Annotated in this window: 46 protein-coding genes (1 of these 46 running past the window's edge); 28 read left to right on the forward strand and 18 right to left on the reverse strand. The window is 46.5% G+C overall.

The genetic code is table 11. The annotated features are described in order from the left end of the window. Positions 1-648 precede the first annotated feature (648 nt). Positions 649-1,191 carry a pentapeptide repeat-containing protein gene (locus ACLGGO_RS12200; RefSeq protein ID WP_446419519.1) on the reverse strand — a complete coding sequence of 181 codons (543 nt, stop codon included), beginning with the start codon at positions 1,189-1,191 and terminating at the stop codon, positions 649-651. Positions 1,192-1,333: 142 nt separating this feature from the next. Between ACLGGO_RS12200 and ACLGGO_RS12205 the strand changes: the two genes are divergently transcribed. From ACLGGO_RS12205 to ACLGGO_RS12230, 6 genes are all read left to right on the forward strand, one after another. Next, positions 1,334-1,717 (forward strand): hypothetical protein, encoded by a 384-nt coding sequence (locus ACLGGO_RS12205; protein WP_446419520.1) that lies wholly within the window; start codon positions 1,334-1,336, stop codon positions 1,715-1,717. 39 nt (positions 1,718-1,756) lie between these two features. Beyond that, a complete protein-coding gene (locus tag ACLGGO_RS12210; protein ID WP_446419521.1) occupies positions 1,757-3,364 on the forward strand; it encodes a cation:proton antiporter in 1,608 nt (535 codons plus the stop codon). Between the two features lie 51 nt (positions 3,365-3,415). Beyond that, positions 3,416-3,880: a regulatory protein RecX gene (locus tag ACLGGO_RS12215; protein ID WP_446419522.1), complete on the forward strand. Its 465-nt coding sequence runs from the start codon at positions 3,416-3,418 to the stop codon at positions 3,878-3,880. 102 nt (positions 3,881-3,982) lie between these two features. Further along, a complete protein-coding gene (locus tag ACLGGO_RS12220; RefSeq protein WP_446419523.1) occupies positions 3,983-4,624 on the forward strand; it encodes a hypothetical protein in 642 nt (213 codons plus the stop codon). A gap of 55 nt (positions 4,625-4,679) precedes the next feature. Beyond that, positions 4,680-5,138, forward strand: a complete 459-nt coding sequence (locus ACLGGO_RS12225; protein WP_446339239.1) for a GatB/YqeY domain-containing protein — start codon at positions 4,680-4,682, stop codon at positions 5,136-5,138. Between the two features lie 66 nt (positions 5,139-5,204). After that, positions 5,205-5,831: an alpha/beta hydrolase gene (locus ACLGGO_RS12230; RefSeq protein WP_446419524.1), complete on the forward strand. Its 627-nt coding sequence runs from the start codon at positions 5,205-5,207 to the stop codon at positions 5,829-5,831. Positions 5,832-6,067: 236 nt separating this feature from the next. Here the strand turns inward: ACLGGO_RS12230 and ACLGGO_RS12235 are convergent, their stop codons facing one another. Beyond that, positions 6,068-6,694 carry a hypothetical protein gene (locus ACLGGO_RS12235; protein WP_446419525.1) on the reverse strand — a complete coding sequence of 209 codons (627 nt, stop codon included), beginning with the start codon at positions 6,692-6,694 and terminating at the stop codon, positions 6,068-6,070. Positions 6,695-6,765: 71 nt separating this feature from the next. On the opposite strand from ACLGGO_RS12235, the gene ACLGGO_RS12240 reads away from it, so the two are divergent. Beyond that, positions 6,766-7,653 (forward strand): alpha/beta fold hydrolase, encoded by an 888-nt coding sequence (locus ACLGGO_RS12240; RefSeq protein WP_446419526.1) that lies wholly within the window; start codon positions 6,766-6,768, stop codon positions 7,651-7,653. Between the two features lie 88 nt (positions 7,654-7,741). On the opposite strand, the gene ACLGGO_RS12245 is transcribed toward ACLGGO_RS12240, so the two are convergent. Both ACLGGO_RS12245 and bicA read right to left on the reverse strand, forming a co-directional pair. Next, a complete protein-coding gene (locus ACLGGO_RS12245) occupies positions 7,742-9,130 on the reverse strand; it encodes a cation:proton antiporter (RefSeq protein ID WP_446419527.1) in 1,389 nt (462 codons plus the stop codon). Positions 9,131-9,680: 550 nt separating this feature from the next. Continuing rightward, a complete protein-coding gene (gene bicA / locus ACLGGO_RS12250; RefSeq protein ID WP_446419528.1) occupies positions 9,681-11,435 on the reverse strand; it encodes a bicarbonate transporter BicA in 1,755 nt (584 codons plus the stop codon). Positions 11,436-11,686: 251 nt separating this feature from the next. On the opposite strand from bicA, the gene folB reads away from it, so the two are divergent. Beyond that, positions 11,687-12,067 carry a dihydroneopterin aldolase gene (gene folB / locus ACLGGO_RS12255; RefSeq protein ID WP_446419529.1) on the forward strand — a complete coding sequence of 127 codons (381 nt, stop codon included), beginning with the start codon at positions 11,687-11,689 and terminating at the stop codon, positions 12,065-12,067. A gap of 15 nt (positions 12,068-12,082) precedes the next feature. Here the strand turns inward: folB and ACLGGO_RS12260 are convergent, their stop codons facing one another. From ACLGGO_RS12260 to hpsJ-B, 7 genes are all read right to left on the reverse strand, one after another. Beyond that, positions 12,083-12,334: a hypothetical protein gene (locus ACLGGO_RS12260; RefSeq protein WP_446339248.1), complete on the reverse strand. Its 252-nt coding sequence runs from the start codon at positions 12,332-12,334 to the stop codon at positions 12,083-12,085. 192 nt (positions 12,335-12,526) lie between these two features. Continuing rightward, entirely contained in the window at positions 12,527-14,236 is a 1,710-nt protein-coding gene (ftsY, locus tag ACLGGO_RS12265) for a signal recognition particle-docking protein FtsY (RefSeq protein ID WP_446419530.1), read from the reverse strand. A gap of 248 nt (positions 14,237-14,484) precedes the next feature. After that, on the reverse strand, positions 14,485-15,129 hold the full coding sequence (gene nusB / locus ACLGGO_RS12270) for a transcription antitermination factor NusB (protein WP_446339250.1): 645 nt from the start codon (positions 15,127-15,129) through the stop codon (positions 14,485-14,487). 68 nt (positions 15,130-15,197) lie between these two features. Continuing rightward, the gene (locus ACLGGO_RS12275; protein ID WP_446354510.1) at positions 15,198-15,932 is read right to left on the reverse strand and encodes a DUF502 domain-containing protein; all 735 of its coding nucleotides are present in this window, start codon (positions 15,930-15,932) and stop codon (positions 15,198-15,200) included. Between the two features lie 462 nt (positions 15,933-16,394). Continuing rightward, the gene (locus ACLGGO_RS12280) at positions 16,395-17,663 is read right to left on the reverse strand and encodes an RNA-guided endonuclease InsQ/TnpB family protein (RefSeq protein ID WP_446419531.1); all 1,269 of its coding nucleotides are present in this window, start codon (positions 17,661-17,663) and stop codon (positions 16,395-16,397) included. 98 nt (positions 17,664-17,761) lie between these two features. Beyond that, positions 17,762-18,571: a glycosyltransferase family 2 protein gene (locus tag ACLGGO_RS12285; RefSeq protein WP_446419532.1), complete on the reverse strand. Its 810-nt coding sequence runs from the start codon at positions 18,569-18,571 to the stop codon at positions 17,762-17,764. A 283-nt stretch (positions 18,572-18,854) separates the two neighbouring features. Next, positions 18,855-19,550, reverse strand: a complete 696-nt coding sequence (hpsJ-B, locus tag ACLGGO_RS12290; protein WP_446419533.1) for a hormogonium polysaccharide biosynthesis protein HpsJ — start codon at positions 19,548-19,550, stop codon at positions 18,855-18,857. On the opposite strand from hpsJ-B, the gene ACLGGO_RS12295 reads away from it, so the two are divergent. The 9 genes from ACLGGO_RS12295 to ACLGGO_RS12335 all read left to right on the forward strand — a co-directional run bounded on the left by ACLGGO_RS12295 (position 19,549) and on the right by ACLGGO_RS12335 (position 30,272). Further along, positions 19,549-19,725, forward strand: a complete 177-nt coding sequence (locus tag ACLGGO_RS12295; protein ID WP_446419534.1) for a hypothetical protein — start codon at positions 19,549-19,551, stop codon at positions 19,723-19,725. The genes hpsJ-B and ACLGGO_RS12295 overlap by 2 nt on opposite strands. Positions 19,726-20,056: 331 nt before the next feature. Then, positions 20,057-20,788, forward strand: coding sequence for a 6-phosphogluconolactonase (gene pgl / locus ACLGGO_RS12300; RefSeq protein ID WP_446419535.1), 732 nt, complete (start codon positions 20,057-20,059; stop codon positions 20,786-20,788). 158 nt (positions 20,789-20,946) lie between these two features. Continuing rightward, positions 20,947-21,723: an FHA domain-containing protein gene (locus tag ACLGGO_RS12305; protein ID WP_446336617.1), complete on the forward strand. Its 777-nt coding sequence runs from the start codon at positions 20,947-20,949 to the stop codon at positions 21,721-21,723. Between the two features lie 242 nt (positions 21,724-21,965). Next, the gene (locus tag ACLGGO_RS12310; protein ID WP_446336623.1) at positions 21,966-22,388 is read left to right on the forward strand and encodes an FHA domain-containing protein; all 423 of its coding nucleotides are present in this window, start codon (positions 21,966-21,968) and stop codon (positions 22,386-22,388) included. A gap of 278 nt (positions 22,389-22,666) precedes the next feature. Next, positions 22,667-22,990 carry a hypothetical protein gene (locus tag ACLGGO_RS12315; protein ID WP_446336616.1) on the forward strand — a complete coding sequence of 108 codons (324 nt, stop codon included), beginning with the start codon at positions 22,667-22,669 and terminating at the stop codon, positions 22,988-22,990. A gap of 193 nt (positions 22,991-23,183) precedes the next feature. Then, positions 23,184-25,253 (forward strand): dynamin family protein, encoded by a 2,070-nt coding sequence (locus ACLGGO_RS12320; RefSeq protein ID WP_446419536.1) that lies wholly within the window; start codon positions 23,184-23,186, stop codon positions 25,251-25,253. A gap of 158 nt (positions 25,254-25,411) precedes the next feature. Then, positions 25,412-27,469 (forward strand): dynamin family protein, encoded by a 2,058-nt coding sequence (locus tag ACLGGO_RS12325; protein ID WP_446419537.1) that lies wholly within the window; start codon positions 25,412-25,414, stop codon positions 27,467-27,469. A gap of 84 nt (positions 27,470-27,553) precedes the next feature. Continuing rightward, positions 27,554-29,632, forward strand: coding sequence for a dynamin family protein (locus ACLGGO_RS12330; RefSeq protein ID WP_446336613.1), 2,079 nt, complete (start codon positions 27,554-27,556; stop codon positions 29,630-29,632). A gap of 262 nt (positions 29,633-29,894) precedes the next feature. Continuing rightward, positions 29,895-30,272: a Crp/Fnr family transcriptional regulator gene (locus tag ACLGGO_RS12335; RefSeq protein WP_446336622.1), complete on the forward strand. Its 378-nt coding sequence runs from the start codon at positions 29,895-29,897 to the stop codon at positions 30,270-30,272. Between the two features lie 311 nt (positions 30,273-30,583). Here the strand turns inward: ACLGGO_RS12335 and murD are convergent, their stop codons facing one another. Beyond that, positions 30,584-31,981, reverse strand: a complete 1,398-nt coding sequence (gene murD, locus ACLGGO_RS12340) for a UDP-N-acetylmuramoyl-L-alanine--D-glutamate ligase (RefSeq protein ID WP_446419538.1) — start codon at positions 31,979-31,981, stop codon at positions 30,584-30,586. Between the two features lie 730 nt (positions 31,982-32,711). Between murD and ACLGGO_RS12345 the strand changes: the two genes are divergently transcribed. Together ACLGGO_RS12345 and ACLGGO_RS12350 are read left to right on the forward strand one after the other, a co-directional pair. Continuing rightward, the gene (locus tag ACLGGO_RS12345) at positions 32,712-34,799 is read left to right on the forward strand and encodes a DUF4114 domain-containing protein (protein WP_446419539.1); all 2,088 of its coding nucleotides are present in this window, start codon (positions 32,712-32,714) and stop codon (positions 34,797-34,799) included. 273 nt (positions 34,800-35,072) lie between these two features. Beyond that, positions 35,073-35,285 carry a hypothetical protein gene (locus ACLGGO_RS12350; protein ID WP_446419540.1) on the forward strand — a complete coding sequence of 71 codons (213 nt, stop codon included), beginning with the start codon at positions 35,073-35,075 and terminating at the stop codon, positions 35,283-35,285. Positions 35,286-35,435: 150 nt separating this feature from the next. Here the strand turns inward: ACLGGO_RS12350 and glyS are convergent, their stop codons facing one another. Further along, positions 35,436-37,583 carry a glycine--tRNA ligase subunit beta gene (glyS, locus tag ACLGGO_RS12355; protein WP_446419541.1) on the reverse strand — a complete coding sequence of 716 codons (2,148 nt, stop codon included), beginning with the start codon at positions 37,581-37,583 and terminating at the stop codon, positions 35,436-35,438. Between the two features lie 100 nt (positions 37,584-37,683). After that, entirely contained in the window at positions 37,684-37,896 is a 213-nt protein-coding gene (locus ACLGGO_RS12360) for a hypothetical protein (RefSeq protein WP_446419542.1), read from the reverse strand. Positions 37,897-37,946: 50 nt separating this feature from the next. On the opposite strand from ACLGGO_RS12360, the gene ACLGGO_RS12365 reads away from it, so the two are divergent. Continuing rightward, on the forward strand, positions 37,947-38,678 hold the full coding sequence (locus ACLGGO_RS12365) for an HAD family hydrolase (RefSeq protein WP_446334550.1): 732 nt from the start codon (positions 37,947-37,949) through the stop codon (positions 38,676-38,678). Positions 38,679-38,838: 160 nt separating this feature from the next. On the opposite strand, the gene ACLGGO_RS12370 is transcribed toward ACLGGO_RS12365, so the two are convergent. Beyond that, positions 38,839-39,534 (reverse strand): potassium channel family protein, encoded by a 696-nt coding sequence (locus ACLGGO_RS12370; protein WP_446334549.1) that lies wholly within the window; start codon positions 39,532-39,534, stop codon positions 38,839-38,841. 61 nt (positions 39,535-39,595) lie between these two features. Further along, positions 39,596-40,930, reverse strand: coding sequence for a TrkH family potassium uptake protein (locus ACLGGO_RS12375; RefSeq protein ID WP_446334548.1), 1,335 nt, complete (start codon positions 40,928-40,930; stop codon positions 39,596-39,598). Positions 40,931-41,177: 247 nt separating this feature from the next. Here ACLGGO_RS12375 and ACLGGO_RS12380 point away from each other — a divergent pair, with 247 nt between their 5' ends. From ACLGGO_RS12380 to ACLGGO_RS12400, 5 genes are all read left to right on the forward strand, one after another. Continuing rightward, positions 41,178-42,029, forward strand: a complete 852-nt coding sequence (locus ACLGGO_RS12380; protein ID WP_446419543.1) for a methyltransferase domain-containing protein — start codon at positions 41,178-41,180, stop codon at positions 42,027-42,029. A 748-nt stretch (positions 42,030-42,777) separates the two neighbouring features. Continuing rightward, positions 42,778-42,924: a hypothetical protein gene (locus ACLGGO_RS12385; protein WP_446419544.1), complete on the forward strand. Its 147-nt coding sequence runs from the start codon at positions 42,778-42,780 to the stop codon at positions 42,922-42,924. A gap of 727 nt (positions 42,925-43,651) precedes the next feature. Next, positions 43,652-47,122, forward strand: a complete 3,471-nt coding sequence (locus tag ACLGGO_RS12390; protein ID WP_446419545.1) for a CHAT domain-containing protein — start codon at positions 43,652-43,654, stop codon at positions 47,120-47,122. Between the two features lie 4 nt (positions 47,123-47,126). Beyond that, entirely contained in the window at positions 47,127-47,522 is a 396-nt protein-coding gene (locus tag ACLGGO_RS12395; protein WP_446419546.1) for a hypothetical protein, read from the forward strand. A 557-nt stretch (positions 47,523-48,079) separates the two neighbouring features. Then, positions 48,080-49,504, forward strand: coding sequence for a hypothetical protein (locus ACLGGO_RS12400; protein ID WP_446419547.1), 1,425 nt, complete (start codon positions 48,080-48,082; stop codon positions 49,502-49,504). Between the two features lies 1 nt (position 49,505). Here ACLGGO_RS12400 and ACLGGO_RS12405 read toward each other — a convergent pair whose 3' ends face one another. Continuing rightward, on the reverse strand, positions 49,506-53,006 hold the full coding sequence (locus ACLGGO_RS12405) for an NACHT domain-containing protein (protein ID WP_446419548.1): 3,501 nt from the start codon (positions 53,004-53,006) through the stop codon (positions 49,506-49,508). 135 nt (positions 53,007-53,141) lie between these two features. Between ACLGGO_RS12405 and ACLGGO_RS12410 the strand changes: the two genes are divergently transcribed. Continuing rightward, positions 53,142-54,962: a hypothetical protein gene (locus tag ACLGGO_RS12410; protein ID WP_446419549.1), complete on the forward strand. Its 1,821-nt coding sequence runs from the start codon at positions 53,142-53,144 to the stop codon at positions 54,960-54,962. A gap of 3 nt (positions 54,963-54,965) precedes the next feature. After that, a complete protein-coding gene (locus tag ACLGGO_RS12415) occupies positions 54,966-56,708 on the forward strand; it encodes a DUF3685 domain-containing protein (RefSeq protein WP_446419550.1) in 1,743 nt (580 codons plus the stop codon). 175 nt (positions 56,709-56,883) lie between these two features. Here ACLGGO_RS12415 and ACLGGO_RS12420 read toward each other — a convergent pair whose 3' ends face one another. After that, positions 56,884-57,291 (reverse strand): pentapeptide repeat-containing protein, encoded by a 408-nt coding sequence (locus ACLGGO_RS12420; RefSeq protein ID WP_446336456.1) that lies wholly within the window; start codon positions 57,289-57,291, stop codon positions 56,884-56,886. 257 nt (positions 57,292-57,548) lie between these two features. Here ACLGGO_RS12420 and ACLGGO_RS12425 point away from each other — a divergent pair, with 257 nt between their 5' ends. Then, positions 57,549-57,671, forward strand: partial view of a hypothetical protein gene (locus ACLGGO_RS12425; RefSeq protein WP_446419551.1) — the 5' portion only. Its footprint extends 18 nt past the window's final position; 123 of the gene's 141 nt are visible here — the first part of the coding sequence; it begins with the start codon at positions 57,549-57,551; the stop codon falls past the right edge of the window.

Genomic DNA, 57,671 nt, shown 5'->3' on the forward strand with positions numbered 1-57,671 from the left:
ACTTGGCGCAAGCCTGGTAGAGCAAGTTCTGACGATGAATGTAGAATCCCACGCGCTTTAAGCCGTGGGAGTGTCAAAATACTTAAGCTTTTCCGAGTCTACCTCCCACCCTGCTAACCGCAATTTAGCCAAGAAGGTCTTGAAAGTTGTTACAATCTTTAACTCAGTAGACCAAATTTATGTCCAGGTACTTCGTTCGGCAAGAGCCCAATCATTGTAAACTATTATATCGATTTATTATCTTATTTTTCAATGAGCAAACTTCTGTATCATTCTTAGTCCACAAAAAGCAGAAAGGAGTAAAGTTAAAAAGTGAAGCTATAAAGCTTCCCTGACAGATAACCACGTCTAGTCTAGTGTAACTTAAACATCACGATAACAAGGTCAAAACATCTGTTTACCCCAATATCTGTCTCGTCAACAAACAACAGCAACGATAAACTGGATTGTTCATAATTTCCTCAAAGACAAGACTGGGAGCTATGCAACTGAAGGGTGTGAGGTCAGTCAGTGCAACTCCAAAACAACTTGCGTCACTAGAGGAAATTACGGGCAAAAATTTAAAAGTTGCTGTTGTTTTTCAATGGACAAAATTCTTTAGGGTTGACGTTTGCTCAAAGACGGGTTTTGTTGATAAATTATCAGTAACTAGCGACACCCTAAACTATCCCGCGTGGAAACGCCAGTGAAGGGATTAACACCCTCTGCCCGTTTACACATTAACGAGATTTGATAGGTATCAAGCAATGCACCGGAAAAATCTGCCCCGGTAATCGTGGCATCAAGAAAGCGGCTGCGATTGGCAATAGCATCAGTAAAAATAGCATTGGTTAAATTAGCACCGTCAAAGATAACTCGATCCGCTAAAGTCTCTGACAGGTTGGCTTCAGTTAAATCCGCCTCAAAAAACGCCGCTTTGGTGAGAATTGATCCTTGAAGAGACGCTCCTCGAAAAGAGGCGCCGCGTAAATCGGCGCCAGCAAAGGAGGTTCCCGCTAAGTTTTGATTGGAAAAATCTCGATAGTGTAATTCAGTAAGGGTGTAGTTGACAGTATTATCCTGTGCGATCGCGCAAGGCACATCTACCATCCACGCTATAACTGTCATCAACAATCCCATGCCAATTGCCAAAAGTTGCATAGCCTGGTGACTGGGGCGATTTTCGGTTCGTTTTTGGCTCGCAGTAGTCATATTCAAACAGATGGGGGCTAACTTACCTATTTTGCCGCAAGCTGGGATTGGTCATTTGTCAAATAACAGGGAACAGGGAACAGCGGCATTTTGTTAAGATACATTAATTACTCATTAGTCGCCCTATCCTACCAAGCCACTCATGATCACTGAACTTTTGCCCTTTCCATTCGAGTTAAATACGAGCGCGATCGCGGGTGCATCGTTGTGGGCGCTAGCGCTTTACTGGGGCTTCTCGACGCTAAGCCACTGGATCATGGAACAGCTAAATCGCTGGTTTAACTTTGCCGAGCGATCGCTCTACACCTCTGTGAAGGAATATGAACGCACTCGTCGGGGAAGAGAAGCCCAAAACACATTCTATGCTTCCCTGTTCAGCATTGTGCCATTTTTAATCGTTGGCGCTGGCTGCAACTGGGGTGTCGAACTTACTCTCGGTTCGAGTTGGGCAATTAGTATGGGGCTTCTGGCTTGTATCAGTGGCGCTGTTTATGAACTAGGGCGTCGTGATAGTCAGTCGAATTAATTATTTATCCTTTATCTTTCCTCAGAACCAGAATCCTCCATGTTAACCAGCGCATTGTGGATTTTATTGATGGGCTTTTTTGGGGGTCAAATTGCCCGTCGTTTAGGTGCGCCACCGTTGATCGGTATGATTTTGGTGGGGATTGTCCTCGGACCACAGGTTGGCAATGTCATCAGTTCAGATGTACTAGAGGTGGCGGATAGCCTGCGAACGGTTGCTGTGATGGTTATCTTAATGAAAGCAGGATTGGGGCTGGATCGGGAAAAGCTACTTTCTCAGGGAAGTGTGGCGCTGCGGTTAGGCTTTTTGCCGGCGGGGTTTGAGGCAATTGCGATCGCGTTAGCTGCGATCTGGATTTTTCAGTTTGACGTTCCCACTGGGTTACTCTTGGGTTGCATCATTGGCGCAGAATCTCCGGCGGTAATTGTCCCAGGAATGCTGCGACTGAAACGTTTGGGTTGGGGGGTGACGAAGGGAATTCCCGATGCCATTCTCACGGGGAGTGCCTTATCCGATGTTCTATTATTACTTCTATTCAGTTTATTGTTGAGTTTTTTAGGTCAGGGCGGAATTGAAACCATCACCCTACCTGGAGGATTTACACTTTCAGCCGTACAATTACTACCGTTTCAAGTATTCATTGAAATCGGACTGGGCGTCTTAATTGGCTACGCGGCGGCTCGTTTAATCGTCTCGCTGCTAACGGAACAAAATTGGACACAAAACACGGTTCAAGATGTTTTAATTGCCGCTGGAATTGCTCTATTATTGGTAATTGTTGAGAAAACATTGCCTTATTCAGGTTACTTAGCCGCTATGGCGATGGGGTTCTTTTTGATTGAGTTGGATGCACCGTTGGCTCGACGCCTACGCGGTGGATTTGATAGCCTTTGGATTGTGGCGGAGATTGTCCTATTTGTCTTATTAGGCGCTAGCGTTCAACTCCAGGTATTAGGAAATACAGTTTTACCGGGACTTTTAGTGTTAGCTATTGGTTTGTTTATTGGTCGTCCCGTGGGTTGGTATCTCTCGACGTTAGGGAGTAATTGGACATGGCAAGAACGGTTGTTTTTACTGCCGGGAAATATGGCAAAAGCAACGGTACAAGCGGCGATTGGTGCGATTCCTTTCGCTAGGGGAATTGAAGGGGGAGAAGTAATTTTAGCGATCGCGGCGCTTTCAATTTTGACCACGGCACCGATTGGTGCTTGGGCGATTCCTACGTTTGCGCCAAAATTATTGGAACGGGGAGAGGTTGACCCGACGAAAGTAACTGTGGTGACTCATACCGTCTTGTTAGCGGCTGTGGATACATCTCCCTTGGCGACAGAGGTTTTACGGAAAGTAGCCAGTATTGCTCGGCGCACAGATGGTGAAGTGATTGTCTTACATGTTATCAATAGTGATGAGATAGAGGAGGTAGAAAAGCTGCGCGATCGCACTCAACGATTGCTCAGTGATATTCGCTATCAATTTATCACGCTCACGGGTTCCATTCCAGAGGAAATAGTTCGTGTGGCGCAAGAGTATCAAGTGACAGATATTACTATGGGAAAACGGGGACATCAACGTTGGCAACAGGTGCGAGTCGGTTCCGTGTCGAAAGCGGTTCTAGAAATGAGTTCTCTTCCTGTTATCTTAGTCTAAGATCCACAAAATAATTTTCTGGCAAAAAACAACACCTAGTTTATAATTAAGATGACTTGTATTGACTATTTATGCAAGCTTTTAGCACGTCGAGACTATAGTGTTTTTGAATTGACCAAAAAAGCTCAAGAAAAAGGGTTTAATGTTACGGATATTACTGAATCTATTGAAAAACTCCAACGACTCAATTATCAGTCTGATACTCGCTTTGTCGAAAGTATGATTACGTCCTATCGGGGTAAATATGGAAAAGTAGTCATTAAGCGCAAATGCCGAGAAAAGGGGATTGATTCTGAATTTTTTGAACAAATTTGGCAGTCTCAAACGGAAGACGAAGAACCGGGAAAACTGGATAGTTTAAAAGCTAAGGTTATGAGAAAATATAAAATCACTGATTTTCATAAGATTGACCCGAAGACAAAGCCAAAGGTATGGAATTACCTTCAATACCGTGGGTTTAATCCGGGTGAGATTTTAGCCCAGTGGCAGAGGGAACAAGATGAAGCGATAGAGTAGCCAAAGTATCGGACATTACGGATTTGTAGTAGGGATAAAGTGATGCCAGCTAGTTATAGTAAAAATAAGTCCTGTTAAAACCATCAATATTTTTATAAAATCATGTCAAAATTTAACACATTGGTAAATGAGAAAACCTCGGTTAAAACTATTTTGATCCTGGGAGCAACCGGCTATGTTGGGGGAGCATTATGTCAGAAGTTTTGCCAAACCCAAGATTTCCATGTTGTCGCACTTGTGCGCCCCAGTAGTAACAGTAAGACTATCGCACCGTTCTGTAAGGAAATAATCCACTCGAAAGAATCACATTTTTCCACAGAGGAGATTGAAGCCGTAATTCGCGAGCATGATATTAAAACGATCGCTGAAGGAGGACGAATCACGGAAACACCTCCGCCGCCCGGTTTCGCCAAGCCCAAGTATTTAGCATGGAGTGAATTATTATCAGGTGTAAATTTGATGAAGGATGCACTAACAGAAAAATACATCAGCCAAGGATTTAATGCTTCCATCCTGTATCCTTCGTCGGTGTATGGTGCATCACCAACCCGTGGCGGGTTTTGGGATTTTGCTATTCAGCAGTTCATTACGGGCAAACCCTACTGGGGTTATCAGCCGTTTCCATCTGACTTTATGACGATTCTTATACCAGAGACGTATTGCAACTCGACTGGAAATATAAAGTGGCTGATGAGGTTAAGGCTTGGGTTGAGCGAATTCAAGAGTTGGGTACTTATTTTTTAGAGTAAAGAGTCAGAAATATTATAATAATTTAATAAGTTGTTTACTCAATAGTAATATGAGCCTCAAAGACCGCATCTCTGAAGACATCAAAGTCGCGATGAAGGCGAAAGATAAAGTATGGCTGGAAACGGTTCGCAGTATCAAAAAGCTGATCCTGGAAAAAGAGATAAGCGTGCGTCCTCAAGGACAAGACAGTCTCACTGAAACTCAGGAACTTGAACTCTTAGCTCAACTGGCTAAACAGCGTCGGGATTCAATTGAACAATATCGTAACGCTGGACGGGAAGACTTGGCAGAACAAGAAGCAAAAGAGTTAGCCATACTTGAAGAATATCTCCCCACCCCACTGTCGGATCAGGAAATTGAAGCGGTACTGGATGAAATTATTACCCTAACTGGCGCAAGTTCCATGAAAGACATGGGGAAAGTCATGGGACCTACAATGGAAAAGCTCAAAGGGCGTGCTGAAGGTCGCAAGATTCAAGCCATGGTGAAAGCTAAACTAAGTGGTTGACGCTTCCATCCCACACAGTGAGGGTCTTCTCAGGAGCCACAGAGAAACGTTTAGGAGTTTGGCGGAATGAGTGACACCCCAGATTATATTCTATTTGCCCAACACGGCTGGGCGGATACCGAAGTTGCGATCGCAGCGATGGCGCAAACGCTGGCGACTCCCCAGACTCTCGTGATTACACCCAATCTCGGTTGGTTAAAAACTTGGTGGCGGATTCAGCCATTAATCAAGCAAGTGGACGAAATAGCCACGGAAACAATTGCCAAGTATCCCGATACACCGATCCGGATTATCGGCTATTCCCTAGGGGGATTAGTCTGGGTGGAACTGCTTAACCGACATCCCGAATGGTGGTCTCAGGTGGAGTCGTTAGTCCTTGTGGCTTCACCCATCGGTGGGGTGGATTTAGCCCGAAATTTTACGGTTTTGGGAATGGGTGTCGGGATAGCTGGGGCAATGCTTGACAATCGCCGCCAGATGGCGGAATCTATTGCTAAAGTGATTCCCACATTAGTGATTGCGGGCGATGTTGGTGGCGGAACGGACGGTGCAGTGACTCTAGAAGAGACAAAGGTTCCTGGTGCAAATTTCTTTTATCTGCCCACATTATCTCATCCCACCCTAAAAAATCATCCGGCTGTAGCGGAAGTGATTCGCGACTTTTGGCAAAATCCAGTAATAATTAATGGTTGATTTGTTATTGGTATTTCGTCATACTCGCTACCCTTGAGAAGCAAGCTACGTCATTCGTCCTTATTTGTTAAAGGTTAATTGATGATTATTCAGGAACGAACGTACCATAGTTCGGTGTAGGGGCGGGTTTCACTATTATCCTTTCTTAACCCACCCAGATGTCACTAAACCCGCCCCGACCGAGTTTCCTGTTCTCTTTGATAGATTGAGGTATTGCCATCTAAATCCTGAACAGATTAACCAAGATGCAATCGTTGAATTGGCTGACTTAAAATGGCTAAAATCTTAGCAATATTTATATCGTCGGCATCCTCGATCACCAATTCCTCGTTATCTATCGCAACCGTTTGAGCCGAAAGCTGGAGAAAGCGCCAGACGCGACCCGTGGTTACAGCACCATAGATACTTTCAATCATTTGGTCTCTCGCTTGGTTAAACCGTTGTGCTGCGACCATTTCCGCAATACACTGTCCTAAACCGACAGTAGTACTCTCATTTTTGGCTTCGACAATTGTCACTACTGGGGACTCGATTTCTAATGTAAACGGTGAGGCACTCAAAATATAGTCACAAAAGCCATTGAGTCCTTGGCTGGCATCAACATTAAAATCTCGACCAGAAAACAAGCTAATTTTACCATTAAACATCTCTCTGATTTCTATCAACAACGGTGCAATAATCAACTCTGAACGAGCTTTTTCAGTATCGTTATCAAAGGCGACTTTCAAATTACGAGTCAGGGTCATTTTGAGGTAGTCGCTCGGTTCAATCTGTTCGCTTTGGGGAAACAAATTAATTAGATTAATCGTCAGATCGAACTTGGCTTTAACTTGATTGATTGTTTTAAAATCGCTATAAGCCATGACTAAACAGTCCTTCTGCCTTTTGCTATAACCCTATTTTATTCCTGATTATTTCGTTCTCGATGATGCCCATGAACCAAACCCCAGATTTTATTATATTTGCCCAACATGGCTGGGCGGATACCCATCACGCGATCGCAGCCCTAGCGAAAACCTTAGCCACTCCCCAGTCTCACTTGGTTACACCCAATCTGGGTTGGTTGAAAACCTGGTGGCGAATTGAACCATTAATTAAACAGGTAGAAGGGATAGCCACTGAAACTATTACCCAGTATCCGGATACCCCGATCCGAATTATCGGTCATTCCATGGGCGGTTTAATTTGGCTAGAAATTCTCAATCAACATCCAGAATGGTGGTCTCAAATAGAATCCTTTGTATTGGTTGCATCCCCAATTGGCGGCGCAGATTTAGCCCGATTAATAGACCCCTTTAGTGTTGGTATCGGTATGGCTAGTGCGCTAGGGATAAATCGCCGCCAGATTGCCCAATCCATCGCCAAAAAGATTCCTACGTTAGTCATTGCTGGCGATAGGGATAGGGGTAGCGACGGCACAATTACCGTTGAATCAACCAAGTTTTCCGGTGCCAAGTTTGTGAGTATCCCCAATTTAGCCCATGCCCAACTCAAAAATCATCCCACAGTCATCGGAATTATCCGGGAATTTTGGGCAAATCCGACAATAACTAACCCTTACCCCTTAGATTTTACCGCTCAGTTAATTGAACGCTTGCAGTCAGTACCCGGAATGACTGATGCTCATCCGCGAGACTTTACCCGTAGTCAACCCTACATCACTTTTGCCAACGGATTCACGATTCGCATCTGGACAAATCCGTTACAAGTTGACCATATCTTTGTCGCTAATCCCGAAGGGGAATGTCTTTACAGCGGGTTCGTTGGCTGGAGACATCGTGGGGCGTTACATCAAGGGTTAGCTGAAATTAAGAATCAGTAAAACAGTTTTCGCATCAAAAATAAGCTGGCACTCAATTATCCTCTTCCACATTTGTAAGGGCACGGCACTGCCGTACCCCCACGGTTCTCTATCCCAACAAATCTGCCTGTTCGAGAGCTTCTTTAGACTCCTCAATTTCCGCAGACTCCGGTGAACCTTTAAATGCTATTCGCAAAAAAGGTGGCGCTAAGAACGTCGTCAGAATCACCATAATGATAATCGCCGCTTCTAAAGGCTTACTCAGAACCCCACTGGCTGAACCAATTCCAGCAAAAACCAATCCCACTTCACCACGAGGAATCATACCAACCCCAATCGCAAAACGGTTAATTTGAGGTTGTCCAATAAATGTCCAACCTGTAATCAATTTCCCGATAATCGCCACCGCAATTAAGAAGACAGCAATCACTAATCCTTCCCGATTTGCCGGAACTGCAGGATTGAGAACCCCTAAATCCGCTTTCGCCCCCACAGTCACAAAGAAAATGGGTACCAAAATATCGGCAATAGGAACAACCTGCTTATCCAGTTCTTTGCGCTTATCTGTTTCATCCAGAACTAATCCCGCCGCAAATGCCCCTAAAATCGCTTCTAATTGGATCACATTCGCTAAAAACGCCATTAAAAAGGCAAAGGTAAACGCAGGAATAACCAATTTGCCTCGCGTTTGTAACTTATCAGCAATCGTGACAAAGGAGTGGTTGAAAAACTTACCGAGGAAAATAGAACCGAGGAGGAAAACAGTCGCACTAATAATCAGATAGATAACGTTGAAAACGTCAACCTCACCAGTTTTAGCGAGACTAGCAACCACGGCTAAAACGATGATACCCAAAACATCATCAATAACAGCCGCCCCGACAATAATCTGACCTTCTTTTGATTTGAGACGCCCTATTTCCGAGAGAACTTTGGATGTAATACCAATACTAGTTGCCGTTAACGCTGCACCGGCAAAAATTGCCGGAATCGCGGCAACATTAAAGAAAAACATCAACCCGGCTGTACCCGCCGCAAACGGGGCGACGACTCCCACCACCGCCACAATTGCCGCTTGGTAACCCACTTCTTTGAGTTCCCGTAAGTCCGATTCTAAGCCAATTTCAAATAAGAGGATGATCACCCCAATTTCGGCTAAAACCGAGACCACTTCACTTTGGGTTTCAAAGACACTGATGGCAGCCTCTGGGCTTAAATCACCAATCCATTGCAGCAGCTTCATTAGTAGCGAATCAGCCGCAACCGCGCCACTTTCAGGAAAAATTAGCAGATGCAACGCTGAAACACCCACCACAACACCGCCGACTAATTCACCTAAAACCGGCGGTAAATCAACTGCTTTAGATAACTCTCCACCTAGTTTACTGGCAAGATAAATGATGACTAAACTAAGCAACACGCCAGCGAGTACAATTGAACCATTTTCTGGCGCTGTTGCTACTATAGGAATCGGTTGGATCAGGTCTGAAAAACTCATGGTTTCCATCTACTGTTTATCTTCAACTCCGTGAGGTTAATTAATGACTTATCCTTGAGCTTTAGTGACACTCAAATACATTTAGTCCCTCAAAACGTGTTCCGTCAAGCCGCAGTGCTTAAACGGCTTGTCTCCTAAATCCATTAACATCTGAATTTAAGCAAATTCCTAACTAGAGCGTGCTGAGATAGAATGAATACCTATCACACAACCCTAACTTGACTAATCTATTATCAGATCGTCTGGATGGCTTTTTGGCACCGACCTATCCTTATCGGTCTGGACACAGGTTTGTTTTTAGTCAATTAGAAAAAGCAAACCTTATTTTACCGCATTTAACTCTTCCTACAATTATAAGTCTTTGTGACAAAATTAAGGAATTTACAGATTCAATATTTATAATAATTATCCCAATTCCTTCTTATGGTTTAGCTTACATATTACATTTGTGTTCCAAATTTCTATTCACGCCCATAAAAAATTCCCCCCATTGAAGGGAGGGGGATTATATATCAACCATATCCTATATAACTAGCCTTATTTGAATCTTTTAGTTGCTGATGGCAACATCATCGGCTTGAGTGGGATAGGCAGTTGAGGATGTACCATTTGCCGGGGGTTCATATCCCTTGACCGCAGCAACGGCTTGGCGCAACGCTTCGGTCCTATCCATGTGCAAATGATGTGCCGGTAAGAGTGACAGAATCCCCAGTTTTTGCAGGCGTCGTTTGATCTGACCCGTAGCACCAACAATGAAGACTTGACGACCTTTATCAATGGCTTCTTGTATAGCGTTTTCAATCGCCAGCGAAGAGGTAACACCTAAATGAGGGACATCACTTAAATCCACAATCAGGACATCATGATCTGCCATTGCATTATGCTGGCGGGAGATTGCCTTGGACACCCCAAAGATCATCGGTCCACTCAGATGGAACAATAGGATGCGACCATCGGTTTGATCGATCAGTTCTTTCTCTTCAGCACTCATCTGGATGGCATCATCAGCATCCGTAATCGTCTTAACATCATTGGCTTGGACTTTGGAGAGACGTTCAATGGTTAAGAGATTGGCAACAAACACACCAACGCCAACGGCAACAATTAAGTCAACAAAGACGGTAAGGATGATCACGCCATACATAATCATGGCGGCTTTAATCGAAACCTGGTGCGCTCGCTTCAGGAAGCCCCAGTCAATAATATCTATACCTACCTTGAGGGCAATTCCTGCCAGAACTGCCATGGGAATCCAAGCGGTTAGATTGGCGGCTCCTAAAATGACAACGAGCAAAATTAAGGCACGAGTTAAACCCGATACGGCAGTTCTAGCACCGGTTTGGATATTGACCACGGTTCCCATGGTTGCACCAGCACCTGCAATACCGCCAAATAACCCGGACATCAAGTTACCTATACCTTGACCAATTAATTCTTTGTTCGAGTCATGCTGAGTACGAGTTAAACTATCGGCAACAACGGAGGTGAGTAGGGCATCAATACAACCAAGCATCCCCAAAACCAAGGCATCAATGAGCATACTTTGGAACTGATTCGCACTAAAGGTTGGCACTTGTAATGTAGGCAAACCTGTAGGTATCTCACCAATGCGTCGGATATCATCCATCAGGGGGAACGCATACAGAGCAACGACTGTTCCGACGATTAGCGCTACTAACTGCGCCGGCGGGAAAAACTTCCTTATATTAGACGGTACAAGTTGTTGCACTAAAATTGGCATCACGACCAGAATAGCCACCGTCAAGACTGCCAAAGCCGTCTCACCGGGCTTGATATTCTGTAACAGCGTACCTATGTTTTGAACCGTACCCAGGATGCCACCCTTAGGACTTGCCTGTCCCAAAAAGGGTCCGAGTTGCAGGATGACTAGGATAAATCCAATCCCAGACATAAATCCGGACACTACGGTGTAGGGCATTAGGGTAACGTATCGACCCAACCGCAATGCGCCGAGAATAATTTGGATTATCCCTGCCATCATGACTACGGTAAATGCCATAGCCAGACCCTGTTCTGGGCTATCCGCCGTTACCGTGAGCTTGGCAATAACGGCAGTCATGACCACGGTCATCGGACCTGTGGGTTCGGAAATGAGAGTGGGTGTACCGCCAAACAGGGCAGCAAAAAAGCCAACTAAGACAGCACCCCAAAGACCGGCTGCAGCGCCAGCGCCAGAGGCAACCCCGAAAGCCAGTGCCATGGGAAGTGCGATAATCGCAGCGGTGAGCCCTCCAAATATGTCACCCTGTAGATTCCTAAAATGTATGCGATTAGTGATTTGCATTAGACTCGGAGGAGTGAGAGAACGACAGCTTACTCAGAGAGTGTTAAGCATTTGGAAAATCTTCTCATATTTTCCGGGAAGAGTTTAAGCTTTGTAACACTTGAGAACATTTATTTAATTAGATTAACTGAATATGAACAATTCTAAACATTGAAATTTTCAATAGAAAGCATAGAGAGATGGGGACGAGAAAATGAGTTCATTAGGTTAATTTTACAAAAATTCACTCTATCTATAGACAGATATTATCAATGGATTGTATACAGGTCAATAAAATTCGCTCTTACGGCTATACGGGTTATCTGCCAGAAGAGCGGGTACTCGGACAATGGTTTGAAGTGGATCTCACGTTATGGCTGGATTTAGCCGCCGCCGGTGAGAGTGATGACATTGCGGATACCTTGGATTACCGCCAAGCCATCGAAACGGTTAAGCAACTGATTACAACCTCTAAGTTTTCCTTAGTGGAAAAATTAGCCAGCGCGATCGCACAGGCTCTGTTACAGCTCGATAGAGTAGAGCGAGTACAAGTGCGGCTGAGTAAACCCGCTGCCCCTATCCCTGATTTTGGTGGCAAAATTACAATCGATATCACTAGACCATTGGTCTTGAAAAATAAGAGCGCGGGGTGATGCGCCCTCTCAACCTTACGCGATCGCTAAATCCGTCTCAGTCTGCTCCCCAAGGTTACCTCCTTGATCTACCCGCATCCATTCCTGAAACACGTCTTCGATGAATGTTCGTTTCTTCACTCCCGTCTCATTCACCACCTGCACTTCAACTTTGAGAGTGGGTAGATACACACTATCTATGAGTTGATGCCCATAAGCTACAACTTTACCCACGTTCCCCGTTGAACGATGACATGCATAGTCCCCAATATTGAGCAAGATATTCATAATTGCCCACAATAATTCGCTAAATGGACAATGCATACCATAGCAATGGGAGCAAGTTATGGCAATATTTCTTAATTTTTTTCGGCTATTGTTACATCGCTACATATTTTTATCATTTGTCTTATGTCATTCGTCCTTTGTCCTTTGGCGTATCCATTATTAAATAAGGAATACAATACTTTACAATGCTTATCATCCACTTAATAACGCTTCAACAAACTCATAACTTGAGAAGGGACGCAAATCTTCAATCCCTTCCCCAGCACCGATAAATCGAATCGGCAGTCCCAGTTGCTGCACGATCGCCAAAGCCACACCCCCCTTAGCCGTACCATCCAACTTAGTCAACACCACACCACTAAGTTTTGCCGCTTCCGAGAACACCTCAGCTTGACGCAAACCATTTTGACCAAGGGTAGCATCCAATACCAGCAAAGATTCCACCTTCGCCTCCGGTGCTTTTTTATCAATAATCCGGCGAATTTTCGCCAATTCCTCCATCAGATTTTTCTTGTTTTGCAAACGCCCTGCGGTGTCTATCAAAAGCAATTCCGTATTTCGGGCTTGAGCGGCTGTGATTGAATCGAATACCACGGCGGCTGGATCAGTATTCTTGCCCGGATTAGCAATCACCTCTGTGCCACTGCGTTCTCCCCAAATCTTCACCTGTTCCACCGCCGCCGCCCGGAAGGTATCAGCAGCGCCAATTAAACATTTGTAACCCGATTTATTGGCTAAGTGAGACAGTTTGCCAATGGTAGTGGTTTTCCCAGCGCCATTCACCCCAGTCATCAACCAGATATTCAGGGTATCTTTTTCCGGGAAAAAGGTGGAACCGTAAGACTCGTGACAGGGTTTATCCAGTAAATCCCGGAGAATTTGTTTCAAATACGCGATCGCTTGTTCAGGAGGTAAGACTTCCTGGCGCATTTTAGCTTGCAGGGTTTCAATAATGTAATCCGTTGCCTCAATACCCACATCCGCTTGCAACAGCAACGCCTCGATTTCCATCACGGCGTCTTGGTTCAACGGACCTTGACCGACAATCGCCTTGAGTTGATTGACTAAGCTGCGACGAGTTTTGCCGAGTCCAGAGCGGAGTTGTTTGAGCCAGCTAATTTCCTCGGCGGAAACATCGTCAGGGGTACGCCCTTGAGCCGCTAAGACTTTGGCTGACCACAAGAATTCTTCATCAAAGGCTACACCCGCTTCTGCTTCTAGTGGGGCGGTGGGTTGGGTGACGGGTTCCGGTTCTGGCGTCTCAATCGCCGTTGCTTCGAGCCGTTTGAGTCGTTCTTCCCGTTCAGCTTTCCTTGCCCAAATCGGGACAGTCGCTGATTCTTCTGTAGCCGGGGGTTCTGGCTGTACTGCTGGGGTTTCCGCTGCGGCTACGGTGTCTGAAGCAGTCGGAACCTCGATTGGCTCAGGTTCTGGTTGTTCGGTTTCAGCTTCAGTAACAACTGTGGATTCTGGAGGTACCGTTGGTGTTGGGGCTTCAGGTTCTGCCTGTGTTATTTCACCCTCTGGCTGCTCAAAGACTGACTCTACAGGTGCCGTCTCTTCTGGAGCCACTTCCACCGTTTCTGAGTCTGGGGAGGTTTCTTTTGATTCTGTAGTCTCTGTTATTTCAGCTTGAGTAGGTTCAGCTATGTCCGGTTGAACCTCTGGCGCTGCGGTTTGAGCTTCTGAGGGTGCTTGCTGCTGCTTTTGCAGGTTTGTATAAGCTGCTTTTGCCCAACTCAGATAGTCTTCAGCAACTGTTGATGACTGCTCCTGAGTGGCAGACTCACTCTCCGGTTGCTGTGATTCAACCTGGGGAGTTGCTGACTGCTGCTCCTGCGTCTGTTCGTCGGAAGCTGTTTCACTTTTACCAATTTGGCGGCGGAACCAATTAAACACCATTGCACCTAACCAGAAATAGTTTTGAGTTTTGACCCTTCGCTGCGATCGAGGGCATGGTTTTGAGTAAGGGCGGGTTTGACGAGTAACTTTTTTTGTTACCCCAATGTGATTAAACCCGCCCCTACCGACATTTTGATTTGTTAGTTGGAGTTATGAGTATCCTTAGCAATATTTGACATCTTCCCCCACGTTACGATAGTTTTTTCGCGATCGCGATCAGGGTAGGGCTGATCGGATTGTACCTAGGGTTAAATGGACTTTTGTAGAATGGGTGAGTCTGGCTCATTTATCAGGGTAGTGACGCGACGCAACACGCCATTGACAAATCGATGCCCTTCTTCATCGCTGTAGCGTTTAGCCAGTTCTATGGCTTCGTTAATAGCGACGCGATCGGGAATGCCTAAAAAGGCTATTTCTGCCACCGCTATTCGCAAAATATCCCGGTCAATGCGGGGTAAGCGATTAATCTGCCAATCTTTAAGAGATTGAACTAATATTTCATCAATCTCTACTTGCCTGCGACCGATCGCCTGTAGAATTTCTATGGCATAAGCCCGCACCTCTGCTTGATTAGCCAGCTGAATCATTTCCGGCATTTCTACGGCGACACCGATACGGTTAATCGCTTTCTGAGTCAATTCTATGGCGTCAGCGACCATCGTTTTAGCACTTCGCACATCGATCGCGCGGGTTTCACTCCCCAGGAGGCGATCGCTCCCGCGTTTGAGTTCTGCTGCGGCTGTTTCTAATGCTTCGTGAATTTCATCGGTTAGAGTCCTCACGGCGATCAATACCATCTGACTCAGTTGTTTTTCCTCAAGCTGTTCCGGTTCAGTAGGCATCTGAGAGAGGCTTAAAAGCGCCAGTTCACGAGCAATTCTACGGGGTTGCATGGTTTTGTCCTTTGTCTTTTGTCCTGTGTCTTTTGTGCTTTGTCCCCTTCTTCCCCTATCCCTAATCCCTAGGAACTTTCTTCCGTGGGTAACATCTGCTGCGGGCGCATATCGGGTAGAGGTTGCTCTCGTGTCGTCTTACCGTATGGCATCTTTAGGGGCATACCTATGGAGGATTCAGCCGGTCCAACAATTCCACCGGAAATTAATACCTTAAAGGCATCTTCGATCGACATTGAGAGATTAATCACTTCATTTTCCGGCACAACAGCATACCATCCTGTGGTCGGGTTTGGGGTAGTGGGAATGAAAATATTCAACATGGTGTCGTTGAGTTTGCTTTGAATTTCACCCGTGGCTGTTCCCGTGACGAAGGCTATCGCCCACATTCCCTGACGCGGATACTCCACTAAAATCACCCGCCGAAATTTGCTGCTGGAATCCTTAAGTAGGGTTTCCAATAACTGTTTGAGCGTTTTATAGACTGAGCCAGCCAGGGGAATTGCCTGTAACACTCGTTCTCCTAAATCCAGCAACCACCGCCCCGCAATATTACGTGCCATTAAGCCAATCAGCAGAATACACAGGAGGGGCACCGTTAGCCCCACCAATAAATTCAAGAGATTGACCAAAATGGGGTGGAGGTTATTATAGGGATTGAGTTGCTTGGGGATACGGGTGAGAAAATTGATCACCCAATTGGCGATGGTAATCGTCAGCCAGATTGTGGTAGCGAGGGGAATCACTACCAGTAGACCGGCGATTAGGTCGTTTTTTAAGTCCTGCTTGAAGCGTTGGATCACAGAGTACTGACTCTCCTTACAATGGATCTTAAATGTCTGTCATTGCTCCCTCAAGTACTGGTATAAGCTGTTGAAACCTTGACCCGATGAACGGCAATCGCCGCCAGCTTTCCCAGCCGTTGATGGGGATGAACTCCTGCTCAACCCCGTTTTGCTGCCCCGGTGAAGCAGTACTCTTGGTCGAGGGTTCTCTCTTTAGTTGTAAAGCTTGTTAAGAATTGTTGCAAGTATTGATATCTCTATTAAGGTTTCCGAATTAAGGTTGCCGAGGGGATTGGGGTGTCATTTCTCACGTTGCCTTTGTTTCCTGGCTGACTCTAGGGTAGTGGAGGATGTCGCATCACTGCGGTTGCCGATGAAATATTCCATTATTTTTAACAACTCTTACCTATGGATTCTTGTTTTAGATGACAAAGCTTTGACGTACTCCCCCATCTGAAGAAGGGGGATTCTTAAAGGATGTTACGAGGCGGACTGAAGTCGCGCCTCTCTACCCTTGTTCTTGCTTCTCGAACTCTTAACTAGACGGTTTCCCGTCCCCGTCAGACCGTCTCCACAAGCATTTTCTTTAATGTCCAAGATGCGTCCCACCTCAGACAGTCCACGATTACGGACGATTTGTGCGGCTGCTACATCTCTATGTGTTGTGTAACCGCATTCCGGACAAGAATGAACTCTATCTTTGAGTTTCTTTTTCCCCGTATGGGCATCGCATTGAGGGCAGACCTGGGAGGTGTAATCCTTGTTCACTTTACCAAAGTACACACCACGCTTCCAACACACCCATTTGAGGATGCTGACGAACTGCCCAAATCCAGCATCTAAAGTATGTTTCCCAAACAGACCTTTTGCCCACACTCGAAAATCGATATCTTCAACAAATATCATTCCAGCACTGTCACACAGTTTGTGAGCTAATTTAAAGTGCCAGTCTTTTCGAGTGTCGCTAATGCGCTGATGTAACCTGGCAATCTTCCGATTCAATTTGTGACGATTGTTGGAGTCTTTCTTCTTGTGCTTAAGAGAGCGTTGTAGCAATTTCAGCTTACGGTGCAGTGAGTTCAAGAATCGAGGTCTATCAACCACAAGCCCATCAGAAGTTGCAACGAACTTGTCTAACCCTAGATCTATCCCTACCGGATGACCACCATCCATGACATTGGGAACAGATACGTCACACTTTAGCGATAGCTGTACGAAGTATCCAGACGCTTTGCGAATGATTCGAGCTTGCTTTACCACAAAACCGTCTGGAATTTCTCGTGACTTAATATATTCCAGCCAGCCTAACTGGGGAAGTTTGACTTGATTTTTCCTTAAGAGTTGACCTTTTCCCAACTGTGGGTAAACAAATGATCGCATTCGATATCGGTTCTTAAACCGAGGAAAACCCATTCCATTACGCTTCATGTCCACAAAAGCCGCTTCCAGTCTTTTAAGGACTTGCTGCAATGCCTGAGCGTTAACGGTTGCTAGTTCTGGGAATTCGGTTTTGGCTTTTGTTAATGCCCTACACTGTTGAGCGTAGTTAGGATAGGGGGCATCGGCTGGGATGATGTATTCTGATTCGAGTGAACAAGCGTTAATTTGACACTTACGAGAATTAATCCAATCCTTCCTTTGGCGCAAAGCATAATTCCAGACCTGGCGACACACTATTAGCGTGTGTTCGATTATCTGGACTTGCTCTGATGTTGGAATTGCCTTGAATTCGTAAGTCAGGTTTAACACTTGATTTGCCTCCTATGAAATTATAGCGCGTTTCATAGGAGGCGGGGAAATAAAGAGAAAGAGAGTTGGGAGTCAATGGTATCAAGTTAGGGCTGTTGTTACTGCTTGAGTTCCCAAACCTTGAGGGTAATTAGATATTCGTAAAATGCCTGTAAGGTACACCAGGTAAAGCCAGCGCGTCCATCCAGAAAGCCTCCCAGGAAAAGGTACATATAGAAAAAGCGTAACAATGGACGAAAGGGCAACCGTAGAGACAGATCTTTGAGGGCATGACGCCGTTCCACTTCTGATCGCCCCAGCAATAAAGCCCCCCAGTTGACAGTGCCTTGTTCAAGCTGGCTTAAGGTTTCCCTGGCTTCATCGGTGGAATAGCGGTTATGTTTTTCAATCCAGCGCGTAAATCCCTTACCACAGGTATAGTGCGGGTAGGTTTGTTTCAAGAATCCTGTCGCTCCATTACAGACTTCCCGTTCGCTATGACCATAATCGGTAAACCAGACGTGACCTTTTCGCAGTAAACGGAGTTGGTAACGGGGATACTGAGTACAGTGACGAATCCATTGATTCATGAACATGACTTGTTCGGCAACATAATATCCTACATAATCGTTGTCCTTTATGGCTTCTAGGCATTCAGCAAATAGGGCTGGGGTCATCCGTTCATCCGCTTCTAGGATGTAAGCCCATTCGTACTTGGTAGGGATGTGTTCCAGCATCCAAGTGCGCTGACGCCCGTGACTTTCAAAAGCATGAGGTACAACTCGCACGGGATAGCGTTGGGCAAGTTCTACGGTGCGATCGCTACTACACGAATCCACCACAATTATGTCATCACACAGCAGCGCTGAGTTAATGCACTCTTGAATATCTCGTTCTTCGTTGTAGGTCAGGATATAAATCGAGAACATGTCAAAGGTTGTAAAAACATGAGTCCCACTAAAAAGCTTCTCTCAAATTGAGAACCCCAATCCGCTTTAATGCCAGTCGTCACCGATGGCACACACAAGCCGAACTGGGGATTACCTGCAGCAGTTGGCAACTGGGTCGAATAGAGGTTATTCGTTATTTCCGAAGGGGTGATTAGGGTGTTTCTCTGTATCTTCTATTGAATCGCAAATCTGTATAAACTGACAATTTGGAGACTGTTATCAAACCTTTCCACCTTTTGCTCCCATAGCAATGACTTACAGATTAACTGCCCAAGTTACGCAATCCCATCCAGCCAATAATGCTGTAGCCAATGGCTAGGAGTAAGCTGCTTAAACCGATACGGATACCTGTTTTCAAAGCCTCAGCTCGGGCGCGTTGCTCAAGTTCTTGTTTACGACCCCGGATTTGAGTCTGAGCTTGCTCAGTTCTTTGAGCGATAGCGTCGGGATCTTGTCTAAGAGCCATCAATTGTTCTCGCAGAGCCTGGAGTCGCGCGAGTTGCTCTCCTTGGGCTTGACCGCTTTCAATGGCTTGGTCTAGTCGTTCGAGCTGTTGTGGATCTTGAAGCAGAGCGCCAATTTGATCAACTTGAGTGTCGAGTTGGGTTTCGGCTTGCTGGGCTTGCTGACCAATCTGTTCGATCGCTTGATTGCTTTGGATGCGGACATTGTTAAAGTGCAAGGGGACGAGCAACAGAAAGAGTAATCCCAATAGGCTGGAGAGTAAAAATGCCCAGAATCTCAAGTCGCTTATTGACGATTTTCGCTCAGGTAATGAGCCACCACTGTTATTGCTGATCCAATATCCCGCCACCAAAAAAGCAATTCCCACCATCGGGATAACACCCCGATCAACCAGTTGGGTGGTTAAATTAAGCTGCCATGAACTCTCAAGGGGGCTAACCCCAGGAGAGGGAATAATCAGCACCAGATAATCCAAAAGGGACGATAGGATCATGATCAGCCCGACTATCTTAAGTGCCAAACCCGTGAACGAAGAATACATCGTACTACTTTTCATGCCTCAGACGACTGTTATGGTTCACTTTCTACTTTACTGGGCAAGCTGGTTTCCATGTACTTTTTTGCTTACCCTAGAAGAGAGTGTACCCGATACAGTATGGAAAAATTAGGGTTCACTTAGGTAGAGGGACTTGCTCATAGTGAAATCCTCCTAGGGCAAATCAAGTTCCTTTTTGAACTCGACGCGACAGTTGGGACAAGTTTGAGCGGTTCCCCTGTGATCTACTTCACCACTGCAATGCTTCCATGCCACGAGATCTGTGTTCGGGTATTTTAATTAAAAAAGTGGGGTTGGGCATCGCCTCACTCAAAAACGCGAAGTCTTGGAAACGGGATGGAGAAGCCCGCACTTTATCCGAAGGATAAGTGTCGGGAGTATGTCACGATAGTTCTAAACTGGCATGGGTATCGCAGTAACCTTTTGAGGAGGATCACAGATTCGTGACAAAAATTGTGGAAGTTTTGCCCGATAAGGCGGCGCTAATTGAGCGATCGCTTGATGTTGTCCTGACCAAGATACAGGAGGCAATCCAACGCTCAGGTCGCTGTACTCTGGCTTTAGCGGGGGGAGGTACACCCAAGCCGCTCTATGAAGCCCTAGCCACTCAGAATCTACCCTGGGATAAACTGCATATCTTTTGGGGCGATGAACGCTATGTTCCGGCAGATCACCCGGATAGCAATCAAAAGATGGCACGTCAGGCTTGGTTGGATCACGTCGATATCCCACCCACGAATATTCACCCCATACCCACAGATGGTGAGTCTCCCGAAGCAGACGCCTCCAAGCACGATGCTCAACTGGGGGAGTTCTTTGGCGTAGCAGCAGGTGAGTTTCCCGAATTTGATGTGATTTTATTGGGCATTGGTGACGACGCCCATACGGCGTCTCTGTTTCCTCATACCCAAGCCCTACAGGTTTGCGATCGCCGGGTTACTGTGGGCAATAAAGATGGTCAACCTCGGATTACTTTTACTGTACCCTTGATTAACCAAGCCCATTGTGTCATGTTTCTCGTGGCGGGGGCGGGAAAGCAGCCCGCACTGGCTCAAATCTTTGCTGATCAGGCTGACCCCTTGACCTATCCGGCGCGGTTCATTCAGCCTCAAGGTGAATTGTGGTGGCTTTTAGATGAGCTTGCGGGTCAAGAGGTGAAACGCAGACAGAGCTAGCGAGCTGATGTAACAAGTTATTAAGGTAGAACGCTTAATTGTGCTTTGATGAAGGAGTAAGGCTCATGCTTACCCAGAGGTTTTCAGCGGTTTTGCCCTCATCTGTTTGTTAAACCGCTTTTGTTGGTAATTTTGAATGCGTAAATTTTGAATGGCTTATGATTGTTTGCCCTAACTGCAATCACCAAAATCCAGACGGTGCGACTCAATGCGAAGCCTGCTATACTCCCTTACCCGCAACCATGAGTTGTCCCAACTGTGGTACAACAGTTCAAACAGACGCTAGCTTCTGCGGTCAATGTGGGTTTAACCTAAAAGCCAGTGGCTCGACGGGAAGCCCCGCAACATCAGCTCCGATGTCGGCTCCCGATGTACCCGATTTAGACCCCCCTGACCCTCTAATTGAACCCGAACCTCTCTCAATGAGTTCCCAATCACTCACGCCTGACCCGCCACCTGATCCCGGTATTGAGCTACCAGCTACCATGGTTAGTCAACCCGGGACGACAACAGAAGAAAAGACAACCTTACCGGAGGAGCAAACAGCCCCACCCCCGCCCCCTGTAGCGACTCCAACTCCGGGTAGTGCTAAAACCCAATTACAGGTGCAGTCGGTTTATCTGCTGCACCTACAAACCCAGAACAAGATTGAATTACCCTCCCATATCCGTGTGATTCATATCGGTAAACCTAACGATCAGATTCCCCCTGACGTTGATGTGTCGGGTTTCCCTAATTCTGAGATTGTAAGCAGAGTTCATGCGGATATTCGTGTCGAGGGAGATATTTATTATCTTGAAGATGTGGGCAGCGCTAATGGGACTTATGTTAACCATACCCCTTTACCGAGTGGCGATCGTCATCGCTTACGCACAGGCGATCGCATTAGCCTAGGCAAAGGCGATCTGGTCACGTTTTTGTTCCAATTGTCCTAAGTCCCTTGCCTATTCGCTGAAGCTGAGGGAGGATGTCAACCAGTGGTAGCCTGAAAATAAAAGGTGTGATTATGGCAGTCTTTGTTGGTAAACTACTTGCCGAGCATTCCTTTATCCTGTAACCAAGAGTAAAAACTGTCTCAGCAGAGAATAGCTCTTGCCCAAATCCAGTTCCTAGATTTATGGAAAGCTCTAGAAGTATTCAGTTGTAAGGACCCACGTTTTTGAATGATGTAACACCGGTGATTACTCTGACCCTGCTGCATCCTCTCCAGTCTGTACCTGTTCAAAGTTGGCCGTTTAAGTCGGAATCAGTGATTCGGATTGGGCGGTCTACGGATAATGATGTCATTTTATATAGCGCCGTCGTTTCACGTCACCATGTCGAACTGCGACGAAATGGTTCAATTTGGCGAATTATCAGCTTAGGTGCTAACGGAACCTATATCGATGGGAAACGCTTTACCCAAATGTCGGTTGTGGATGGGATGATTATTCGTCTGGCGAGTTCCGGACCAAAAATTCAGATTCATCTGCATGACGACATCACTCATGTAGACTCGTCAACTAATGCCAAAAAGCGCACGTCTTCTGGTAAGGGTTTACTCGATCAATCTAAAGAAACTCTGGTTGATGCTCAACATCAGCCAACGCAACACGAATAATGCTGGGGGAGCGGAGGAGCGGAGGAGCGAAGGAGCAGAGGGAGCAGAGGGAGCAGAGGGAGCGGGGGGAGCGGGGGGAGCGGTGTAGAGACGTAGCACGCTACGTCTGGGAGCTGGGGGGGTTTGCCCTAAAGTTTTTTAACGGGATCTAGCAGATGCTGAGGCTCTAAGGTTAAAGTAAGAGAAAATTTATGGTGAAAACGACTCCCTAAAGTGCCAGGTTTCTTTAACCTTTCCATAACCTATCATAATTAATTCCCCGACTAGGATGAACTGAAATGACTTCTCCCAATAATGAAGACCGGGAGCTTCAGCGCCGGGAACACGACCTGATCCAACGCGAGCGAGAACTCCGGCTGCGCGAACTGGAAGCGGAAATTAATCCACCTCCTCTGTACCAAACCGTTAAGCATGAGCAACCGGAAGGAAAGCTGCAGCGGTGGGGGAGGAAGCTGGTGATGTTCGGTAAGTTCTTAGTCTTTGTCGTGGCGACTGTTCTGATTGTGCGGGTTAGTGCTGCGATCGCGACGATCATGATTGTCGGCGTTATTGGCTTTATTGGGTATAAGCTTTTCCTCGAAGGCGATCGCAAGAAGTCTTAGGCAACAGGGAACAGGGAATTTAATCTTGCATTTGATCGGGGCGGGCGCGAGTTGCATCGGGTTGAGGTCAAACACGATCATTGTGAAAAGAACCCCTACACCCTCACACACCCGGTTCCCCGAACGAAGTGAAGCGGTAAAACCTGCCTTCATCTCCCCAAAGCGTTAATTACAAAAAACTAGGAGCCATACCGTGGATAATACCAGCTTACTCAGGGATTTGGAGCGCGTGGTGAGAGTGCGTCATCAAGCGGCGATGCATCTGAGTCAAATTGCCAAACGGCTGGAAAAAGCGGAGTTGGATGCTGAGGAAGCCTCCGGGAAATTGGGTCTAGAACGGGAAAGTGAAGATATCCGGATTGCCAGCGATAATTTGCAGAAGGGCTTATTTCGGCTGCTGGTATTAGGAGACTTGAAGCGGGGGAAAAGTACATTTCTCAATGCCTTAATTGGTGAAAACCTATTACCCGCAGATGTGAATCCTTGTACAGCCCTGCTGACGGTTTTGCGCTACGGAACGCAAAAAAAAGTTACGGTTTATTTTAAAGGAGATAAACCACCAGAATCCCTCGATTTTGCCAGTTTCAAGCAAAACTATACCATCGATCCCGCCGAAGCCAAACGCCTCGAAGTCGAGAAAAGCTCGGCATTTCCAGAGGTTGATTATGCTGTTGTCGAATATCCCTTACCCCTCTTAGAAAAAGGTATCGAAATTGTTGATAGTCCTGGGCTAAATGATACCGAAGCCCGGAATGAATTATCACTCAACTATATCCATAACTGCCACGCGATCTTGTTTGTATTCAAGGCAATGCAGCCTTGTACGCTGGAAGAACGCCGCTATTTAGAAAATTATATTAAAGGGCGCGGATTAACGGTTTTCTTTCTGATTAACGCTTGGGATGAAATCAGCAAAGGACTCATTGATCCCGATGATCCCGATGAACTTGAGGTCGCCCAAAATCGGTTACGCACCGTATTCCAAACCTATCTGGCTGACTACTGTCAAAAAGAGGGACACGATTGCTATGATGAACGAGTGTTTGAGATTTCCTCCCTCGAAGCATTGCGGCGGCGGGTGAAAACAAAAGAGGATTCACTGGAAGGAACAGGATTTCCGGCGTTTTTAGGGGCGCTAAATACCTTTTTGACCCAAGAACGCGCTGTGGCACAATTACGCCAAGCTAGAACTCTGGCGCGTCAAGTTTATAGCCGCACTCACGAAGCCATTGAACGGCGGATTCCTTTACTCGACCAAGATATTCAGGAATTGAAACAACGGATTCAGGGAGTTGAACCGGAGTTTGAGCAACTCACCCAAATCCGAGATCAATTTCAGGATGAAATTCGTACCGTGCGGGATACAAAAGGAAAAGGGGTGGCGGATTCATTTCGCACTTATGTGCTGAACTTAGAAAAGACATTTGAATCGGATTTCTTGCGCTATCAGCCGACGATTGACTTTCTGGAGTTCTTGCAACAGCAGAGACGGGAGGCGTTTAATGCTGCATTAAAGCAAGCTTTTGAGAAGTATATTCAGGATAAATTAGCGGAGTGGGAACGCACGGCGGAGGATTATTTAAAAGAGGCGTTCTCCCAACTTGCCCAAAGTGCGGCTAACTATGGCGCCACCTATAATCAGATTGTTGATTCTATGACTGAGAAATTAATTGGGCAAAGGATACCGCCGGGAGTGCGGGTTGACTCAGGAGAGGAGTCACCTAGCTGGACAAAATGGGCGATGGGTTTTTTCTCTTTAGCATCAGGAAATTTGGCGGGTGTCGCCTTAGCCGCCGCTGGGTTTAATTGGCAAAACATCCTGGTTAATTGGTTGGCGGTAATTGGGATTAGCAGCTTTTTATTGATTTTTACTGGATTAACGTTTTGGAATCCCATCGGATTGGCTTTAATGGGGTTGGGCGTGGGCGCACTGCAAGCTGAACAAGCCCGCCAAGAAGTGATGAAAGCGACAAAAAAGGAGTTTGTTAAATATCTACCACAACTCGCCCAGGAACAACAAGAACCCATTCGTCAAGCGGTTAAAGATTGTTTTGATAGTTATGAACGGGAAGTGATTCAACGCCTGAATGATGATATTGAATCTCGCCAAGCTGAGTTAGATAACTTGCTCAAGCAAAAAGAATCTCGTGAGATTAATCGACAAACTGAGTTAAAGCGGTTGAGAGGTTTAGATGCTGATGTATTAGCTGAATGTCAGCAGGTTGAATCGGTGTATGAGGAGTTATTGTTAGTACCGGGTTAAACTTAAACACATTGTAGGGTGGGCATTGCCCACCTATTTTATCGGTGGTTGGGGTCAATTTTACGGATAACGTTTTGCCCAAAACTGATAACTGGACTAAACCCACCATTCTCGCGATCGCGCTTGGGATCAACTAATGCTTAAGGAATCAATAAACCATGAGTTATACAATAGAAACAGACCGTTTCCTGAATAACTTAGAGCAAGTTGCCAGAGTGCGATCGCAAGTCGCCAAAAGTCTGGGTGAAATCGCCCAAACATTGGCACAATGGGAAGCCTCGGTAAAGGATACCTCTGGGAGTTTGGGGTTGGAACGGGATATTGAGGATTTAAGCCGAGCTAGCCAAACTTTACAACAAACTGTATTTAGAATATTGGTCTTAGGAGACTTAAAACGGGGAAAAAGTACGTTGCTCAATGCCTTAATTGGCGAGAATTTATTACCAGCCGATGTCAATCCTTGTACAGCCCTGCTAACAGTTTTACGCTACGGAACTCAAAAAAAAGTCACGGTGTATTTTAAAGGAGATAACTCCTCTCAATCTATCGATTTTGTCCGTTTTAAGCAAACCTATACAATCAAACCCAGCGAAGCAAAACGCCGAGAAGCCGAGAATAGTTTAGCATTTCCTGATGTATCTCATGCCGTTGTCGAATATCCCTTACCCCTCTTAGAAAAGGGAATCGAAATTGTAGATACTCCGGGGCTGAACGATACCGAAGCCCGGAATGAATTATCCCTTAACTATATCCACAATTGCCACGCGATCATGTTTGTATTCAGGGCAATGCAGCCTTGCACGCTGGAGGAACGCCGCTATCTAGAGAATTATATCAAAGGGCGGGGATTAACTGTTTTTTTTCTGATTAACGCTTGGGATGAAATCGGCAAAGGATTGATTAATCCAGATCATCTAGACGAACTTGAGCAGGTTCAAAATCGGTTACGGACTGTATTTAAAACCTATTTAGCTGACTACTGTAAAAACGATGGACAGGATTACTATGATCAACGAGTGTTTGAGATATCTTCCCTCCCAGCCTTGCGGCGGCGGTTAAAAAAACCCCAGGATTCTCTAGAAGGCACAGGATTTCCCCCATTTTTAAGGGCATTGAATACCTTTTTAACTCAAGAACGGGCTGTGGCACAATTACGGCAAGTCAGAACTCTGGTGCGTCAAGTTTATAGCCGCACTCACGCAGCCATTGAACGGCGAATTCCCTTACTGGATCAAGATATTGAGGGATTGAAACAACGGATTCAGGGGGTTGATCCTGAGTTTGAACAACTCACCCAAATTCGCGATCAATTCCGTGAGGAAATTCGTACCCTACGGGATACAAACGTCAAGAAAATAGTTAATTCATTTCAGACGTATGTGCTGAACTTAGAAACGACGTTTGAATCAGATTTTTTTCCCTATCAGCCGACAATTGACCTTTTGGAATTCTTACAACAGCAGAAACGGGAGACGTTTAATGCTGCATTGAAGCAAGCCTTGGAGCAATATCTTCAGGATAAATTAGCCGCGTGGGAACGCACAGCGGAGGATGCTTTGAAAGAAGCCTTTTCCCAACTTGCCCAAAGTGCGGCTAATTATGGTGCAACCTATAATCAGGTTGTTGATTCTATGAGCAATAAATTAATTGGGCAAACCCTACCCTCAAGAGTTCCAGTTGACTCAGGGGAGGAGTCACCCACTTGGACAAAATGGGCAATGGGTTTTTTCTCCTTAGCCTCAGGAAATATAGCCAGTGTCGCCTTAGCTGCTGTTGGTTTTAATTGGCAAAATATTCTGGTTAATTGGTTAGCGGTAGTTTTGACTCCTTTAGGGTTTTGGAATCCCCTAGGATTAGTGCTGCTGAGTTTGGGAGTGGGCGCCATGCAAGCTGAACAAGGGCGTCAAGCTGTGATTAAAGCGACGAAGAAGCAGTTTGTTAACTATTTACCCCAATTGGCACAGGAGCAACAAGAACCCATTCGCAAAGCAGTTGGTGACTGTTTTGAACGGTATGAGCAAGACGTAATTCAACGCATTAATGATGATATTCAATCCCACCAAATTCAATTAGAGAACTTGCTGCAACAAAAAAAAGGTCGTGAAATCAATCACCAAACGGAGTTAAAGCGATTGAGACAGTTAGATAGTGATATTTTAGCCCAATACTGGCAGATTGAATCCCTGTATGAGGAGTCAGGGTTAATACCGGGTTAACCTGAAACAAAGGAGCGGGTAGACAATACTTAGCTATTTTATCGGTTATGATCACTAAACGCATGGTATAGGGAGAAATCAACAATGAGTTATAAAATAGAAACAGACAGTTTCCTGAATAATTTAGAGCGCGTTGCCAAAGTGCGATCGCAAGTCGCCAGGAGTCTGGGTGAAATCGCCCAAACCCTTAAACAAGGGGAAGCCGCCGGCAAGGATACCTCTGGCGGTTTGGGGTTGGAACGGGATATTGATGATTTAAGCCGAGCCAGTACAAATTTACGACAAGGTGTATTCAGATTGCTGGTTTTGGGTGATATGAAACGGGGCAAAAGTACGTTTCTCAATGCCTTAATTGGCGAGAATTTATTACCCTCAGATGTTAATCCCTGTACAGCCTTATTAACCGTTTTGCGGTATGGACCGGAAAAAAAAGTCACCGTTCATTTTAATGATGGTACACCCCCCGAAGATATTGATTTTAAGAGTTTTAAGCGCCGCTACACGATTGACCCCGCTGAAGCCAAGCAACTGGAACAACAGAAAAAACAGGCGTTTCCTAATGTTGATTATGCTGTCGTAGAATATCCATTAGCGTTATTAAAAAAAGGTATAGAAATTGTCGATAGTCCGGGACTCAATGATACCGAAGCCCGAAACGAGTTATCTCTGGGATATATCAATAATTGCCATGCGATTTTATTTGTACTGCGGGCAACTCAGCCTTGTACTTTAGCCGAACGCCGTTATTTAGAAAATTATATTAAGGATCGGGGATTATCAGTTTTCTTTTTAATTAATGCTTGGGATCAGATTCGCGAAAGTTTGATTGATCCGGATGATCCGGAAGAATTAGCAGAATCGGAAGATAAAGTGCGGCGCGTGTTTCGAGCAAATTTAGCCGATTACTGTCAAGTCGATGGGTATGATATCTATGATGAACGAGTGTTTGAGATTTCCGCGATTAAAGCGCTGCGGTTACGAGTGAAGCAGCCAACATCGTCTCTGGAAGGAACTGGATTTCCTGAATTTATGGGCGCATTAAGTACATTTTTGACCACCGAACGAGCCGTGGCTGAATTTCGCCAAGCCAGAACCTTGGCGCGTCAAGGGTATAGTCATGTGCGAGAAGCGATTGAACGGCGGATTCCGTTGTTAGAACAGGATGTAAAGGGATTAAAAGAACGGATTAATTCGGTAGAACCTGAATTTAAGAAGCTCAATGATATCTGTCAACAGTTCCAAGCTGAAATCAAATCGGTACGGGATAGTAAGGCAAAGGCGGTGGCGGATTCCTTCCGGAATTATGTTTTAAATTTGGGGAATAGCTTTGAAGCTGATTTCATGCAGTATCAGCCGGATTTTCAATTCATGGATTTTTTGAGTCGAGGGAGACGGGAATCCTTTGAAGCGGGATTGCAACAGGCATTTGAGCGGTATATAAATGATAAATTATCTGCCTGGAGTTTAACGGCTGAAAAAGAGATGGATAGCGCGTTTTTGCAGTTATCGAAAAGTGCCGCCAGTTATGGCGCATCTTATACCAAAGTTACGGAGAAAATTACCGAGAAGTTAACCGGACAACGCATAACTCCAGTGATTGGGACAACCCCAGAAGACAATTCTCCCGCTTGGGCAAAATGGGCAGCGGGACTCTTTTCCTTGGCAAGGGGAAATATTGCTGGGGTAGCCATGGCGGGGGCGGGGTTTGATTGGAAAAATATTGCCCTTAATTTTATTACGGTGATGGGTGTAGGGGCGATGATTACTGCGGTTTCAGGGGTTGTTTTGGGACCTGTGGGATTGGCGTTATTGGGGTTAGGGGTTGGGGTTGTACAAGCAGATCAAGCGCGGAAGGAGTTGGTGAAAGCGGCGAAGAAAGAGTTAGTTAAATATTTACCCCAGGTAGCACGAGAACAATGGCAACCGATTCACGATGCGGTGAAAGAATGCTTTGATGTGTATGAGCGAGAAGTGACGGAACGGATGAATGATGATATTCAGGCGCGTAAGTCAGAGTTGGATAATTTAATCGCTCAAAAAGAGTCCCATGAGATTAATAATGGGGCAGAATTAGAGCGGTTGAGGAAATTAGAGACTGATGTCTCATCGGAAGTGGAACGGATTGAGGCGGCGTATCAGAATTTGTTGGTAGAAGCGAGTTGAGGGGTGAAATACCCTTGACAACCTTCGCGGGAACCCGATGTGTAGGGGCGGGTTTCACTACTATCGTTTCTGACTTAACCCAGATGTGACTAAACCCGCCCCGATTTGATCCGTTTTATCTATCAACGACATCACCGGAGTTGGGCGAAGCATTTGGGTAAAACATTTTAGACAAGTATGATCAGGTAGCCCCCCAAATGCTTCGCCCCTACATGAACAAACAAATGACATAAGACAAATGACGAATGACAAATGACAGAACATGGTAGAACCCGCAAACACAGTCAGCATCTTACAAAAACAGTCTGATCCTAAGACATTTTCTGCCGATCAGGTTATTTTCAAAGAAGGTGATCCAGCGAACTACATGTATGGCATCCTGGAAGGAGAAGTGAATATCTCGATCAATGGTAATATTGTAGAAACCATTGGTAAGGGTGAGGTGTTTGGTACCGGAACATTGATTGGAGTAGGTGACAGAAACTATAGCGCGATCGCGAAAACAGATTGCACCCTAGCATTTCTCGATCAGCAGCGATTTCTGTTTGCGGTTCAGGAAACACCAATTTTTGCTCTCAATGTGATGAAAAGTTATTCGGAACGCCTCAACCGATTAGCACATAATATCATGTCGGCTTGAATACTGCATCTGTGTTGCAACAATTTCAATCACCCTGGCAAAACGTGCGATCGCATCTTTCCCGAAATGGAATTTCAATCCCAATTAATTAGTTAAGATAATAGGGCACGATAGTATCGTGCCCCTACATCAGGGATAATTGATGGGGTAGGGGCACGGCATTGCCTTGTCCTAATCTAGTGTGTTTGTCCTGCTATAGCATTACCCAAAAGACACCTATCAAATCAGGGGCTCGCATCCCCTACTACGAACCCAACCTATTCCACCATTTTAGCTGTGCCGCGCCACGACAAAGTTGACATCCATCTTGACTAAGGACTAAAATTTTGCCAACACTGCTGACGGAAATCATCCCCCCGATGTTCAAAACTTTGATATTGGTCAAAGCTAGCACAAGCCGGTGAAAGTAAAACCACAGGCGCATTATCCTCTTGTGCTAATTCCGCTGCTCTAGGAACAGCTCGTGCCATAGTTTCCACAATTTCATAACGATAATACCCCAATTCCTGTAAGCGTTGGGCAAACGCAGGCGCCGCCTCCCCAATCAGTAAAACAGCCGCCGCTTTAGAGTGGATGGTGTTCAACCATTGAGTATCATCACCCGCTTTGGCTTCACCCCCAGCAATTAAAATAGCGGGACTATCAACCGCCGCTAATCCCACTTGCGCCGCATCATAGTTCGTGGCTTTACTATCATTAATAAAGTCGATACCCTGCCAGGTGATAATATGTTCTAAGCGGTGAGGAACACCAGGAAAATTCGTAATTGCCTCAACAATTGCCTGTTTCTCAATCCCAGCTAACCGCGCTACGGCAACTGCCATGAGTAAATTCTGCTGATTGTGATTCCCCACCATCCGCAAGGAATCCACGGGGACAATCGGTTCAGACTCTACCATCACCCAACCATTCTCAATATACACCCAGGGACGAGGCGTCGCGTCACGTCCCCTGACACTCGTCCAGTAAGCGTTTGACCAATGGGTTGTGCCCAACTGACGCAAATACGGGTCATCACCATTAAAGACTTGATCGTGCGATCGCGACAGTAACTCAGCTTTGATAGTGTAGTAATTTTCCAGCGTCTTGTGGCGGTTCAAGTGATCCGGCGTAAAGGTTGTCCACACCCCAATCGTTGGTGCTAAATCCCGTGACGACTCAATTTGATAACTACTAATTTCTGCAATAACCCAATCAATTGGAGATTGGGGTAGTTTCTCATGTAGAGACGCGCCATGGCGCGTCTCTAAGGACTGCGTCAGAGCCAGTTCACAAGCCGCATAGCCGATATTACCGCAGGCGGGTGCATGGAAACCAGCCGCTTGAAAAATAGCCGCAATCAGCGCCGTTGTCGTAGTTTTACCATTCGTCCCTGTGATACCAACCCAAGGAGAGGACTTGAGATAACGCCACGCCAGTTCCATCTCGCCAATAGTATCAATCCCGCGATTCCTAGCTTCAATTAAAACCGGGATATCCCAAGGAACACCAGGACTCACCACAATCAGTTCAGGTAAATCCCCATCGCCAAGGGTGAGGGAATAACCCAGTTTAACCGTAATTCCCTGACCCGTCAGCGCTTGTTGTTGCTGTTGCAAAGATTCAGAGGTTTTGCTATCACTGACTGTTACCGTCCACCCTTCCTGTTTCAGGAGTCGTGCGGCTGCCATTCCGGAGCGTCCCAGACCAATGACGTGAGCGTTGGGCATAACCTGATGATGGTTCGTTCGTTTAATTCTAATTACCATGTAGAAACGTTGCCTGCAACGTCTCTACAGTCCAGGCACTAATAATTCTACCAGAAGATAGCTGTGGGATTCTGCCTGAAGTGCGAGATTGAAAGAGACATCCGCACTCCTAAATCGGGAACTACTAGTTATCATGACCTATTTCTGTGACTTTCTTGCCATGTCCGGGTTGTAGTTTACATCGCTACAACAGCAATTATTCCAGCAACAACTACGAGGGCTTTTGGAACTGGACGACTTGTAAAGGTTGTATTTAGCCGCGAAATAAATTGAATTAGGTTCCCTGGAAACAATTATTTTATTTTTTTAGGGAACTTATTTTACTATTTACATCTATTTTTTTAGAGAAAATACTTCAGTTTTATAAGTCTGATAAAATTAATTCTTGTATTCTAAAAAAACAAAAATAAATAGTATTGTTTCATCAATTAAACAAAATAAAAACGAATATTAAGTATTATTAATTTGGTTACCTAACTTGCTAGTAAGGCTCTATTAATGGTACAAAGTAGAGAACATCGTGATAAAAATCTATTCAAAGAGACAGCACGATGTTAAGTTGAAGCCATGCTGTCAGAAAAAATACAGCAAATTCAACGATGACTAAATAAGGGGGAATTGCCAACCATTTCGCCAAAGAATAATATGCTCCAAATTAGCACTTTAGTCAAATAGTATTGGAGAGCAAACAATGTCACAAGTATTCACGGTTCAAAACCAGAAAGACAAAGGACAAGGTTCCTTAAGAGATGCGATCGCGCAAGCCCAGTCAGGAGATACAATTAAATTCGCCTCTCGTCTGAAAAATAAGACCATTAAGCTGACCAGTGGTCAACTCGAAATTGATAAAGACCTAACTATTGATGGGTCTAAGGCATCAGGTTTAACCATCAGTGGGAATAACAAATCCCGCGTTTTTTTCCTCCAAGGTGATCCAAGTTGGGAACCTATAGATGTTACGATAAAGAATCTAACCATTGCCAATGGCAAAACGACGGGAACAGGCGAAAACGCTTCCGGGGCAGGAATTTGGACTCATGGTTTCACCACGCTAGAGGTAGAGGGTATCAAATTTAAGAACAATCATGCTAACGGTGGAGGTGGTGGTGCCATCTTTGCTGGTTGGCGCAGCACGAACACCGTGATCAACAGTATATTTGAGAACAATAGCGCATCGGGCACCGACGGACGTGGTGGTGGTGCGATCGCGGTTAAAAGTGAAAGCTCTACGATTGTTCAGGATAGCGAATTTACCAAGAACAAAGGCTCTCACGGCGGCGCAATTAATACTTTATTGGGTGGCTTGACTGTAGAAAATTCCACGTTTACCAAAAACACCTCAACAGATGCCGGGGGAGCGATTTTAACCGATGGAGCATCAGCAACCTCTAATAGTAGCACAAAAGGCACGATAGAGATCAGTAACAGTCGGTTTGATGGTAATCAAGGTACAGGACAAGGCGGAGCGCTATTTCTCTATGTTTATGATGGTGACAAAGTAATCCTGAAGGATAGTACAGTCATCAATAATCAGGTGATTGCAGATGCCAAGGGAAATTCCCTTGGCGGTGGACTTCGCCATGGCAAGGGTGAGTTAATCATCCAGGATACCACATTTGCCTACAATCGAGCCTTCCAGCAAGGTGGGGGAGCATGGGTCGGCGAAAATGCACCCGTCACGATCGACAACAGCCTATTTTATGGCAACCGAGCCGAATCGGCAGATGGGAAAGGTGGGATAGGCGGTGCCCTAGCGCTACCGAGTGAATCCAATACCCGGAAAATCAGCAATACTACTGTTGCTGATAATTATGCTGGGTTTATGGGCGGAGGATTTGCCAACGGTGGAAACAATACCACACTAAAAAATACTCTGTTTGCTGATAATGTTGCCTACAATGGTGGCAATAGTTGGAATATTAACCACCACACAACCCAAGTCTTCAAAAATCAGGGCAGTAATTTTCAGTCAGAGTATCCCAATCCTAACGATACGAAAATAACAGCTAAAGCCAAGCTGCTTGACCCTCAATTAGGAGACTTCATCGATAATGGGGGTGCTGTACAAACCGCCCCGATACCGGGCAATCCAGAGGTGACAGGGGGTGCTACACTGGCGCCGACAGCAGGCGGCAATAGTTTGAGCAATAATGAACTCCACTTAGTCGCAGCGGTTGCTGATCAAACGACTGAGGTAGACGAACCATTGAGTTTTGATGGCAATAATCAGGATACTACACCTGCCAAAAATGACCCCATCCTAATCACTGACGGGGAACCCGAACTCATCGACTTGCAAGATCAAAACCGTCCAGTATCAGCCCATTTTTTCAATATTGAGAATAATGCTGGCTTTAACAATTCCGTCGGGTTTTACGTCGTTGAAAATGAACAAGGAGATGTTCAAGATACGGTAACGGGTCAACTGATTAGCCCTGATGAGGCAGGTTATGCTGAAGCGGCTTTAGCCCAACAAGTTGTTGGCGACATGAACCGAAATACAGGAAGTCTCCAAGTCGAGCTAGAAGCAGGAACTATTTTAGCGCCTTACATTATCGCTAATGGCACAACAGAAGAATGGTTGGCAACAAATCCGACAAATCAGCGCCTTGGTTATGCCGATCCCACTGCCTACTTTGCCTATTTAGGCGCTAATCCTGATGGGAAAGACCACGTCCGTCTACTCGGTGAGAACAAGTTTGGCTTTGAGGATGTGTTTGGTGGCGGTGATCTCGATTATGATGATATCACCGTCCAAGTTAATTTAACCGTTGCCTGAATTTTTTAACCAAAGAAAGGCAGAAGGCAGAAGGGCTAGAAAGCAAAAGTACCCAAGGGGGGGGTTACAAAAGCGGATTTGGGGAGGGGTCAGAATCTCCTTGGAGAGTGGAACCTCTGCCCTACAGCCTTTCATCTTCTGCCTTCTCAACCGATAGGGTGAAGCATTTGGGTCTAACATTTGGGATGATTACTATAGGCTTAATTTTCCAATGCGTCACCTCTATAGTTGGGTGCATCCATCTTTGTAAACTTATAGTGGGAGGATGGAGGTATGAATAAGAAGGAAAGGCGATTACAGCACAAAAGAAAGGCGAGTCTTTTGGGAACTTATACGTTATCAACCCAAGAGGTTCAACAGTGGATTGAAAAAAAATTGGGGATTTCCAATAGAGATATTGAGGAAAAAGGGCGGAACATGAAAGCTATGGAGGAGTTAAATGACCATATTCGCCGGAGACAACAAGAGCGGGATAAGGAATTGTGATACTGAGTAGGTGAGAAAAATTAAAGTTAGCGGCTCTTATCGTCATGGGTCTTATGTCAGGGTTTGAGGAATATTTACAAAACTTCATATAGTTGGGTTGATTTCCACTTAAGCATTGGGTTCAATTATTTGCTAAACCCTGCCTACTATTTAACTCTTGACGATCGCGCCAAAATCTGCCAGTACCCGGGCGTGGTTTCGCAGTAACCCCAATAGATTCAGCCGATTACGCCGAATCTCTGGATTGTCGTCCATCACCATTACTCCGGCTTCCTTATCATCAAAGAATGTACTTATAATTGGCGTAACATCTGCTAATGCATCAACAATTTGTTGGTAATTGCGCTCTTGTTGTGCAGCTTGGGTACGGGGAACTAACTCAACTAAAGCATCATAAAAAGCAGGTTCACTCGATTTTTGGAACAGATCAGGACGTACAACAGCGTTGGGATCTAACTGTTGAAAATCTAAGTCTCCTTGCATCGATAACCGCGCCGAACGGTTCACCGTTTCGTAGATTTCATCCAGCTTGCCGTTATTCCGAATTCCTTGCAGGAACAAGGCGCGAGAGCGAACATCTAACAAGTCTTTTAATGCCCGTTGTGTATAGTCGCGATCATTCTCACCTAAAACTGCATTCACCAAGTCATAATCAATCGTCTGTTCTTCTTGCAGCAAGGTGCGGATACGTTGTCGGAAAAACTCTTGTAAGGCTTCAACTGGTGATGATTTTCCTGGATAGGCGGCGACAAAATCGGCAGAGATATCCTGCAATAGCTGATCTAAATTAATCGCTAAATTACCATCCCAGGTAATATTAACCACCGCATTCGCTGCACGACGCAAGGCAAAGGGGTCAGAGGAACCTGTGGGAATCATGCCTAATCCAAAGATACTCACCAATGTATCCAAGCGATCAGCCAATCCTACCACTTGACCTGTCAACGTTTCTGGTAACTTGTCCCCAGCACCTCTGGGTAAATAATGTTCAAACATCGCCGTCGCTACGGCATCTGATTCACCACTGGCTAGAGCATACTTTTGTCCCATTACGCCCTGTAATTCAGGAAACTCATAGACCATTTGGGTGACGAGATCGGCTTTAGAAAGCGCAGATGCCCGAATAATATCATCCCATTGTGTCTGTGACACCGCCAATTGCTCAGCAATCCGTGACGCTATTTTTTCGATGCGCCCTACTTTCTGACGCATAGAGCCTAATTCATCTTGAAAGGTTACGGTTTCTAACTTGGGTAAATAACTCTCTAGGGGTGAGGCTAAGTCAGTTTTATAGAAATACTCTCCATCCGCTAAACGGGCGCGAATCACTCGTTCATTTCCGGCAGCGATCATATCTGATTTTGCCGGATCACCATTTGAAAGGGTAATAAAATAGGGGAGTAATTCTGTCGCTGTTTCATCCTTGAACACCGGGAAGTAGCGCTGATGGGTTACCATTACCGTTTTTACCACCTCTGGCGGTAGGATTAAGTATTCTGGATCAAATTGACCCACTATGGCGGTGGGATACTCTACTAAGTCGGTGACTTCATCCCATAATGCCTCATACAGTATGGTATGACCCTTAAGTTTTTGCGCCGCCGCCTGAACTTGTTCTTGGATGATATGCTTACGCCGATCGCGTTCTACAATCACAAAGGCTGATTCTAGGGATTTCACATAGTCCTCAGCGTGGGAAATTGTGACCGATTTGGGGTGTAAAATACGGTGTCCACGGGATGTGCGATCGCTCTTAATCCTTTCTGAACCATTCACTAATTCAATCGGCAACACCGTATCATCCAACAGCGCCACCAACCAGCGAATCGGGCGAGAAAACTTCAAGTCTCCATCCCCCCAGCACATAAACCGCTTCCCTTCTAAGCTAAAAATCCATTGGGGGATCACGTCGCTGAGAATCTCAATCGCCGAACGACCAATTATTTTCTTGACAACAAAGACAAATTCCCCTTTATCCGTCTCTCGGATTTCTAGATCATCAAGGGTAACTTCCTGCTTACGAGCAAACCCTTCGGCGGCTTTAGTTGGTTTCCCGTCTTTAAATGCGGCTTTGACAGGTGGACCTTTGACTTCCTCTTCGCGGTTGGGTTGTTGGCTTGGTAATCCTTGAATCAGTACGGCTAGACGACGGGGTGTACCGTACACCTGGATGGCTTCAGGAGTCAGCAGTTGTTCGTCAAGACTTTTTGACAGGCGCGACTGCCATTGTTTAATCGCACTCTCTACGAAATTTGCGGGTAATTCTTCTGTACCGACTTCCAATAAGAATGTAGCCATAGTGGATCGCGCTTCGTGAACAGAGGGGTTTCGTCTGAGTAGGAGAACGTTTGCCAGCAGAGTATAGTTGCTGCCAGTTTTCCCAGTTTAACCCTATTCGTCATTCGTCATTCGTCATTCGTTGATTAGGAAATCTCTTCCTCTCCCCAGCTCCCTCTGCTCCCTCTGCTCCCTCTGCTCCCTCTGCTCCCCCTGCTCCCCCTGCTCCCCCTGCTCCCTCTGCTCCCCCTGCTCCCCCTGCTCCCCCTGCTCCCTCTGCTTCCCCTGCTCCCCCTACACCTCCGCCCCCTCCTGTACGAATTATCAGCAACATGGGAAGATGATCTCTAATAGCTGATGTGCCGTGTTCTAGGAGTGTAACCCTTGGTAACCATTCGCTGTCGGGAGGTGACATTCCCGAATATAGAAGCGATCATTTTCGATAAAGATGGGACGTTAGAAGACTCACAAGTCTTTTTGCGAGAATTGGCATATAAGCGATCGCGCTTGATTGATGCTCAAATCCCCGGTACTGGCGAACCCTTGCTGATGGCGTTTGGGATTCAGGATGATACCCTTGATCCGACGGGATTAATGGCGGTGGGTAGCCGTCGGGAAAGTGAAATTGCCGCAGCGGCTTATATTGCCGAAACGGGGCGTGGTTGGTTAGAATCTCTGGAGATTGCCCATCATGCCTTTGCGGAAGCGGAGCGATATCTCAAGGATGCAGCCGGCACTTCACCGTTATTTGCAGGAAGTTTAGATGTCCTCAAATCCCTGTCTGAAGCGGGTTTAAAATTGGGAATTCTGTCGGCGGCTTCGACTGCAGGGGTGCAAGCCTTTGTGAAACGTCACCAGTTAGAGCCTTATATTCAATTGCAACAAGGCGTTGATACAGAATTGAGTAAACCTGATCCGGCGCTATTTCTGCAAGCCTGCGAAGGTTTGGGCGTTTGTGCGAGTGCAACGCTGATGGTGGGAGATTCAGCAGGAGACATGGTGATGGCAAGTCGTGCGGGTGCGGCGGGTTGTATTGGAATTAGCTGGGGAACATCAGTTCATTTCCAGGATGCAGATGTTGCGATCGCGCAATTGGATGAAATTCAAGTTTTATGAATTATTAATGATGAAAGATAGGGGAATCAGGGCGGGCGCGAGTCACATCTAGGTGAGAGAAGAAAGGATAGTAGTCAAAAGAGTTCCTACATTACCTTTTCCCTGTTCCCTGTTAACAGTTAACTGTTAACTGTTAACTGTTAACTGTTAACTGTTCCCTTTAAATAGGCAAACGCTCAATATCTCGATTTGAGCCAATCACCACCATCGCAAACCCCTTAAACAGGCGAGTTGTGGGGGCGGGATTAATCTCAAACTGCTCATCTTGACCAACCGCCAATAAGTTTAAGCCATAGCGATTCCGCAGTTGCAGTTCCATCACGGTTTTGCCATGAAACTCTTCGGGAACTGATATCTCCACAATACTGTGATGCGGGTCTAGCTCAAAGCGATCTAAAATAGACGGCTGAGTCAGCGATCGCGCCAAGGCACAACCGGCTTCGTATTCCGGATAGACAACTCGATCTGCGCCAACACGCTCTAAGAGTTTACCATGAACTTCCGAGGAAGCTTTAGCCACTACATAAGGAACTCCTGCTTCCTTGATATTGAGCGTGGTAATAATACTTTCCTGTAAATAGTTGCCAATGGCAATAATCACCGTATCAAACTCAAAAATTCCCGCCTCTCTTAAGGCTTTAGGATCGGTGGAGTCGAGTAGAACCGCGTGGGCGGCGATTTGGTCAGTCAAGACTTGACTGACGAGTTTTTCGTCAATGTCCGTTCCCAGAACTTCATATCCCAGTTGGTGCAGGGAGGAACAAACTCCCCGCCCAAACCGCCCTAAACCAATGACGGCAAATTGTTTATTTTCGCGGCGCAGGTTCCGCAAGAACCCTACAGATGTCCAACTCACACGGTTGTCCTTTCTTCAATCAAGCCTAACTGATGATAACTCGACCTCGGTGAGATTAGCATTATCCGACCAGTAGATTTTCCTCCGGATAACGGATGTGGCTAGGACGCGGATCTCCCAACAGGGTACCCATAAAGACCAAAATCCCCACCCGCCCGATAAACATCGTTCCCACTAAAATCAGTTTTCCCCAAGCCGAGAGACTGGCGGTGATTCCCGTGGATAGCCCCACTGTCGCAAAGGCAGACACCACTTCAAATAGGAGTTGGATAAACTCAACCTGGGGATCTGCGATCGCGATTAAAATAGTCGCTAGAATTACAGTCCCGACGGAACCGACTAGAACCGCCATGGCTTTTAAAATCAGGTTCAGGGGCACCTGACGTTCGTAAAGATAGACTTCCTCTTTGCCCTGTAACATGGCTTTGGTACAACTGACCAACACCCGAAACGTCGTGGTTTTGATACCGCCCCCGGTTCCTCCTGGACTTGCACCGATAAACATGAAGGCAATTGTCATAAATAAACCAGCTGCTGTCATTTTACCCAGATCAATGGCGTTAAATCCTGCGGTTCTCGTGGTGACTGATTGAAACCAAGCGTTTAACACTTGATTCTGTAGACTCAATTCTTCTAGGGTTTCCGGATTATTTGCCTCCACAAAGAAAAAGGCGATTGTGCCTAGGATTAACAGGAATAGTGTGGTACTGGTTGCCACTTTTAAATTCAGAGAGAAGGTAAGTTTTTCATGCTTATTCATGACGCGATCGCGTAACCAGAGATACAGTTCAAAAATGACCGGTTGACCAATTCCACCTAAGATAATCAGTCCCGAAATAATCCCAATTAACAAAATAGATGACTGATAGCCCATTAAACTATCCGCAAACAAACTAAACCCGGCATTATTCCAGGCGCTAATACTGTGAAAAAGGGCAAGCCACAATCCTTGATTCCAGCCATGTTCTGGAACAAATACGAGTAACAACAGGAAAAATCCGGTTAATTCAAAAAGCAAGGCTGTGGCAATAATTGAGCGAATAACAAACGTACTATTTTCTAAACCTGGAAGGTCAAGGGCTTGTTGAATCGCTATTTTATGGCGCAAATTAAACCGCCGACGCACCAAGAGTAACATAAACGTCGTGATTGTCATATACCCTAACCCCCCAAGCTGGAATAGGGCGAGGACAAAAACCTGACCGACGCCAGAAAAATAACTGCCGGTATCGACTACGGCTAAACCTGTGACACAGACAGCCGAGGTGGCGGTAAATAAGGCGGTAATCAGATCAGTCCAGGTTCCATCCTGGGTAGAAATGGGTAAGATTAACAGAAACGTGCCTATGGTAATCATGGTTAGGAATCCGAGGCAAATCGTGCGCGGAATAGTCATGAGACGTGACAAATTATAGTGTAGAGCCGGGTTGACGCATTTAAACAGGCTTGTTACCTGTCACTGTTTGACAAAACCCGCCCTGGGTCAATTGGATAGAGTCTTTAAAATCTTTTATCACATTTTTATGGATTTTCGCATCGGATTTGATGAAGAAATCAGTTCATTGAGTTGCAAACCACTGTAAAATCTAAAAGGGTAAAAACATAAGACATAAGACATTAAGACATAAGACAAAGGACAAGTAATGAGTTCAACACTTCAGCGTCAAATTCAGCAGTTTTACGACGCCTCATCTGGACTGTGGGAACAGGTTTGGGGCGAACACATGCACCATGGTTATTATGGTCCGATGGGTCGCGAGAAAAAAGGTCGGCGTCAGGCGCAAATTGATTTAATTGAGGAACTGCTGAGTTGGGGTGAAGTACAGCATCTGGAGAAAATCTTGGATGTGGGGTGTGGGATTGGCGGGAGTTCTCTAGACTTAGCCCAACGGTTCGGTGCTAAAGTACAAGGGATTACCCTGAGTCCGGTACAAGCGGCGAGAGCAACAGAACGGGCAAAAGAAGCGGGGTTGGAGGCTGAGGTGGAATTTCAGGTAGCTGACGCCTTGGATATGCCCTTTGCGGATAACTGTTTTGATTTAATCTGGTCCTTAGAAAGTGGGGAACATATACCTGATAAGCAGAGGTTTCTGGCAGAATGTTACCGTGTCCTGAAACCGGGCGGAACATTTCTGATGGCGACGTGGTGTCATCGTCCAATTACGCCAGCCACGGGAGAATTGACGGCAAATGAAAAGGAGCATTTAGAGCAAATTTACCAGGTTTACTGTTTACCTTACGTGATTTCGTTGCCAGAGTACAAAGCAATTGCCCGTGAGTTATCCTTTTCTAATATTCGCACGGATGATTGGTCAGATGCAGTAGAACCGTTTTGGGATATTGTCATTGATTCAGCGTTTGAACCCCAAGCGTTAATGGGTTTACTCAGAAGTGGTTGGGGTACAGTGCAAGCGGCGCTATCATTGGGGTTAATGAGTCGGGGGTATCGGCGTGGTTTGATTCGGTTTGGTGTACTCTGTGCTCAGAAGTCTTAATCTGCAAACACTCATGGATGTAAGTTTTGAGTGGGAGATGGAAAAATTGTGTAGGGGCGGGTTTTACTACTATCTTTTGGGTTGCATCCAGATGTAAATAAACCCGCCCCTACTAAGGTTCATTCCCCCGCCAAGAACTCAAGTTCTTGGCTAAAAGCACAAGTCGTCTTTAGACGACTCAAATTATTATAGAAACAACCCCAAAAGTTAGACACGTCTGTCTGCATTGAAACAATTAACGGCGTTTAGTTGATGTCCTAATTACCCTGGGGTTAAACGCTCATGGATGTAAGTTTTGAGTGGGAGATGGGAAAATTGTGTAGGGGCGGGTTTTACTACTATCTTTTGGGTTGCATCCAGATGTAAATAAACCCGCCCCGACTCAGGTTTTATGAGGAGAATTACCATGACCACCGCCGATCAGGTTAAACTGATTCAAACAGGAACTACCCAAACCCTAACCATTCCCCCGCCAAGAACTCAAGTTCTTGGCTAAAAGCGCAAGTCGTCTTTAGACGACTCAAATTCTTATAGAAACAACCTCAAAAGTTAGACACGCCTGTCTGCATTGAAACAATCAACGGTGTTTAGTTGATGTCCTAATTACCCTGGGGTTAAACGCTCATGGATGTAAGTTTTGATTGGGAGATGGAAAAATTGTGTAGGGGCGGGTTTTACTACTATCTTTTGGGTGGCATCCAGATGTAAATAAACCCGCCCCGACTAAGGTTTTATGAGGAGAATTACCATGACCACCGCCGATCAGGTTAAACTGATTCAAACAGGAAATATCCAAACCCTAACCATTCCCCCGCCAATAACTCAAGTTCTTGGCTCAAAGCGCAAGTCGTCTAAAGACGACTCAAATTATTATAGAAACAACCCCAACAGTTAGACACGTCTGTCTACATCGAAACGCTTTTGCTATACCCTAGTGCGATCGCAGATTTTGTCGGGTGCGTTAATGAAATGTAACGCACCATGTATAGCTTGATTGAGTCTATGTCTGTCGTTCTGAGTCGGGGTTGAGTCTCAAAGCGTCGTCAGCGAGGCTCAGAGCGTCCTTAGTCGAGGCTTAAAGCGTCCTTAGTCGAGGCTCAAAGCGTCCTTAGTCGAGGCTCAGAGTGTCCCCAGTCAAGGCTCAAAGCGTCATGGGCGAGGCTCAGAGCGTCCTTAGTCGAGGCTCAGAGTGTCCCCAGTCGAGGCTTAAAGCGTCATGAGCGAGGCTCAGAGCGTCCCTAGTCGAGGCTTAAAGCGTCATGGGCGAGGCTCAGAGTGTTCCTAGTCGAGGCTCAAAGCGTCCTTAGTCGAGGCTCAACAGAGCAATCTAACCATTCCCCCGCCAAGAAATCAAGTTCTTGGCTAAAAGCGCAAGTCGTCTAAAGACGACTCAAATTCTTATAGAAACAACCCCAAAAGTTAGACACGTCTGTCTGCATTGAAACAATTAACGGAGTTTAGTTGATGCCCTAATTACCCTGGCGACTGCTATATCCAGTCAGCTCTCTTCTGACTTGAGCTTTAGGTTCCTTGGGTTTAAACCCAAGGCGGTTGCTGTTAACCCCATCACTCCCTCTGTCTTTTGCTATACCATAGTTAGCATCTCCTGCCTCAATTGCCCCATGGATGAACAACGCCAACAAGCCTATCTAACCCTGATTAATACCCTATTAACCTGTCCCAATGGTGAGGAAGGGCAGACATTACAGGATAACGCCGAGTTCGTTGATGCCGGGTTAGTGGCAACCATGGCACAGGTGGCGGAAGCGTTCGCAGAGAGGGGCGATGAAAATGCGGCGCAGTTTTTAATCGGAATGGCGAATCAGTTAGGGGAATTCTTGGGATTATCTGACTCAACGGCTACTCCTGAAGCCCAACTGCGTTTCCTGATGCAAGTATTACAAGCAACGTCAGATAGTGATGTTGAGCCGCAAGTTGTCTATCCCCTCCTCCAGGAAAACCTGCATCTATTGGATGATAACTTTGCCCGGATATTGCGCGACTTGGGAACAAAACTGGCAGAGGTGGAAGCCGAACAAGCCCAAGCTATTGCCGCAGATATTGGTAATTTTAGTAATCTGATCGAAGATTTCCCTCTAGGAAGTCAAGCAACTAACCTGGAAATCGCGATTACGGGTTATGAAGTGATGCTAACTCTCTTTACCCGCGAGAATCACTCAGAAACCTGGGCATCAATTCAAAATAATCTGGGTGCTGCCTACTCTAACAGAATCAGGGGAGAAAAGGCAGAGAATATAGAATTAGCGATCGCATCTTATCAAGCCGCCCTTCAAGTCAGAACCCGTGACGCCTTTCCTAGCGATTGGGCAATGACGCAAAATAATCTGGGGATTGCCTACTCTGACAGAATCCGGGGAGAGAGGGCTGAGAATATCGAAAGTGCGATCGCATCCTATCAAGCCGCCCTTCAAGTCAGAACCCGTGACGCCTTTCCTAGCCAATGGGCAACCACGCAAAATAATCTGGGTAATGCCTACGGTGACAGAATCAGGGGAGAAAGGGCAGAGAATATCGAAAGTGCGATCGCATCCTATCAAGCCGCCCTGCAAGTCAGAACCCGTGACGCCTTTCCTAGCGACTGGGCAATGACGCAAAATAATCTGGGTGCTGCCTACCGTAACAGAATCAGGGGAGAAAGGGCAGAGAATATCGAAAATGCGATCGCATCCTATCAAGCCGCCCTGGAAGTCTACACCCGTGACGCCTTTCCTAGCGACTGGGCAATGACGCAAAATAATCTGGGGATTGCCTACTCTGACAGAATCCGGGGAGAAAGGGCAGAGAATATCGAAGATGCGATCGCATCCTATCAAGCCGCCCTGGAAGTCTACACCCGTGACGCTTTTCCTAGCCAATGGGCAACCACGCAAAATAATCTGGGGATTGCCTACAGTGACAGAATCCGGGGAGAGAGGGCAGAGAATATCGAATGTGCGATCGCATCTTATCAAGCCGCCCTTCAAGTCAGAACCCGTGACGCCTTTCCTAGCCAATGGGCAACCACGCAAAATAATCTGGGTGCTGCCTACTCTGAGAGAATCCGGGGAGAAAGGGCAGAGAATATAGAAAGTGCGATCGCATCCTATCAAGCCGCCCTGGAAGTCTACACCCGTGACGTCTTTCCTAGCGATTGGGCAGGTACGCAAAATAATCTGGGTGCTGCCTACCGTAACAGAATCAGGGGAGAAAGGGCAGAGAATATCGAAAGTGCGATCGCATCCTATCAAGCCGCCCTTCAAGTCTACACCCGTGAGGCTTTTCCCCAAAACCATGCTACAACCCAATTTAACCTAGGACTTGCCTACCGAGACGCCCAACAATTGGACAACGCCTATCATGCCTTTGCCGCAGGGATTGATACCGTTGAATTCCAGAGAGTAGAGATTAGTTTAGGTACGGCTAATGATGCCGATAAACAGAAATTAGCGGAAGAATGGAATAAGCTCTATCTCAATATGATCGAAGTCTGTCTAGAATTAGCAGACAATACCCAAGCCTGGGAATACATCGAACGCAGCAAAACCCGTAACCTGATTGACAACCTCACCAGCCGCAGCCTTTACCCCGATGGCGAAATTCCCACCCAGATCAAAAGCCAATTGCAACAGCTACAGCAAGAGATTCTCATTGAACAGCGACGGTTAAATCAGTTACAGGCGGCTGGGGAACAAAAGTTATCAGCAAAATCGATAACTGTAGAAGAGATAGACTACAGCCATATTAACCAACTGCGCCAGCGTTACAACGAACTTTATCCCTATAAACCCCTCAAGTTTGACCAACTCTCCCCACTGATTGATAAAAATACGGCAATTATTGAATGGTATATTTTCGATGATTGCTTCCGTGCGGTGATTATTAATGACCTAACCCCCCAGCCCCCTTCCCTGCAAGGGAAGGGGGAGAATTTAGGGAATAACGAGAATTTAGAAAATAACGAGAATTTAGGGAATGATAATCAGAATTCAAAGCCTCTCTCCTCGCAGGAGAGAGGTTTGGAGAGAGGTTTCCCCTCCATTTGGACATCCACCCCTGAAGACTTAACCAACCTCGAAACCTGGGCTGATGACTATCTTGATGCCTACTACGCCCCCAGACTAGCCGAAACCGACAGGGAAACAGAACAACTCCAACAAGACTGGCAAACCTCACTCCCCTCACGCCTCAACCAGCTAGCCGAAATACTCCATATTAACGATATCCTCACCCACATTCCCGAAACCTGCACCCAATTAATCCTGATTCCCCATCGCTATCTCCACCTATTCCCTCTCCACGCCTTAAACCTATTCCCCCGTTTCCCTGACGGTATCCGTTATCTCCCCAGTTGCCAACTCCTGCACCAACTCCAGCAACAACAACGCCCCGACTTCCAGCGCCTATTTGCCATTCAAACCCCCACATCAGACTTATATGAAAAAGACATTGGCGCAGTATCTGCCATCAAAACCCAATTTCCCCAGATTGATAGCCTCAAAAGAGACAAAGCCAGCAAATCCGCCCTCCTCTCCTCTAGGGAAACCCTCGACGCCGCCAACTGTCTGCTATTCTTCTGTCACGGCTATTTTAATCTCGATTCTCCCCTCGATTCCGGCTTAGAGTTAGCCGATGATAACCTCACCCTAGAAGACATCATCGCCCATTTCCGCCTGAGTCATTGTCGCCTCGTTACCCTTTCCGCCTGCGAAACTGGGTTAACCGACATCAACAATATCAGCGATGAATATATCAGCCTCCCCTACGGTTTCCTGTTAGCGGGTAGTACCAATGTTGTCAGCAGCCTGTGGGAAGTCAGCGCCTTTGCCACCGCCCTCCTCATCGTCAAATTCTACCAAGAACTCCAGCATCAAGAGAACCTCGCCCTCGCCCTGAATACCGCCCAATGTTGGTTACGAGACACCACTGTCAAAGGTTTTCAAGACTGGCTTCCCAATTCCCCCTTCAGTACCACCTGGCAGATAGAATTAAAAAAGTATTTCCAGTATCTGGAAACCGAACAAGGGGAAACAGCCCAACCCTTTAACAATCCCTATTATTGGGCTGCATTTTGTCTGATTGGCAAAGGAGTTTAATATCATGTCTGTGTACGAAAATAGTGTTATTAGCTTTATTCAAGTTATCGAAACTAACGCCAACTTACTCACCCCGCCAGACTGGGAGAACTTAAATCAACTCAGCAATCAACTTCCTAATGATGATATTGAGGATATCTCGAATCAACTGGAAGACTGGTTAAAAGCATCCGCATCCCGCCAGGAACTATTTCAGAGATACGAGGAACAGCGAGAAGCCGTAACGGATGCTGAGGTAATCAATTGGCGAGGAATCATTGGCGTCGGTAACAGCAAATCTCCCACGCCAGCGAATCAACCCAGCCCAGCGGCGAAGGATATGATTATTAATAGTATTATTAGACATTTACCCCCATCCACCCCACAGACAAACCCACCTAATAATCAAGGTTCAACTTAAGCGACTATCCACACAAATACAGCAGATGAAATGATTATTTTAGTTGGCTAAAATTGAACCTACAAGCCATTTTTCCCCCTCATCCCCTAACCCCTTCTCCCAACCCCCCTCGTTCCCCCCTACAAGAGGGGGGATGACAGAGGATGCTTCGCTTTTGTTGCATAGGAGAAGGGGAACTAAGCTGTCATGCATTTAAATTGGGTATTAGTAGCGAGCAAGATGCTCGCACTACAAGGATTGCGCCATTATTGACATTACGGTTTAAATACCAAACAGCTTATCACGTAAAGATGCAGCTAAAATCACCTCTAAAATACCGCTTTTCTCTTACTCCCCTCTCCCCAAATTCCCCCCTTTCAAAGGGGGGTTAGGGGGGATGGAGAGGGGCTGGGGGTGAGGGCTTTCGGTGAGGGGCGATATCTCCAATTAAACCTGCTAAACAGGGTACGGCAGTGCCGTACCCCTACAGATATTCTGTATTATAGGCTCATGAAAATGTCGGCAATTTCCATCAACATAAGACCAATAACAAAGGACATAAGACCCATAACCAATAAATGAAAAACCTCAGCCTCACCCTCTACGCCTTCCACCTGCGTCAAACCCTCACCGACGCCCCCGATCGCGTGGCGGATGATGCGGCTAAGTTATGGGATAATCTGACTAATCTGGGACATTTCCCTGGACTGAATACCCTGAAATCTCACCTCATCTGCTACACCAACACCCAATACACGCCCCAAAACGAACCCGGAAAACAAACCCACTGGCTTACCCACGCCCAAGATATCGACTTAGGCGCTATCTCCACCGCCGATGGCTTCAAAATCACCGCCAATCTGCAACCCTTTCGCCTCAATGACACCTACGCCATTGATCTCACCCTCACCCCCGACTCCCCCCACCTCGACATCACCATCCCCCAACTGCAACACTTCCGCCCCCAATCCCTCCTCCCCCACCGCATCCAAGCCTCCCTCGGACAAACCCTGTGGTTATACGCCGAAGTAGACGCCCAAACCGACTGCGCCAGCCTTGCTAAACAATGCGCCACCGCCCTCGTCGCCAACACTCCCCTCAACCCCAGCCTCCAGGATCAAGACACATTCTTCGGGAGTCTTCTGTTCGACTACCTCGCCACGGAAACTAGCCAACCCGATAACCTCACCAGCCACTGTCATATCCTCATCTCTCTCAACACCAGCCAATCTCCCACTGTTGAACTCTTGGGAAAAGCCTACGATGAACTCCTCCAACTCCTTTGTTCTTATCACAAACTCCGCTACATCTATCACCAATCCCGCCAACGCTACCCCCAAGCGCGACACCTCTATAGCGACTTAGAACAACAAATCCAAACCTTACCCAACCTCACCACCAACCCCCAAACCCGCCTCGACACCCTAAAAAACCTCCTCAACCAAATCCCCCAAACCGCCCTCGACTACGCCCGATGCTTGCGTGACTTACGCGCCCACCAGACGGCGATGGAAACCAATATTACCAACTTTGACACCAAGCAACGGAATCTTGCCCAAATTGGCGATATCCCCCAATTCTGGGACGATTTCCTCAAGGAAAGCCAACGCGATAAACAGCAAATCCAAACTGATATCAATTATCTCTCACCCGGACAAGAATTATTCGGACAAATGCTAGAAACCGTGCGGGGTATCGTAGACTTAGATCAGGCAAACCGCGATCGCGCCTTAGACGAGAAGCTGCGAAACCTAGAACTGTGGATAGCCGTCGTCGGTACCGGATTAGCCGTAAGTGGGATATCCTCCCAAGTCGATTCCCAACCCATCCAAACTTTTATCCAGAATCAAACCAACGCCCAAACCCCTGTATGTCCGGGTGCGGGTGTAGTGAAATGTACCGCCTACAATGGTTTGAATGTCTTGATTCATATTATCATTGCCGTTGCGATCGCACTTCCCATCGGTTTAATTCTGCGACAGATTCGACATCGACAAAAATAATCTAATAATCATCCTCCTCATCCAGCATAATCGTCTGTTCATGAGACACTTCTGTCTCTTCCTTCGCGCCCGCCTCTAGCGGCTCCTCCTCAGTTTCCGGCTCATAGAATTCCCAATCGTCTATCTGTTCCGTCTCTCCAGCATACTGCTGTGTATCTGACAAAGACGGTGGTTGTGCCATCTCATCCACTTGCTGCGTCTCCCCACTATACTGCTGTGTATCCGATATTGGGGCGTGGGTATCCCATTCATTCAGTTGCGCCGTCTCCCCAGCATATTGCTGTGTATCCGACACCGTAGCTTGGGCACTGAACTGCTCACGGTCAAACTTTTCAGTTTCCCCATCATAGCGATTGCTTCCTTGAGAGTAAATCGTCGGTAACATCGGTTCCCCTTCAGCACTCTCAATAAAAATCATCGGTTCATCTTCAAACAAATGCTCCTCTTCAATGGTTTTCATAAACGGAGAGACAACCAACGATTGGTAATACACCTGAAATTCCTCCCAAGAAAAGAACGCCCCACTTTTAACCGCCAACTGTTTATTCGGTTCATCTAACTGGGCATCTACTAAACAAGCATTCGTCAAATTCGCCGAAGTCAAATGGGCGCCCCGCAGATCCGCCCCCAACAAATTCGCCCCTTCTAACTGCGCCCCCTTAAGATCCGCATCCGCTAAATTTGCCCCAACTAAACTTGCCCAGGCTAAATTTGCCTGTTGTAAATTAGCCGCCGATAAATTAATCCCACTTAAATCAGCAGTAGACAAATCCGCCTGCCAAAGGTTAGCCTCTGCCAGCATCACCCGATGCAAACAAGCTTGAGATAAATGAATCTGAGCCAAACTTTGTCTCGCCCGTTGCCAAAACGTCGTCGGAGACAGGGCAACAGTGCGACCAATAAAACTTAACAATTGATCGGCATCAAAATCCTGGGAAATCTCTGGATTGCCACAGGGCCAGAAGGGAAGATTCGCTTCTCTGGCTGCCGAACAGAGGACTAAAAACACATTTAATCCCACAGTGGCATCAATTTGTAACGTATTCAAGGGATTTTTGAGATCCCGCAACTGTTCGTGAACCTGGTGAGCCACCCCTTCATCAAACCAACGTCCGCGACAGTAGGCGCGATAGAAGCGATAGAGCCGTTGATATAGTACCGGGAAAGAAAAAGCATCCGCATTGCGCTTTTGCTCCCGTCGCAGTCTCTCTATCACCAATTCCTCAATTTGAGGAGACAATAAACCATATCCCAACAACCGATAAAGATGCTCAGCCACATGGATAGACGAGTCAATCACAAAAGAGATTTCCCCATACTGATTCGGCATCTTTTGCGCCAATACCTTCAGTTGTAGGGCAATTTCTTCTGCGGCTAAGTAGTCTCCTAAACTGGGATGAGAAAACTCAATCGACAGGGGTGCTAATGCCGCTTTCTGGGAGGCAGCGGATTGACGCACTGCTGGCTTCACCCCTTCCCCAGCTTGATCTCTGGGTTGGGTGCGGAAAAAGAATGTGGGTAAGGGTTGGGTAAAAGACTCCGGCGTCATTTCCTGAGGCTGGAACCGATTCTGGATCACCGTTTGCGTCACTTGATTTTGACCCGTTTGCAAAATCGTCAGTGCTGTCCCCTGCATTTGACGGCGTAACTTTTGGGGGGAACGTCCTTCTAAGAGATTCGCGATCGCTTCTAGAGAACGCCCCGCATGGGAAAACCCTTCTCGAATTAACTCTAATAAAGGTCCACTCCCACTCGCCGGTTCCCCCAGCAACCAGCGACAAATCCGGTCATAGATTTCAAACTTAACCTCAGCCGGACTCATTTTAAAGATGCGATCATCAATTAAGGCATCCCGATTTAAAATTCCCACCAAATACAGCATCAGGGGACGAGTCAGCAGCGCCACCAAGTCTGGATTCGGAGATTGCCGATGAAACACGCCGCCATGTTTTAAGAAGTTAAAATACGACTGGGCAATCGACTTGGATTGCAGTCTTGCCCACTGGAGAAACCACTTGCGGAATTCCTCCTGCGCCATGGGTTCAATGGCAATGCGCTGGAGTCGGCTTTGTAGGGGAGGTAAACTACTATGGCGATATTTACGAGCCAACACCCCATTTAAGGTAATCGGACGACTCGTCAGGATAATCTTGTGACGAGGCAAACTCGACCCACTGATTTGGGTATGGAATCGCATCACCTGATCCATAAACGTCCACAAGTGACGCTCAGTCTGGGGAGAACGAGGCAATTCATTCAAACCATCTAAAATCAGCAAACAAGGGGGAGAACTGCGGGAAAACCAACCATCGGTATCCGTAAACCGTCCCACCGGAAATGCCGTCTCCAGGGTTTGCTCCAAGGTTTGACCTAAGGTAACATCCCGCAGGCGAATAATTACAGGCATCCACTGCGGATAAAGCTCTTGTGCCACATGGGCGGCTAACATCTGACAGAAACTGGTCTTGCCACAACCGCCATCGGCTTCGATTACGGCAATACTATTCTTATCATTCAGTTGAGCCATGACCCATGCCATTAAATCAGTCGGTGGGGAGGAAACCGCCGCCAGATAGGCATGATCTAGATCCTGTTGGCGGCGCCGTTCCCGGTTTTCTTGTCCAATCGTGGCGGGGAGGCGTCTCCCTTTCAGGGGAACGTAGATTTCCTTGAGAGAAAACGGTTCAGCGAATAAGGGTTCACTTAAGGACACACAGAGTTCTGCCCGATAATATTCCCGATCCAAATCCAGCATCAATTGGGGAGTCGAGAACTCTTGCTCCTCATCCTCGTCTTCTGGGGGAGTGTTGAGTGTATTACTTAAATGACCCAACCGGACAAACTTTTGCAGTTGCGCCAAAGGCAGTGCATTTTCGGCAATCACCCGCAGTAAATGACCCGGAAGTCCATTACTCAACCGTTGGGTTAATAACTTAGCTTCCGTTTCCTCCGCCCCATTCGCGACAAACCACGCGATCGCTAAATTATTCATCTGCTGCACCAGAAACGAATTCGCCACAGAGGATAAGGCTTGTTCGGCTTGGGAATCACTGAGTCGTCCGGGGCGCAAGGTTTTGAGCAGGGCAATCAATTGGGGCTCAACCAGGGGTTCATCGGTATTCGGTGACGCCGGGACTTGGGCGCGATTTACCCAAGGTCTTCGCAGTTGGGCTTCTTGCTCTAAAATTCCTTGTAAGGCGTTCAGATAAGCCACCTGAAAACTCAGCCAGGTGCCTTCACTCCGGCGTAATGGCTTCCTGCGACTCAAAATCCGCAGCAAGCCCACCGTTAACTGAGACAAAATCGGCGCCACTTGCCAAGCGACAGTTAACGGTAACTCCAACACTTCCGTCAAGACACTAATCGCAAAGGGATTAAGACTCTTGACCTCCATGTCTTGGGCAATACGAAACGCAATACCCGCCAACTGGGCGTTATCCTGTCCCAGTTGGGCAAGTTCAATGTGGCGTTCTGCTAGCCAATGGCGAATGCTCAGGCTCATGCCACCCTAACTACTCCAAAACGATTCCTCATCCTATTGTGGACTCTATTGGACTAAGTACAAATCACCCTTGCCTTGTGGTTAATCGGGAATACAATAAACGGTGAACAATGAATTCTCAATTGTTTTCTATCTGTGTCCAAACAAGACTTGCCCCGATTTCATCTCCATACTTCCCAACCTGCTCGCCCACCTCGGGGACATAAGTTAGTCATCCGACTAGCAAGAGGCTCTAAGGCATCGAGTTTAGCAGAAACGGGACAATCAAACGCCGAAGTTTTCACAGACAGGCACTCCAACCCAGCCCGAGTTCGCCGCCAACGTGAGTTTTGGCAGTGGTCCTTGCTGTGGTTGATGATTGTGTCCGTTATCGGAAGCATGGTCATTGGTGGTATCCTATTACTCACTAAACTGCCACCCCCTGCCAATTGCCAGCGCATTTCTCCTTTATCCACGGATAGCGAACGAATATACTGCGCTCAACTTGCCGCCCAATCGGGGGAATTCGAGCAACTCCTGGAGGCGATCGCGATCGTCCAATATTGGTCGCCAAACCATTCTCTTTATCCCCAAGCGCAGGAACTGCTGCGGGAATGGTCCGAGATGGTGCTGCAATTTGCCAGAGACACCCTGAATCAGGGAAACTATGGTGATGCCCTGAACATGGCGATGGAAATTCCGGTAAGTAGTCCCCTGTATCCTGAAGCTCAAGCCCAAATCGCCACCTGGAAACAGGAACGAATACAGGCTCAGGCAATTGTCAGTCAGTTTCAAGATGCCCTGAAAGTTCAAAACTGGCAGCAGGCGGCTCAGCTAATGACTCAACTGTCACGCCTGAATGACCCCTACTGGAGTGTATCCCGCTATGATAGCCTGATGAAACAGTTGGCGGCGGAAAAAGAGGCTTGGACACAACTGCAAGAGGCACGGGATTTAGCCAAATCGAATCAACTGAGCCAGATTAAACTTGCGATCGCGTTGGCGGCAAAGGTTGATCCTAACAGCTATATTAAAGCTCAAGCTCAGAGTGATCTGTCGAATTGGAGTCGCACGTTACTCCAAATTGCTGCCGCTCGCTTCCAAAATCAGGATTATCAGGGGGTTATTGATATTGCCCAAGGGATTCCGATTAATACTTCTCTGTATCAAGAGGCTCAAGATTGGTTACGCTTAGGGCGGGCGGGCAAACTGGTGCAACAAAACACCATCCTCGCCTTCATTGATGCCTTAACCGCTGTTCGCCAACTCGATGCCAAAAGTCCGGTGCAAAAGCCAGCCGCCGCCCAAGCGGTTCAGTGGGAGGCTCAGCTGCAAGATCGCCTCCAGTTACGCCTTGCCCAAATGAGTGCCAGTTTCGAGCAACGCCCCCTGCTACAGATGGCAATCGAACAAGCTACCCTAATTACACCCGATCGCCCCCAACGCATCAGATCACAGACATACATTGCCCAGTGGCGCAAACAGATTCAACAAATCGATGATCGTAATACCCTCAGAATTGCCCAACAACTTGCAGCAGGTAACACCATTGATCAGTTAAACGCCGCCGTCGCCCAAGCCCGTAAAATTGAGCTAGGTCAACCCTTACGCATCGAAGCCCAAAGCGCGATCGCGAAATGGAATCGCCAAATCGAAACCCTAGAAGATCAACCCATCCTCGATTTAGCCCGCGCCTTCGCCCAACGCCGGGATTTAATCGCCGCCATTTCCACTGCCAATCAAATTCGTCCGGGTCGAATGCTGTATGCTGAATCTCAAGCTGCGATCGCCCAATGGGTTGCCCAAATCCAAACCGCCCAAGATCGTCCCATCCTCGAAGCCGCCGCCGCTCTAGCCGCCCAAGGACGATTTGACGCCGCCATCGCCACCGCCGCCCAGATTCCCCCAGAACGAGCGCTCTACCAACAAGCCCAAGCCGCGATCGCTTTTTGGAAATCCCAATTCCCTAACCAATGACAAATGACAAATCAATCCACTCAAATCCTACTCATTGACGATGACCCAATTTTCCGATTAGGTTTAGTCACTGCGTTGGCAGCCTTTGCTGATTTAGAAGTTGTTGCTGAGGTTGATACACAAACGGCAGCACTAGAACGCTTAACCACCTTACTACCCCAAGAACAAGTTAATTTAATCATTTTAGACTTGGCATTAGGGCGATCGCTGGGGAGTCCCCTAACCGGGCTATCCTTATGCCAGCAACTCAAGACCGATTATCCCGACCTACCCATCTTACTGCTAAGTGCCCCATCTGAACCCAATCAGCTTGCCGCCGCCAAAGGCTTAGGAGTAGAAGGCTACTGTGCTAAAGGATGTGCCATCACCTTAATTGTAGAAGCCATAGGACAAGTTAAAGCGGGTCAATCCTATTGGCAAATGTTACCCATCCCAACCCATTCATTACCTCCCCCACGTTGGCATAACCAATTACGCCAGTCAGGATTACAACAAATTGAAGCGGCTTTAAGACAGGTAACCGCGCAACTCCAACAGGGTAATTTATCCCGCCTCGATTGGTTATTTTGGACGGGACGCCGCCGAGAATTATTGACAGCCCGGTGGATCGTCAATCAGCTTTTACCCACAGATGGCGCAATTGTACCATCTGATAATAATTATGCCGAACCTTTACCCCGTTTAACCTCTTCATCTCCTCGTCCTCCTGTCCCCCAAAATTCTCTGCGCCAATCCTCCACAAGTGCCTTATCCAAAACCTCCTCTGAGGCATTGCAGTTTCAACCCTCAACCCCCCAAGGGATGACATTAACCAAACTGGATTCAAGTTTGGCAAATTTGACCAACACTCCCTTGGAAATTGATATTCTGCAAGTAGAAAAACGCCGGGAATTACTTCGTACCGTTCTTTACAAGTTTGAGGAGATACTAGATGCCTTGCGCTTTTCCCAGGTGACTAGGGAGCAATTGATCCAGAAGCGATCGCGCTTGTTGCATGATTTGTGGTATGTTTCTTTAACTGACTTTTTTGGTCAATACTCGACCTTAGCCGTGGGCAATCAAATGATAGAAATGGTTGATATTTTGCGGCAAAATCGGGATATTGTGCAAAGGGCTATTTTGGATAAAATTCCTTTAGTGATTGAGTTAGTAGCCAATCGGCTATTTGAATCCCCGTTAATGATTGATAATGTGTCCTATCCGGCTCATACACCAGAAGCCATGGCGCGGGCAGAACTGTTATTACAAAATCTGATTATTCAAGTCGCTAATGGTGTAATTCAGCCGCTGTTAAATTCATTTTCGGATGTTGAAATAGTTAAACATAACTTTTATGATAAACGGTTGATATCTTCACGAGAAATTACTAGATTTAGGAATAATTTATCCTGGAAATATCGACGGGACGAATTAGTAGATGAACCCCGATCTATTTTTGAGAGTCGCTACAATTTGTTTGTCTTGAGCGATATTGGGATAAAAAAAGTGGCAATTTATTCCCCTCGGCGTCAAGAGTTAGAAGAGCTACAGGGTACTCAATTAGCCGTAACCATCGCCTATGAAATGCGGGATGCGATCGCGCCGCGTTTGCGGGGTATAGTTGGCTGGGTTGGCAAAGGCGTGGTTTATGTTTTGACGCAAGTCTTAGGAAGAGGTATTGGTTTAATTCTCCGGGGGGTTATTCAAGGCGTGGGTAGTGCATGGCAAGATACCTGGTTTAGCAAAAATGGAGAGCGGGGAAAGTAATATCAAATTCTGTTCAAGCGTAGGGGCGGGCTTTACCCATAACCTTTTAACACCAACTGATAACTTGACTAAACCCGCCCTTTTCCCAGATCCGGGAAAAAAATAGACGCTGACCGAGTAGTATTCTAGCCTTAGCATTATACTACACAAATAAGCATTCAGGAGCAAGTTTTAATCAAAAATTGCGATTGTTTTCTTGCCTGAATAGTCTAACCAACCAGGAGAGAAACCGGGAATCTTGACTAACATGTTGTTCAGACCAGATTGTACCATCAGGCATAATTGCCCCACTCCAATCTGCTCCATTAAGATTAGTCGCACTCACACCTGCGCCACTCAAATTTGCCCCCTGTAAATCTGTCTGTTCTAAGTTAGCCCAATTTAAGTCAGAGTTGCTCAAGTTTGCACATCTCAACTTAACGCGACTGAGGGTAGCCCAGTTCAAAATTACCCCACTCAAATTTGCCCCACTTAAATCCGCTCCCGTCAAATCTGCCCAACTCAGAATTTCTTCACTCAAATTGACACATTGAAAATCCCGTTGTCCTGATGCATACCGCTGCAGCAGCTCCTCAGCCGTCATTTTTATCGATCTATATTTTCTCAATCGATTGTTTCGGATATGATAGACATAAGGCTTTATGGGTTCTTTACCGATACAGAAATAAGCAAGCTGCATACTGTTATATCCCCGATAAATTGACTTTGCAATTTTCTAGCATTTCGGGGAAAATGTAATTGAACTAAATCTTAAAATATAGTGAACGTGATCGCACTAAAAGCTAAACTAAAATCCGCTTTAAGCGTGACAGGAGAATCGCCGACACCTGACGTAAAGCAATGCATAAGAGTGATAAACGTCACAAAGGGGCGACGAGGGATTGGCGATTGGCGATTGGCGATTGGCGATTGGCGATTGGCGATTGGGCGAAGCTTATGCGCTCTTGTGTTGACATAAAACCG

It is taken from the genome of Coleofasciculus sp., from assembly GCF_046565525.1.
Taxonomy (GTDB): domain Bacteria; phylum Cyanobacteriota; class Cyanobacteriia; order Cyanobacteriales; family Coleofasciculaceae; genus Coleofasciculus.

Bases quoted from the DNA above. Each gene is read 5' to 3' on its own strand.
- ACLGGO_RS12200 (WP_446419519.1), bottom strand. From the start codon at position 1,191: ATGACTACTGCGAGCCAAAAACGAACCGAAAATCGCCCCAGTCACCAG.
- ACLGGO_RS12205 (WP_446419520.1), top strand. From the start codon at position 1,334: ATGATCACTGAACTTTTGCCCTTTCCATTCGAGTTAAATACGAGCGCG.
- ACLGGO_RS12210 (WP_446419521.1), top strand. From the start codon at position 1,757: ATGTTAACCAGCGCATTGTGGATTTTATTGATGGGCTTTTTTGGGGGT.
- ACLGGO_RS12215 (WP_446419522.1), top strand. From the start codon at position 3,416: ATGACTTGTATTGACTATTTATGCAAGCTTTTAGCACGTCGAGACTAT.
- ACLGGO_RS12220 (WP_446419523.1), top strand. From the start codon at position 3,983: ATGTCAAAATTTAACACATTGGTAAATGAGAAAACCTCGGTTAAAACT.
- ACLGGO_RS12225 (WP_446339239.1), top strand. From the start codon at position 4,680: ATGAGCCTCAAAGACCGCATCTCTGAAGACATCAAAGTCGCGATGAAG.
- ACLGGO_RS12230 (WP_446419524.1), top strand. From the start codon at position 5,205: ATGAGTGACACCCCAGATTATATTCTATTTGCCCAACACGGCTGGGCG.
- ACLGGO_RS12235 (WP_446419525.1), bottom strand. From the start codon at position 6,694: ATGGCTTATAGCGATTTTAAAACAATCAATCAAGTTAAAGCCAAGTTC.
- ACLGGO_RS12240 (WP_446419526.1), top strand. From the start codon at position 6,766: ATGAACCAAACCCCAGATTTTATTATATTTGCCCAACATGGCTGGGCG.
- ACLGGO_RS12245 (WP_446419527.1), bottom strand. From the start codon at position 9,130: ATGAGTTTTTCAGACCTGATCCAACCGATTCCTATAGTAGCAACAGCG.
- bicA (WP_446419528.1), bottom strand. From the start codon at position 11,435: ATGCAAATCACTAATCGCATACATTTTAGGAATCTACAGGGTGACATA.
- folB (WP_446419529.1), top strand. From the start codon at position 11,687: ATGGATTGTATACAGGTCAATAAAATTCGCTCTTACGGCTATACGGGT.
- ACLGGO_RS12260 (WP_446339248.1), bottom strand. From the start codon at position 12,334: ATGAATATCTTGCTCAATATTGGGGACTATGCATGTCATCGTTCAACG.
- ftsY (WP_446419530.1), bottom strand. From the start codon at position 14,236: ATGGTGTTTAATTGGTTCCGCCGCCAAATTGGTAAAAGTGAAACAGCT.
- nusB (WP_446339250.1), bottom strand. From the start codon at position 15,129: ATGCAACCCCGTAGAATTGCTCGTGAACTGGCGCTTTTAAGCCTCTCT.
- ACLGGO_RS12285 (WP_446419532.1), bottom strand. From the start codon at position 18,571: ATGTTCTCGATTTATATCCTGACCTACAACGAAGAACGAGATATTCAA.
- ACLGGO_RS12295 (WP_446419534.1), top strand. From the start codon at position 19,549: ATGATCAGCCCGACTATCTTAAGTGCCAAACCCGTGAACGAAGAATAC.
- hpsJ-B (WP_446419533.1), bottom strand. From the start codon at position 19,550: ATGATCCTATCGTCCCTTTTGGATTATCTGGTGCTGATTATTCCCTCT.
- ACLGGO_RS12305 (WP_446336617.1), top strand. From the start codon at position 20,947: ATGATTGTTTGCCCTAACTGCAATCACCAAAATCCAGACGGTGCGACT.
- ACLGGO_RS12315 (WP_446336616.1), top strand. From the start codon at position 22,667: ATGACTTCTCCCAATAATGAAGACCGGGAGCTTCAGCGCCGGGAACAC.
- ACLGGO_RS12325 (WP_446419537.1), top strand. From the start codon at position 25,412: ATGAGTTATACAATAGAAACAGACCGTTTCCTGAATAACTTAGAGCAA.
- ACLGGO_RS12330 (WP_446336613.1), top strand. From the start codon at position 27,554: ATGAGTTATAAAATAGAAACAGACAGTTTCCTGAATAATTTAGAGCGC.
- ACLGGO_RS12335 (WP_446336622.1), top strand. From the start codon at position 29,895: ATGGTAGAACCCGCAAACACAGTCAGCATCTTACAAAAACAGTCTGAT.
- murD (WP_446419538.1), bottom strand. From the start codon at position 31,981: ATGCCCAACGCTCACGTCATTGGTCTGGGACGCTCCGGAATGGCAGCC.
- ACLGGO_RS12345 (WP_446419539.1), top strand. From the start codon at position 32,712: ATGTCACAAGTATTCACGGTTCAAAACCAGAAAGACAAAGGACAAGGT.
- ACLGGO_RS12350 (WP_446419540.1), top strand. From the start codon at position 35,073: ATGAATAAGAAGGAAAGGCGATTACAGCACAAAAGAAAGGCGAGTCTT.
- glyS (WP_446419541.1), bottom strand. From the start codon at position 37,583: ATGGCTACATTCTTATTGGAAGTCGGTACAGAAGAATTACCCGCAAAT.
- ACLGGO_RS12360 (WP_446419542.1), bottom strand. From the start codon at position 37,896: ATGTTGCTGATAATTCGTACAGGAGGGGGCGGAGGTGTAGGGGGAGCA.
- ACLGGO_RS12375 (WP_446334548.1), bottom strand. From the start codon at position 40,930: ATGACTATTCCGCGCACGATTTGCCTCGGATTCCTAACCATGATTACC.
- ACLGGO_RS12380 (WP_446419543.1), top strand. From the start codon at position 41,178: ATGAGTTCAACACTTCAGCGTCAAATTCAGCAGTTTTACGACGCCTCA.
- ACLGGO_RS12385 (WP_446419544.1), top strand. From the start codon at position 42,778: ATGACCACCGCCGATCAGGTTAAACTGATTCAAACAGGAAATATCCAA.
- ACLGGO_RS12390 (WP_446419545.1), top strand. From the start codon at position 43,652: ATGGATGAACAACGCCAACAAGCCTATCTAACCCTGATTAATACCCTA.
- ACLGGO_RS12395 (WP_446419546.1), top strand. From the start codon at position 47,127: ATGTCTGTGTACGAAAATAGTGTTATTAGCTTTATTCAAGTTATCGAA.
- ACLGGO_RS12400 (WP_446419547.1), top strand. From the start codon at position 48,080: ATGAAAAACCTCAGCCTCACCCTCTACGCCTTCCACCTGCGTCAAACC.
- ACLGGO_RS12405 (WP_446419548.1), bottom strand. From the start codon at position 53,006: ATGAGCCTGAGCATTCGCCATTGGCTAGCAGAACGCCACATTGAACTT.
- ACLGGO_RS12415 (WP_446419550.1), top strand. From the start codon at position 54,966: ATGACAAATCAATCCACTCAAATCCTACTCATTGACGATGACCCAATT.
- ACLGGO_RS12420 (WP_446336456.1), bottom strand. From the start codon at position 57,291: ATGACGGCTGAGGAGCTGCTGCAGCGGTATGCATCAGGACAACGGGAT.